13 protein-coding genes and 1 pseudogene (2 of these 14 cut by a window edge) are annotated in these 57,671 nt (G+C 72.3%); 7 read left to right on the top strand and 7 right to left on the bottom strand.

Translation table 11 applies throughout. The features are described from left to right. From FHU35_RS19565 to FHU35_RS19545, 5 genes and pseudogenes are all read left to right on the top strand, one after another. Positions 1 to 17,907: the 3' portion of a type I polyketide synthase gene (locus FHU35_RS19565; RefSeq protein ID WP_246110424.1), read on the top strand. 9,162 nt of this gene lie to the left of the window's left edge; 17,907 of the gene's 27,069 nt are visible here — the last part of the coding sequence; its start codon lies beyond the left edge, outside the window; its stop codon occupies positions 17,905 to 17,907. Positions 17,908 to 17,918: 11 nt separating this feature from the next. Then, positions 17,919 to 38,234: a type I polyketide synthase gene (locus FHU35_RS29965; protein WP_145741839.1), complete on the top strand. Its 20,316-nt coding sequence runs from the start codon at positions 17,919 to 17,921 to the stop codon at positions 38,232 to 38,234. Positions 38,235 to 38,321: 87 nt separating this feature from the next. Next, a pseudogene (locus FHU35_RS30205) lies at positions 38,322 to 43,457 on the top strand (SDR family NAD(P)-dependent oxidoreductase); the annotation flags it as partial. 61 nt (positions 43,458 to 43,518) lie between these two features. Beyond that, positions 43,519 to 44,706: a cytochrome P450 gene (locus FHU35_RS19550; protein ID WP_145741835.1), complete on the top strand. Its 1,188-nt coding sequence runs from the start codon at positions 43,519 to 43,521 to the stop codon at positions 44,704 to 44,706. 4 nt (positions 44,707 to 44,710) lie between these two features. Then, positions 44,711 to 45,913 (top strand): cytochrome P450, encoded by a 1,203-nt coding sequence (locus FHU35_RS19545; protein WP_145741833.1) that lies wholly within the window; start codon positions 44,711 to 44,713, stop codon positions 45,911 to 45,913. Between the two features lie 107 nt (positions 45,914 to 46,020). Here FHU35_RS19545 and FHU35_RS19540 read toward each other — a convergent pair whose 3' ends face one another. Continuing rightward, positions 46,021 to 47,343, bottom strand: coding sequence for an HNH endonuclease signature motif containing protein (locus tag FHU35_RS19540; protein WP_145741831.1), 1,323 nt, complete (start codon positions 47,341 to 47,343; stop codon positions 46,021 to 46,023). A 172-nt stretch (positions 47,344 to 47,515) separates the two neighbouring features. After that, positions 47,516 to 48,265, bottom strand: coding sequence for an SDR family NAD(P)-dependent oxidoreductase (locus FHU35_RS19535; protein WP_145741830.1), 750 nt, complete (start codon positions 48,263 to 48,265; stop codon positions 47,516 to 47,518). Between the two features lie 126 nt (positions 48,266 to 48,391). Here FHU35_RS19535 and FHU35_RS19530 point away from each other — a divergent pair, with 126 nt between their 5' ends. Then, positions 48,392 to 49,294 carry a LysR family transcriptional regulator gene (locus FHU35_RS19530; RefSeq protein WP_145741828.1) on the top strand — a complete coding sequence of 301 codons (903 nt, stop codon included), beginning with the start codon at positions 48,392 to 48,394 and terminating at the stop codon, positions 49,292 to 49,294. Between the two features lie 43 nt (positions 49,295 to 49,337). Here FHU35_RS19530 and FHU35_RS19525 read toward each other — a convergent pair whose 3' ends face one another. The 5 genes from FHU35_RS19525 to mhpA all read right to left on the bottom strand — a co-directional run bounded on the left by FHU35_RS19525 (position 49,338) and on the right by mhpA (position 55,919). Next, positions 49,338 to 50,201 carry a methyltransferase domain-containing protein gene (locus FHU35_RS19525; protein ID WP_145741825.1) on the bottom strand — a complete coding sequence of 288 codons (864 nt, stop codon included), beginning with the start codon at positions 50,199 to 50,201 and terminating at the stop codon, positions 49,338 to 49,340. Positions 50,202 to 50,249: 48 nt separating this feature from the next. Further along, positions 50,250 to 52,025, bottom strand: a complete 1,776-nt coding sequence (locus FHU35_RS19520) for an FAD-dependent monooxygenase (protein WP_145741823.1) — start codon at positions 52,023 to 52,025, stop codon at positions 50,250 to 50,252. Between the two features lie 76 nt (positions 52,026 to 52,101). Continuing rightward, positions 52,102 to 53,136, bottom strand: a complete 1,035-nt coding sequence (locus FHU35_RS19515) for a methyltransferase (RefSeq protein ID WP_222429433.1) — start codon at positions 53,134 to 53,136, stop codon at positions 52,102 to 52,104. A gap of 109 nt (positions 53,137 to 53,245) precedes the next feature. Further along, positions 53,246 to 54,217, bottom strand: coding sequence for a class I SAM-dependent methyltransferase (locus FHU35_RS19510; RefSeq protein WP_145741821.1), 972 nt, complete (start codon positions 54,215 to 54,217; stop codon positions 53,246 to 53,248). Positions 54,218 to 54,254: 37 nt separating this feature from the next. Next, positions 54,255 to 55,919, bottom strand: coding sequence for a bifunctional 3-(3-hydroxy-phenyl)propionate/3-hydroxycinnamic acid hydroxylase MhpA (mhpA, locus tag FHU35_RS19505; RefSeq protein ID WP_145741818.1), 1,665 nt, complete (start codon positions 55,917 to 55,919; stop codon positions 54,255 to 54,257). 303 nt (positions 55,920 to 56,222) lie between these two features. Here mhpA and FHU35_RS19500 point away from each other — a divergent pair, with 303 nt between their 5' ends. Continuing rightward, on the top strand, positions 56,223 to 57,671 hold the 5' portion of the coding sequence (locus FHU35_RS19500; protein WP_186459512.1) for a type I polyketide synthase. 6,087 nt of this gene lie beyond the right edge of the window; 1,449 of the gene's 7,536 nt are visible here — the first part of the coding sequence; its start codon is at positions 56,223 to 56,225; its stop codon lies beyond the right edge, outside the window.

Raw genomic sequence — 57,671 nt, 5'->3', positions numbered from 1 at the left:
GCCGACCTGCCGGAAGTGCGCGCGCTCGCCGAGACCTCCGCAACCCCTGCCGAGGATTCCGACTTCGCCCGACGGCTGCGCGACCTGTCCGCGGCGGACCAGGAGCGCCGCGTCCTGGAGCTGGTGCGCGCCGAGGCGGCCGCGACCCTCGGGCACCGCTCCGCCGAGGAAGTGGGGGAGAAGCGAGCGTTCCGCGACATCGGGTTCGACTCGCTGACCGCCGTGGAGCTGCGCAAGAAGCTCTCGGCCGCCACCGGCCTCACCCTCCCGGCCACCCTGGTCTTCGACCACCCGACCCCGAAGGTGCTGGCCGAGCACCTGGTGGGCGAGTTGCTCGGCGCGTCCGAGGGCGCCGTCGCGCGGCGCCCTCAGGCCGGCGGAGCCTCCGACGAGCCGATCGCGATCATCGGGATGAGCTGCCGCTTCCCCGGTGGCGTCACGACCCCGGAGGAGTTCTGGGAGCTCATCCGGACCGGCACCGACGCCATCACCGAGTTCCCGAGCGACCGGGGATTCGACGTCTCCGCGCTGCACGACCCGGACCGCGACCGGCCCGGCACCACCTACACGACCGCAGGCGGCTACCTCGACGACGCTGCCGAGTTCGACCCGGCGTTCTTCGGGATCTCGCCCCGCGAGGCCCTGGGCATGGACCCGCAGCAGCGCTTGCTGCTCGAATCGACGTGGGAGGCCATCGAGCGGGCCGGCATCGACCCGGCCGCGCTGCGCGGCACCAGCACCGGCGCGTTCATCGGCTCCAGCTACATCGAGTACGGCGGAGGGGACGCCGGTTCCGAGGGCTACCAGGTCACCGGCAGCAGTCCGAGCGTGCTGTCCGGACGCGTGTCGTACCTGTTCGGGCTGGAAGGCCCTGCGGTCACCGTCGACACCGCCTGCTCCTCGTCGCTGGTCGCGCTGCACCTGGCCTGCCAATCGCTGCGCAGCGGCGAGAGCCAGTACGCGCTGGCCGGCGGCGTCACCGTCATGCCCAACCCCAAGCCGCTGATCGCCTTCAGCCAGCAGCGCGCGCTGGCGGCGGACGGCCGCTGCAAGGCCTTCGCCGACTCGGCCGACGGGATGATCCTCTCCGAGGGCATCGGCGTGCTGATGGTCGAACGGCTCTCCGACGCCGAGCGCCACGGGCACCCGGTGCTCGCGGTGGTGCGGGGTTCGGCGATCAACCAGGACGGCGCCTCCAACGGCCTGTCCGCGCCGAACGGGCCGTCGCAGCGGCGGGTCATCACGCAGGCGCTGGCCAACGCAGGCCTCGAACCGTCCGATGTGGACGCTCTCGACGCGCACGGCACCGGGACCGCGCTGGGCGACCCGATCGAAGCGCAGGCGCTGCTGGCGACCTACGGACAGCACCGCGACGCCGACCGCCCGCTGCTGGTCGGCTCGGTGAAGTCCAACATCGGGCACACCCAGTCCGCGGCCGGTGTGGCCGGCGTGATCAAGATGGTGATGGCGCTGCGGCACGGCGCCCTGCCCGAAACGCTGCACTGCGACACGCCGTCCACGCACGTGGACTGGAGCGCAGGTCACCTGTCGCTGTTGCAGGAGGAGCAGAGCTGGCCGGAGACCGGACGGGCCCGCCGTGGCGCGGTGTCGTCGTTCGGCATCAGCGGTACCAACGCGCACATCATCCTGGAAGGCGCCGCGAGCGAGCAGCCCCTCGCCGCCCGCGCTGAGCACGAGGGGCCCGTCCCGTGGCCGGTCACGGCCCGCTCGGCGCAGGCGCTCGACGCCCAGGTCGAGCGGGTCCGCGAGGTCGACGCCGAGCCGGTCGACGTCGGCTTCTCGCTGACGACGCGCTCGCAGCTGGAACACCGGGCGGTGCTGCTCGACGGCGTCGAGGCCGTGCGCGGCGTCGCCGACGTGGACGGCAAGGTCGCCTTCGTCTTCCCCGGCCAGGGCGCGCAGTGGGTCGGCATGGGAGCGCAGCTGCTCGACGAGTCGCCGGCCTTCGCCGACCGCTTCGCCGAGTGCGCGGTCGCGCTCGCGCCGTTCACCGACTTCTCGCTCGTCGAGGTGGTCCGCGGTGGGCTGCCGCTGGATCGCGTGGACGTCGTGCAGCCGGTCACCTGGGCGGTCATGGTGTCGCTGGCCGAGGTGTGGCGCGCCCACGGAGTCGAACCCGACGTCGTGCTCGGCCACTCCCAGGGCGAGATCGCCGCCGCCTGCGTGTCCGGAGCGCTGTCGCTGCAGGACGCCGCCAGGGTCGTGGCGTTGCGCAGCAAGGCGATCGCGGGCGCGCTCGCCGGGCGCGGCAGCATCGCCTCCGTCGCCCTGGCCGCCGACGAGGTCGAGCCGCGGCTCGCCGACTGGGACGGGGGGCTCTCGCTGGCCGCCACCAACGGCCCGCGCTCGGTGGCCGTGTCGGGCGACCTGGACGCGCTCGACGAGTTCTGCGCGGCGCTGATCGAGGAGGGCGTGCGGGTCCGCCGCATCGAGGTCGACTACGCCTCGCACTCCCGGCACGTCGAAGACCTGCACGACGAGCTGCTGCGCGAGCTGGCCCCGATCCGGCCGCAGCGGCCCGAGGTCCCGTTCCTGTCCACCGTCACCGGTGAGCGCATCGACGGTCCGGACACCGACGCCGAGTACTGGTACCAGAACCTCCGCCGGACCGTGCGCTTCACCGAGGCCGTCGATGCGCTGCTGACCTCGGGCCACCAGGCGTTCATCGAGGTCAGCGCACACCCGGTGCTCACGCCGGGCGTGCAGGACGCGATCGACGACGCCGATGCCCGCGCACTGGCCTGCGGGACTCTCCGCCGCGACGACGGCGGCACCGGCCGCGTGCTCCACTCGCTCGCCGAGGCCTACGTCCGCGGCATCGGAGTGGACTGGTCCGCCCGGTTCACCGACGCCCGGCGCGTGGACCTGCCGACCTACCCGTTCCAGCGGGAGCGGTTCTGGATCGAGCCCGCGATCCCGGGTCAGGCCGAGGCCGACCCGGCCGACGCGGAGTTCTGGACCGCCGTGGAGCAGTCCGACCTCGCGGCGCTCACCACCAGCCTGCACGTCGACGAGGACTCCCTGGCGGCCGTGCTGCCCGCGCTGAACTCCTGGCGCGAACGCCGCCGCGAGGAGTCCACAACGGACTCCTGGCGCTATCGCGTCGTGTGGAAGCCGTTGCGCGGCCAGCAGGACGCCCACCTCACCGGCACCTGGCTGCTGGTCACCGCCGAGAGCAACCCCGGTGAGGACGTGGCGGCGGCCCTGGCCGGTCACGGCGCCGACGTGCGGCGGGTGGTCCTCGACGAGACCTGCTCGGACCGCGCCGTTCTCGCGCAGCGGCTCGGTGACGTCCTCGACGAATCAGGCAGCCCGTCCGATTTCACCGGCGTGGTGTCGCTGCTGCCCGCAGCCGAAACAGCCACCGAGGACAGCGCGGAGCTGCCGATGGGCCTCGTGCTCACCGTCGCGCTCGTCCAGGCGCTCGGCGACGCGGGAATCGACGCTCCGCTGTGGAACGTCACGCGCAACGCCGTGTCCACCGGCCGGTCAGACGCCGTCGAGCACCCGACGCAGGCGATGGCGATGGGACTCGGCTGGTCCGCCGCGCTGGAGCACCCGCAGCGCTGGGGCGGTTCGATCGACGTGCCCGAGGAGCTCGACCAGCGCAGCGCTCGCCGGTTCGCGGGCGTCCTGGCCCAGCCCGGCGACGAGGACCAGTTCGCCGTGCGCGTCAACGGCGTGCTCACCCGACGCGTCGTGCACGCCCCGGCGCGATCCGACCGCTCCGAGCCGTGGACGCCGCGCGGCACGACGATCATCACCGGCGGCACCGGCACGCTCGGGCCGCACGTCGCCCGCTGGCTCGCCCACCTGGGCGCCGAGCACCTGGTGCTCACCAGCCGCAGCGGCCAGGACGCGCCCGGCGCCGCCGAACTCGCTCGCGAGCTGGCCGAACTCGGCACCCCGACGACGGTCGTCGCCTGCGACGTCGCCGACCGCGACTCGGTCGCCGCACTGCTCGACCGGCTCAGCGCCGAAGGCCATCAGGTGCGCGCGGTCCTGCACGCGGCCGCCACCATCGGGCTGCACCCGATCGACGACGCCACCGCCGACGTCCTCGCCGAGGTGCTGAGCGCCAAGGTCCACGGCGCGCGGAACCTCGACGCCCTGCTGCCCGACGACCTCGACGCGTTCGTCCTGTTCTCCTCGGTCTCGGGCATGTGGGGCAGCGGCGACCACGCCGCCTACGTGGCCGGCAACGCCTACCTCAACTCGCTGGCGGCCCACCGCCGCGCCCGCGGTCTGCGGGCGACCGCGATCTCCTGGGGCATCTGGTCCGACGACCTCGGTCTCGGCCGCGTCGATCCGGAGCAGATCCGCCGCAGCGGACTGGAGTTCATGAAGGCGCGGCTGGCGCTGGGTTCGTTGCAGCGGGCGATCGAGGACGACGAGACCGAACTCGCCATCGCGCACGTCGCCTGGGACCGCTACCACCCGGTGTTCACCGCGGCGCGGCCGACGACCCTGTTCGACGAGATCTCCGAGGTCCGCAGGCGCAACGCCGCAGCGGAGCAGGCCGCGACGAGCGACGGCGGGGCGGTCGCGCGGTTGCGCGCGCTTCCGGCCGGCGAGCGCGGGCAGGCCGTGCTGCAGCTGGTGCGTTCCGAGGCCGCCACGGTGCTCGGGCATTCCAGCCCGGACGCGCTGCCGGAGGACCGGGCCTTCCGCGAGGTCGGCTTCGACTCGATCACCGCGGTGGATCTGCGCAACCGCCTCGTGGCGGCGACCGGCCTGCGGCTGGCGACCACGATGGTCTTCGACCACCCGAGCGTGCTGGCGCTCACCGACCACCTGCTCGCCGAGATCGGCGGCGGCGACACCCGGCACGACGCGCCGGTGGTCGCCGCGGTCGCCGAGGACGAGCCGATCGCTATCGTCGGCATGGCCTGCCGCTATCCCGGCGGTGTGAGCTCACCGGAGGACCTGTGGCGGCTCGTCGCCGACGGCGTCGACGCCATCTCCGGGTTCCCCGCGGACCGCGGCTGGGACGGCTTCCTGCACGACCCGGACCCGGACCGGCCCGGCAGCACCTACTCGGTCCAGGGCGGATTCCTGCACGACGCAGCGGATTTCGATCCCGGCTTCTTCGGCATCAGCCCGCGCGAGGCGCTGTCGATGGACCCGCAGCAGCGCTTGCTGCTGGAGACCGCGTGGGAGGCGATCGAGCGCGCGGGCATCGACCCGCACCGGTTGCGCCGCAGCCTCACCGGCGCGTTCATCGGCGCCAGCTACCAGGACTACTCGGCAGGTGCCGGTGGGGCGGCCCCCGACGAGGGGCACATGATCACCGGCGCGCTCTCCAGCGTCCTGTCCGGGCGGATCAGCTACCTGTTCGGCCTGGAAGGGCCTGCGGTCACCCTGGACACTGCGTGCTCGTCGTCCCTGATGGCGCTGCACCTCGCCTGCCAGTCGCTGCGCGGCGGGGAGAGCTCGCTCGCCCTCGCGGGCGGGGTGAGCATCATGTCGACCCCGGGCGCGTTCGTCGGCTTCAGCCGTCAGCGGGCGCTGGCCGCGGACGGCCGCTGCAAGGCCTACTCCGACGCCGCCGACGGCATGACGCTGGCCGAGGGCGTCGGTCTGGTCCTCCTGGAGCGGCTCTCCGACGCGGAGCGCAACGGTCACAAGGTCCTCGCGGTGGTGCGGGGCAGTTCGGTCAACCAGGACGGCGAGTCGAACGGCCTCACCGCCCCGAACGGTCTCGCGCAGCAGCGGGTCATCCGCCAGGCGCTGGCGAACGCGCGCCTGCAACCGTCCGATGTGGACGTGGTGGAGGGGCACGGGACCGGTACGGCGCTGGGCGACCCGATCGAGGCGGACGCGCTGCTGGCCACCTACGGCCAGGGGCGTGAGCGCCCGCTCCTGCTCGGCTCGATCAAGTCGAACATCGGTCACACGCAGATGGCCTCCGGCGTCGCCAGCGTGATCAAGATGGTGCAGGCGTTGCAGCGGGACGTGCTGCCGCGGACGCTGCACGTCGAGCAGCCGTCCACGAAGGTGGACTGGGTTCCCGGCGCCATCGACCTGCTCGCCGAGGAAACCTCCTGGCCGGAGGCAGGTCGCCCGCGCCGAGCTGCGGTGTCCTCCTTCGGGCTCAGCGGCACCAACGCCCACGCCATCCTCGAACAGGCGCCGGCGGTCGAGCAGCCGGACGCCGAGCAGCGCGAGCCGGTCGGCGGAACCGTCCCGGTGCTCGTCTCGGCGCGAGCGGCGGGGGCGCTGCGCCAGCAGGCGGCCCGGTTGCTGGAACTGCTCGACGACCAACCGGACGCGCACCTGACCGACCTCGCCGGCACGCTCGCGACCGCGCGGTCGACGTTCGAGCACCGCGCCGCGGTGATCGCCGAGGACCGCGACGGCCTGGTGCGCGGCCTGACCGCGCTGCGCGACGACCAGCCCGAGGCCGCGCTGGTGCGAGGCGTGTCGACGCGCGGCCGCACCGCTTTCCTGTTCTCGGGACAGGGATCGCAGCGGCTGGGCATGGGCCGCGACCTCCACGAGCGGTTCCCGGTGTTCGCCGACGCCTTCGACGAGGTGTGCGCCCACCTGGACTCCCGGCAGGACCGGCCGTTGCGCGAGGTCATGTGGGGCGAGGACGCTGAGCTGCTCAATCGCACGGAGTTCACGCAGCCGGCGTTGTTCGCGGTCGAGGTGGCGCTGTTCCGGCTGGTGGAGTCGCTGGGCGTCACCCCGGATCAGCTGGTGGGGCATTCGGTCGGTGAGATCGCGGCGTCTCATGTGGCGGGTGTGCTGTCGCTGGAGGACGCCTGCGCGCTGGTGTCGGCGCGGGCGTCGTTGATGCAGGCGTTGCCTGAAGGTGGCGCGATGGTGGCGGTGCAGGCCGGTGAGGCCGAGGTGTTGCCGCTGCTGTCCGAGGGTGTGTCGATCGCTGCGGTGAACGGCCCCGATTCGGTGGTGCTGTCGGGTGTCGAGGGCGAGGTGCTGGAGCTCGCGCAGCGCTGGAAGTCGCAGCGTCTCACGGTTTCTCACGCGTTCCACTCGCCCTTGATGGACCCGATGCTGGAGGACTTCCGGGCCGTCGTGGAGGGGTTGACCTTCCGCGAACCGGAGATCCCGCTCGTGGTCGCCGGTGACGTGACCTCGCCCGAGCACTGGGTGCGGCACATCCGCGACGCCGTGCGCTTCGCCGACAACGTCGCACAGCTCGAGCAGCGGGACGTGCGCGCGGCGCTGGAGATCGGCCCCGGCGGGACGTTGAGCGCCCTCGCGCAGGAAATCCTGGGTGCCGACGCCGTTCTCGCCCCGGCTCTGCGCTCCGACCGCGACGAGGTGCCCGCCCTGCTCGCCTCGTTGGCCCTGCTCCACGTGCGCGGAACGGGTGTTGACTGGCCGGCGTTCTTCGACGGCAGCGGAGCCCGGGCCGTCGACCTGCCCACGTACCCGTTCCAGCACGAGCGGTTCTGGCCGGAGGCCGCCGCCCCCGCCGACGAACCCGCCGAGACGGCGGTATCGCTCGACGAGCAGTTCTGGGACGCGGTGGAGCGCGAGGACTTCACCGCGCTCGCCGAATGGCGTCGCAGGCACCAGATGTCCGAAGTGGATTCCTGGCGCTACGGCGTGACGTGGCGACCGGTCACCACCACCGCGATGCCGACCGGTCGTTGGCTCGTGCTCCAGAACCCCGGGCAGCGCGCGCACGACCTCCTGGACGGCCTCGGTGTCGACACCGTCCGCTTGGAGATAGCCGGAACCGATCGCGATGAGCTCGCCCGAGCCCTGCACGACCTCGACGACTCCTTCAGCGGCGTGCTGTCGCTGCTCGCGCTGGAAGCGGACCTGCACGAGGGCCTGACCCGCACCACCGCTGCCGCCCAGGCGCTGGGCGACAGCGGGGTCGAGGCACCGCTCTGGGTCGCCACCCGCGGCGCGGTCGCCGCAGGCACCCGCGATGCGGGCCCGGCACCCGATCAGGCGGCGGTGTGGGGACTCGGGCGCGTCATCGCGCTGGAGCACCCGCAGCGCTGGGGCGGTCTCATCGACCTCCCGCAGCAGCTCGACCGCAACGCCGTGCGCCGACTGGCCGGTGTGCTCGCCGGGACCGGTGAGGACCAGGTCGCGGTGCGGCCCTCCGGCGTCTACGCCCGCAGGCTCGTGCGCAGCGAGGCCGACGACCAGGCCGGCCGCGAGTTCCGGCCGGGAACGGTGCTGGTCACCGGCGGGACGGGGGCGCTCGGCGCCCACGTGGCGCGCTGGCTCGCCGAGGCGGGCGCGGAACACCTGCTGCTCGTGGGCACGCGCGGCGCGAACGCGCCGGGCGCCGCGGAGCTCGCGCAGGAGCTGGGGGACCGGGTCACGATCGCCGCCTGCGACGCCGCCGACCGCGACGCCCTCGCGGCCCTGCTCGCCGAACACCACGTCACCTCGGTGTTCCACGCGGCCGGTGTCGTCGAGGACGCGCTGGTCGACTCGCTCACGTCCGAGAGCTTCGCGAACGTCCTGCGCACCAAGGCGATCGCCGCCCGCAACCTGCACGAGCTCACCGGCGACCTCGACGCGTTCGTGCTGTTCTCCTCCACCGCCGGGGTCATCGGCGCGGCAGGGCAGGGGAACTACGCTGCCGCCAACGCCTTCCTCGACGCCTTCGCCGAGATGCGCCGTGCGCAGGGCCTCGCGGCCACCTCGATCGCGTGGGGACCGTGGGCCGGTTCGGGCATGGCGGTCGACGAGGGCGTCGAAGAACGGCTGCGGCGAGGCGGCTTCGCCCCGATGCCGCCGAAGCAGGCGATCGCCGCGCTGCAGCGCGCGATCGAACGCGGCGACACCTCCCTCACCGTCGCCGACATCGACTGGTCGCGGTTCCTCCCCGGCCTCACGCACCTCCGCCCCGCGCCGCTGGTGAGCGACCTGCCCGAGGTGCGGCGGGTGTCGATCGGCGCGGAGTCGGCGGCCGAGCAGCAGCCGGAGCCGCTGCGCGAACTCGCCGGGCTGCCCGAGGCCGACCGTCGCCGGGCGGTCCTCGACCTGCTGATGGCGCACGTCGCAGGGGTGCTGGGCCACGCGCGGGCCACCGAGATCGACCCGGACCGCGCGTTCCGGGACCTCGGCTTCGACTCGCTGACGACGCTGGAGCTGCGCAACCGGCTCGCCGCGGCGACCGGTCTGACGCTGCCCGCCTCGCTGCTGTTCGACCACCCGACACCGGTGGACCTGGCGGAGTTCCTGCTCGGCGAAGCCGTCGGCGCCGCGGGGACCGAACCGGCGGTGATCACGCGGACCGGTACCGGTCCGGCAGCGGACGAGCCGATCGCGATCGTCGGGATCGGCTGCCGCTTCCCCGGGGGCATCGGTTCGCCGGAAGAGCTCTGGCGGCTGCTCCTCGACGGCGAGGACACGGCGGGCCCGTTCCCGGACGACCGCGGATGGGACCTGACGGCCCTGGACGCCGGTGCGTCGGCCACCCGCGAGGCGAGCTTCCTGCGCGGTGCCGCGGAATTCGACGCCGCGTTCTTCGGGATCTCGCCCCGCGAAGCGATGGCGATGGACCCGCAGCAGCGACTCGTGCTCGAAACCGCGTGGGAGTCACTGGAACGCGCGGGAATCGACCCGGTGTCGTTGCGCGGCAGCGAAACCGGTGTCTTCGTCGGCACCAACGGCCAGGACTACGAGCACGTGCTGCGCCGCTCGCAGGACCTCGACGTGCTGGGCTACCTCGCCACCGGCAACACGGCGAGCGTCATGTCCGGCCGCCTCGCCTACGCGCTCGGACTGGAAGGTCCTGCGGTCACCGTCGACACCGCGTGCTCGTCGTCGATCGTCGCGATGCACTGGGCCGCGGGCGCGCTGCGCGGCGGCGAGTGCTCGCTGGCGCTCGCCGGCGGTGTCTCGGTGATGTCCAGCCCCGATTCGTTCGTCGAGTTCACCGCGCAGGACGGGCTCGCGCCCGATGGCCGGTGCAAGGCCTTCGCGGACGCCGCCGACGGGACATCGTGGTCCGAGGGCGTCGGCGTGCTCGTGCTGGAGCGGTTGTCCGACGCGACCCGCAACGGCCACGAGGTGTGGGGTCTGCTGCGCGGTTCGGCGGTGAACTCCGACGGCGCGTCCAACGGACTCACCGCGCCGAATGGCCCGTCGCAGCAGCGGGTGATCCGCAACGCGCTGGCCGACGCGGGCCTGTCCTCGGCGGACGTGGACGCGATCGAGGCGCACGGCACCGGCACCACCCTGGGCGACCCGATCGAGGCCCAGGCGCTGCTGGCCGCGTTCCGCGATCGGGACCGCCCGCTGTGGCTGGGTTCGGTGAAGTCGAACCTCGGTCACGCGCAGGCCGCCGCCGGTGTCGCCGGTGTGATCAAGATGGTCATGGCGATGCGGCAGGGGATCCTGCCCAGGACGGTGCACGTCGACGAGCCGACCTCGCACATCGACTGGGATTCCGGCGCGCTGTCGCTGCTCACCGAGGCGGTCGAGTGGCCGGAGACCGGCCGTCCGCGAGTGTCGGGCGTGTCGGCGTTCGGTTTGTCCGGCACCAACGCCCACGTCGTGCTGGAGGGCGTCCCGGAGCGGGACGCGGCCACCGCGCAGCGGGGTGTGACGCCCGCGCCGTGGCTGGTCAGCGGGAAGACCGCGGCGGCGCTGCAAGCCCAGATCGAGCGGGTGCGGGGTGCCGAGGGCGAGGCGATCGACGTCGCCTACTCGCTGGCGACCAGCCGCTCGGCGTTCGCGCACCGGGCGGCGCTGATGCCGGCCGATTCCGGTCCGGTCGAGCTGGCCCGGTGCGTCGTGCGGCGCGGAGGAGCGAGCGCCTTCCTGTTCTCGGGGCAGGGCGCGCAGCGCGTCGGGATGGGCCGGGGCCTCTACGACCGGTTCCCGGTGTTCGCCGACGCGCTGGATGAGGTCCTCGACCAGCTCGATCCGCAGCTGCGCGAGGTCATGTGGGGCGAGGACGCCGACGCGCTGAACCAGACCGGCTTCGCGCAGCCCGCGCTGTTCGCGGTCGAAGTGGCGCTGTTCCGGCTGGTGGAGTGGCTGGGCGTCACACCCGACCACCTCGTGGGGCATTCGGTCGGTGAGATCGCTGCCGCGCACGTGGCGGGCGTGCTGTCGCTGGCCGATGCCTGCGCGCTGGTGTCGGCGCGCGCGTCGTTGATGCAGGCGCTGCCTGAAGGTGGCGCGATGGTGGCGGTGCAGGCCGCCGAGGCCGACGTGCTGCCGCTGCTGACCGAGGGTGTGTCGATCGCGGCCGTGAACGGCCCCGATTCGGTGGTGCTGTCGGGTGTCGAGGGCGAGGTGCTGGAGCTCGCGCAGCGCTGGAAGTCGCAGCGTCTCACGGTCTCCCACGCGTTCCACTCGCCCTTGATGGACCCGATGCTGGAGAACTTCCGGGCCGTCGTGGAGCGGTTGGTCTTCCACCAGCCCAGCATCCGGCTCACCACCGGCGGTGACGTGACCTCGCCGGAGCACTGGGTGCGGCACGTCCGCGACACCGTGCGCTTCGCCGACGACGTGGACGCGGCGCGCGAGGCCGGGGCGACGAGGTTCGTCGAGATCGGTCCCGACGGGCCGCTCTCCGCGCTCGTCGAGGGCAGCGTCCCGCTGCTGCGCCGGGACCGCGACGAGCAGCAGGCCTTCGCCTCCGCGCTGGGCCGGATGTTCACCGAGGGCCACGACGTGAACTGGGAGTCCTTCTTCGAGGGCACCGGAGCGCGCCGGATCCACCTGCCCACCTACGCCTTCCAGCGCGAGCGCTACTGGCCGGACACCGTCGCCGGGACCGTCCTCGACCGCCCCGGGCAGGAGAACTGGCTCTACACCACGACCTGGACCCCGGTCACCGGAACCGGTCTCGCGCCGGGAACGTGGCTCGCGCTCGTGCCGGCGGGCGACGCGTGGGCGGCGGCCGCCGCCCACGCGCTCGGCGACGACGTGGTGCGCGCCGAGACCGTCGGCGAGGCGCCGGCTCAGGACTTCGCCGGAGTCGTGTCGCTGCTGGGAACCGGACCGGACGAGCTGCTGGAAGTGCTGGCCGGTGCCGGGATCACCGCCCCGCTGTGGTGCGTGACGCGCGGTGCCGTCGCCGTGGCCGGCGAGCCGCTGCGCGGCACCGCCCAGGCCCACGTCTGGGGTGCGGGACAGGTCGCGGCGCTGGAGCACCCGGACCGCTGGGGCGGCCTGATCGACCTGCCCGAGGTCGTCGACGGCTGGCTCGGGCAGGTCCCGGACGACGAGAACGAGGTCGCGATCCGCGCCGACGGCGTCCACGCCCGCCGACTGGTGCGCGTCGCCTCGGCGGAGGAGGCCTGGAAGCCGCGGGGAACCGTCCTCGTCGTCGGCGGGACCGGCCCGATGGGCGAGCTCGTCGCCCGCTGGCTGACCGACAACGGCGCCGACCACCTCGTGCTCACCGGCGCCGAGGAACCGTCCGAGGAGATGCGGGAGCACCCCGCGACCGTCGCGATCTGCGACACGGCCGACCGCGACGGACTCATCGCGCTGCTCGACGGCGTCGACGACCTCACCGCCGTGGTGCACGCGGGCGAGGAGCACGCCGAGGCACCCGAGCACGCGCTGGCCGGGCTCGCGCACCTCGACGAGCTGCTGGGCGAGCGCGACCTGGACGCGTTCGTGGTGCTGGGCTCCATCGCGGGAACCTGGGGCGTGCGCGGGGGTTCGCCGCAGGCGGCCCACGACGCGCGGCTGGAAGCGTTCGCGCGCCGTCGCCAGAGCCGTGGCCGCCCGACCCGTTTCGTCGCCTGGGGACCGTGGGCCGAGACCACCGACCGGAGCATGAGCTCCCACCTGCGCCTCAGCGGCCTCCCGGCCGTCCCCGCGCAGCGGTCGCTGACCGCGCTGGGACGTGTGGTGGCGGGCCAGGAACCCGCCGTGGCCGTCGCCGACGTCCGCTGGGAGACCTTCGCCGGAGCGCTCGGCGAACGCGCCGTGCTGTTCTCCGGGATCCCCGAAGCCCGCGCGGTGCGGACCGGGGAGCCCGATGCGGAACCGGCGATGCGGCAGGAGCTGCTCGCGATGCCCGAGGGACGGCGTCGCAGCGCGGTGCTGACCCTGGTGCGCGAGCGTGCGGCCGCCGTCCTCGGCCACGGCGACTCCGACGCCGTCGAGCAGGACGCGCCGTTCCGCGACCTCGGCTTCGACTCGCTCACCGCGGTCGACCTGCGCAACCAGCTCACCGGGGCGACCGGGCTGGCCCTGACGGCGACGTTGGTGTTCGACCACCCGACGCCGACCGAGCTCGCCGATCACCTGCTCGCCGAGCTCACCGGCGAGACCGACGCCCCGGTCGCGCTGCCGGTCGGGCCCGCGGCGGACGAGCCCATCGCGATCGTCGGCATGAGCTGCCGCTACCCCGGCGGCGTGCGGTCCCCCGAAGACCTGTGGCGACTGCTGGTCGACGAGGTCGACGCCGTCGGTGAGATGCCCGCCGACCGCGGCTGGGACCTCGGGGCGCTGTTCGACGAAGGCCGCAGCGCCACCCGCTGCGGCGGATTCGTGCACGACGTCGCCGACTTCGACCCGGACTTCTTCTCCATCTCGCCGCGCGAGGCGCTGGTGATGGACCCGCAGCAGCGGCTCGTGCTGGAAGCGGCGTGGGAATCCCTGGAACGCGCGGGGATCGACCCTGGCCGGTTGCGCGGCAGCGCCACGGGCGTGTTCGTCGGCGGCGGCAGCGGCGAGTACCGGGCACCGGCGGAGATCACCGGCATGGAGTGGCAGACCGCGCAGTCCGCGAGCCTGCTCTCCGGCCGGGTGGCCTACGCGTTCGGCCTGCAGGGGCCGACGGTCTCGGTGGACACCGCGTGCTCCTCCTCGCTGGTGTCGCTGCACCTCGCGGCGCAGGCGCTGCGCTCCGGTGAGTGCTCGATGGCCCTGGCGGGCGGTGTCACCGTGATGGCGACACCGGTCGGGTTCGTCGAGTTCAGCGCGCAGGGCGCGCTTTCGCGCGACGGCCGGTGCAAGGCCTTCTCCGATGCCGCCGACGGGACCGGCTGGTCCGAGGGCGTGGGAATGCTGGTGCTGGAACGGGTTTCCGACGCCGAGCGGCACGGGCACCAGGTCCTCGCCGTGGTCCGCGGCTCGGCCATCAACTCCGACGGCGCCTCCAACGGCCTCACCGCTCCCAGCGGTCCCGCGCAGCAGCGGGTCATCCGGCAGGCGCTCGCCACCGCCGGCCTCGAACCGTCCGATGTGGACGCGGTGGAGGCCCACGGGACCGGTACCGAGCTCGGCGATCCGATCGAAGCGCAAGGACTTCTCGCGACCTACGGGCAGGACCGGGAGCGGCCGCTGTGGCTGGGTGCGGTCAAGTCCAACATCGGCCACACCCAGGCCGCTTCCGGAGTCGCCGGGGTGATCAAGATGGTGATGGCGATGCGGCACGGCGAACTGCCCAAGACGCTGCACGTCGACGCGCCGTCGTCGCACGTGGACTGGGAGTCCGGTGCGCTCGAGCTGCTGACCGAGCGGACCGGCTGGCCGGAGGCGGGGACTCCGCGTCGTGCCGGTGTGTCGTCCTTCGGTGCCAGCGGCACCAACGCGCACGTCATCATCGAGCAGCACGCCCCGCGTCGCGAGGAGGACGGCGGAGCCGCCGCGGTTCCGGTGACGGAAGTGCTGGTGCCGGTGTCCGGCCGCACCCCGGCGGCGCTGCGCGAGCAGGCCCGTCGTCTGCTCGGGCACGTGCGTTCCGGTGCGTTCCCGCTCACCGACGTCGCGTGCTCGGCGGCGACGACGCGAGCCGCCTTCGAGCACCGCGCCGGCGTGCTCGCCACCGACCACGAGGAGCTGGTCGACGGTTTGACCGCCCTGGTCGACGACCGCAGCGCGCCGGGGGTTCTGCGCGGTGAAGCCGCGCGCAACCGCAAGCTCGCCTTCCTGTTCTCGGGGCAGGGCGCGCAGCGCGTCGGGATGGGCCGCGGGCTTCACACCCGGTTCCCGGTGTTCGCGGACGCGCTGGATGAGGTCCTCGACCAGCTCGATCCGCACCTGCGCGAGGTCATGTGGGGTGAGGACGCCGAGCTGCTGAACCGCACGGAGTTCGCGCAGCCCGCGCTGTTCGCGGTCGAGGTGGCGCTGTTCCGGCTGGTGGAGTGGCTGGGCGTCGAGCCGGATCACCTCGTGGGGCATTCGATCGGCGAGATCGCGGCTGCGCACGTGGCGGGCGTGTTCTCGCTGGCGGACGCCTGCCGGTTGGTCTCGGCGCGGGCGTCGCTGATGCAGTCCCTACCCGAGGGCGGGGCGATGGTGGCGGTGCAAGCCGCCGAAGCCGACGTGCTGCCGCATCTGACCGACGGCGTGTCCATCGCGGCCGTCAACGGGCCCCAATCGGTGGTCCTGTCGGGCGTCGAGAGCGAGGTGCTGGAACTCGCTTCGCGCTGGAAGCCCAAGCGCCTGAGCGTGTCCCACGCGTTCCACTCACCGCTGATGGACCCGATGCTCGACGACTTCCGGGCCGCGGTCGCGGAGGTGTCCTTCCACGAGCCCCAGATCCCCCTGGCCTCCAGCGGTGATGTGACCTCGCCGGAGCACTGGGTGCGGCACGTGCGCGACACCGTGCGCTTCGCCGACGGCGTCGACGCGGTCCGCGAGTCCGGCGTCACCGGTTTCGTCGAGATCGGTCCGGACGGCCCGCTCTCCGCGCTCGTCGAGGGCAGCGTCCCGGTCCTGCGCCGGGAACGCGACGAGGAAGCGTGGTTCACCTCCTCGCTGGGCCGGTTGTTCGTCGACGGCGTGACCGTGGACTGGTCGGCCTTCTTCGAGGGCACCGGGGCGCGGCGGATCGACCTGCCCACCTACGCGTTCCAGCGCCAGCGGTACTGGCCGGACGCGCTGTCCCAGCCCACCTCCGCCGGTGCGCACGACGCCGACGACCACGCGTTCTGGGACGCCGTCGAGCGCGAGGACTTCCCCTCGCTGGAGAACGTGCTCCAGGTCGACGGCGCCGCGCTGTCCCAGGTGCTGCCCGCGCTGCTCGACTGGCGCAAGCAGCACCAGGACCTCGCCGAGGTGGACCGCTGGCGGCACCGGATCGCCTGGCGCCCGCTCGGCGGAGCGCACCCCGGCGAACCGACCGGGACGTGGCTGGCCGTCGTTCCCCGCGACGCCGACGAGCAGGTCACCGCCGCGGTGAACGCTCTCGGCACCGACACCGTCCTCGTCGAGGTCGACGCCCCCGACCGCGACGCCATCGCGGACCTCCTGCGCTCCTACGACACCGAGTTCGACGGCGTGGTGTCCCTGCTGGCGCTCACCTCGCCGTCCGGCGGCTCGGTGCCCGACGGCGTGCTGCTCACCGCCGCGCTGATCCAAGCGCTCGGCGACGCCCGGATCACCGCCCCGCTGTGGTGCGTCACCCGGCGCGGGGTGTCCACGGGCGCCTCCGACGAGCTCGACGACGTCACCCAGGGCGCCGTGTGGGGCTTGGGCCGGGTCGCCGCGCTCGAGCACCCGGAGCGCTGGGGCGGTCTCGTGGACCTGCCCGGTCAGCTCGACGACGGTGCAGCGACCCTGTTCCGCGCGGTGCTGTCCGGAGTGGACGGTGAGGACCAGGTCGCCGTCCGCGCGGGCGGTGCGTTCGCCCGCAGGCTCGTGCCCGCACCCGCGCCCACGTCCGAGCAGAAGCCGACCGCCGCGTGGAAGCCCTCCGGGACGGTGCTCATCACCGGCGGCACCGGTGCCCTCGGCGGGCACGTCGCCCGCGCGCTGGCCCGGGACGGCGCCGAACACCTCGTGCTCGCCAGCAGGCGCGGACCCGACGCGCCAGGGGCCGACGAGCTGCGCGACGAACTCCGCTCGGCGGGCGTCGGCGTCACGATCGCCGCGTGCGACGTCGCCGACCGCGCCTCGCTGGAGGCGCTGCTGGCCGAGATCCCAGGACCGCTGACCGGCGTTGTGCACACCGCCGGTGTCATCGACGACGGAGTGCTGGACCGGCTGACACCGGAGCGGTTCCAGGAGGTCTTCCGCACCAAGGTCGACTCGGCGCTGCTGCTGGACGAGCTGACCTCGGACCTGACGGCCTTCGTGCTGTTCTCCTCCGCCTCCTCGGCCGTCGGCAGCCCCGGCCAGGCGAACTACGCGGCCGCCAACGCGATGCTCGACGCGCTGGCCGAACGTCGCAGGTCCGGCGGTCTGCCTGCGACCTCGATCGCCTGGGGCGCCTGGGGCGGCGGTGGCATGGCCGGTTCCGCCGAGGCCGAGCAGAGCGCTCAGCGCGCCGGGATCATCCCGATGGACCCGGAGCTCGCCTGCACGGCGCTGCGGCAACTCGCCGTCGAGTCCGGGCCGACCGCGGTCGTCACCGCCGTCGACACCGGGCGCTCCGGCCGTCCCGCCCGCCCGAGCCCGCTGATGCGCGAGCTCATCCCCGACGACGCCCCGGAGGCGAGCGGGCCGCAGGAACCCGCGCTGCCGGAGCAGATCCGCGCGCTGGAGCCCGAACGGCGCTCGGACGTGGTGCTGGAGCTGGTGCGGACGCTCTCCGCCGCGGTGCTCGGCCAGCAGGACGTCGAGGTGGTCCGCCCCGACCGGCCGTTCCGGGACCTCGGGTTCGACTCGCTGGCGGTGGTGGAGCTGCGCAACCAGCTGGGCGCGGCCACCGGCCTGAGCCTCGCTTCGACGCTCGTGTTCGACCACCCCACACCGGCCGACCTCGCCGAGCACGTGCTCGGCGAGCTGCTGCCCGACTCGGCGGCGTCGGCGACCCGGGCCGACGACGAGGAAGCCGAGATCCGCCGGTTGCTCGGGAAGGTCCCGCTGTCGCAACTGCGGGAGATCGGCGTGCTGGAGCCGCTGCTGCAGCTGATCAGCCGGGAGGACGAGACCTCCGGCGCCGACGAGACCTCCCACGACGACGGCATCGACTCGATGTCCGTCGATGACCTGGTGCAAGCCGCACTCGACGGCCAGGACTGAAGGAGCTGACCATGAACGACTCCAGCGACAAGGTCGTCGAGGCGCTGCGCGCGGCGGTCAAGGAGACCGACCGCTTGCGGCGGCAGAACAGGCAGCTGGTGGCGGCGGCGACCGAACCCGTCGCCATCGTGGGCATGGCGTGCCGCTACCCGGGCGGTGTCGACTCGCCGGAAGAGCTGTGGGACCTGGTCGCTTCCGGCCGGGACGCGACCTCCGAGCTGCCCACCGACCGGGGCTGGGACGTGGGTGCGCTCGGCAGCGCCGGCGTCGACGAGCGCGGCGCCGGCATCAGCGTGCGCGGCGGATTCCTCTCCGGCATCGGCGATTTCGACCCCGGCTTCTTCGGCATCTCCCCGCGCGAAGCGCTGACCATGGACCCGCAGCAGCGGCTGCTGCTGGAGACGTCCTGGCAGGCGATCGAGAGCGCCGGGATCGATCCGACCTCGCTGCGGGGAAGCCAGACCGGCGTGTTCGTCGGCACCAACGGTCAGGACTACCAGCACCTGCTGATCCGCTCGGTGTCCGACGCGACCGGCGACATCGGCACCGGCATCGCCGCGAGCGCGGAGTCCGGGCGCGTGTCCTACGAACTCGGCCTGGAGGGGCCCACCGCCACGATCGACACGGCGTGCTCGTCGTCGCTGGTGTCGTTGCACTTCGCCGTGCACGCGCTGCGCGCCGGTGAGTGCGGGCTCGCGCTGGCCGGTGGCGTGAACGTGATGTGCACGCCGGGCTCGCTGGTGGAGTTCAGCCGCCAGGGCGGTCTGGCCCCCGACGGCCGGTGCAAGGCCTTCTCCGACGACGCCGACGGCACCGGCTGGTCCGAGGGCGTGGGAATGCTGGTGCTGGAACGGCTTTCCGACGCCGAGCGCAACGGGCACTCGGTGCTGGCGGTGGTGCGCGGCTCGGCGGTGAACTCCGACGGGGCGTCGAACGGCTTCACCGCACCGAACGGCCGCGCTCAGCAGCGCATCATCCGCCAGGCGCTGAACCAGGCAGGGCTCGAACCGTCCGAAGTGGACGTCGTCGAGGCGCACGGCACCGGAACTCCGCTGGGCGACCCGATCGAGGGGCGCAGTCTGCTCGCCACCTATGGGCAGGAGCGCGACACACCGCTGCTGGTGGGCACGATCAAGTCCAACATCGGGCACGCGCAGGCGGCGGCGGGCGTCGCAGGCGTGATCAAGATGGTCATGGCGATGCGGCACGGGGTGGTGCCCGAGACGCTGCACGTCTCCGAACCCTCCTCGCACGTGGACTGGTCGGCGGGATCGGCCGAGCTGGTCACCTCGCCGGTCGAGTGGCCCTCCAGCGACCGCCCCGCACGCGCGGGCGTGTCGTCGTTCGGCGTCAGCGGTACCAACGCGCACGTCATCCTCGAAGGCCGGGACCAGGCCGAGGCACCCGCCGAGGAGCCGCCGGGGCTCGTTCCGTGGCTTCTCAGCGCCCGATCCGAGGCGTCGCTGGACCAGCAGGTCGACCGTGTCCGGGGGGTGCGGGAGAACCCCTTGGACGTCGGGTACTCGCTGGCGACCGGGCGGGCGACCTTCGAGCACCGGGCGGTGCTGCTCGACGGCCGGGAAGTGGCCAGGGGCGAAGCCCGCAAGCACGTGCTGGCGGTGCTGTTCTCCGGTCAGGGCTCGCAACGCCTCGGGATGGGGCGCGAGCTCCACGCGCGGTTCCCGGTGTTCGCCGAGGCGCTGGACGCGGTCCTGCTGCACCTCGATCCGCAGGTGCGCGAGGTGATGTGGGGTGAGGACGCCGAGGCGCTGAACCAGACGGGTTTCGCTCAGCCCGCGTTGTTCGCGGTCGAGGTCGCCCTGTTCCGGCTGGCGGAGTCCTTCAGTCTCCGCCCGGCGAAGCTCGTGGGGCACTCGGTGGGCGAGATCGCTGCGGCGCACGTGGCCGGAGTGCTGTCGCTGGAGGACGCGGCGGCCCTGGTGTCGGCTCGCGCGCGGCTGATGCAGGCGCTGCCGGAGCGCGGCGCGATGGTCGCCCTGGAGGCGAGCGAGGACGAGGTCGTGGGGCACCTGTCCGAGCGGGTGTCGATCGCGGCGGTCAACGGGCCGGCGTCGGTGGTGGTCGCCGGTGCGGAGTCGGAGGTGCTGGAGCTCGCCCAGCATTGGAAGTCGAAGCGGCTGAGCGTGTCCCACGCGTTCCACTCGCCGTTGATGGATCCGATGCTGGAGGAGTTCCGGGCCGCGATCAGCGGACTCACCTTCCACCAGCCCCGGATTCCGGTGATCGCCTCCGGTGACGTGACCTCGCCGGAGTACTGGGTGCGGCACGTGCGGGAGACCGTGCGGTTCGCCGACAACGCCGCCGCCGCGAGCGAATCCGGCGCCACCGCCTTCCTCGAACTCGGTCCGGACGCCGTGCTCTCGGCGCTCGTCGGCGATGCCGTCCCCTCGCTGCGCAAGAACCGCGACGAGGAGGCCGCGTGGTTCACGGCCCTGGCGCAGCTGCACGTCACCGGTGTCGAGGTGGACTGGTCGTCGTCGTTCGCGGGCGGCCGTCGAGTGGACCTGCCGACCTACTCCTTCGAGCACCAGCGGTTCTGGCCCTCGGTGTCGGTGAGCGCGGGCGACCCGGCCGGCCTCGGGCTCTCCGCCGCCGACCACCCGCTGCTCGGCGCCGCGATGACGGTCGCGGGATCCGACGAGATGATCCTGACCGGCACCCTGTCGCTGGCCGCGCACCCGTGGCTGGCCGACCACCTCGTGGACGACCGCGCGCTGCTGCCCGCCTCCGCCGTGCTGGAGCTGGCCTCCTACGCCGCCGATCGCATCGGCTGCGACCGCGTCGAACGGCTCACCCGGCTCGCGCCGCTCGTGCTGCCCGACGACGGTCCGGTGCAGGTGCAGCTGCGGATCGGCGAACCGGACGAGGCCGGCCGCCGCGAGCTGCGGCTGCACGCGCGCGCTGACGAGGAAGCCGAGTGGGTCCCGCACGCCGAAGGTGTCCTCGCCGCGGACGAGTGCCGGGCGGCGTTCGACTTCGGCGAGTGGCCACCGCGAGGTGCGACCGTCGTGGACATCGCCGGTCTCCACGACGAGGCCGCCGAGGTGGTGCGCGGCCCCGTGTTCCGCGGCCTGCGCGCGGTGTGGCGTCGTGCCTCTCCTGACGGCTCCGAGGTCTTCGCCGAGGTCGCGCTGCCGGAGGTCTCGGAGGGAAGTTCCTTCGGCCTGCACCCCGCGCTGCTCGACGCCGCGCTGCACGCGGCCGGATTCCTCGGCGTGGACGGCGTGCCGGCCGACTGGGCCGACGTCTCCTTGCACGCGTCCGGAGCCTCGGTGCTGCACGTGCGCCTGACCGCCGCCGGTGATCGCGTGTCCGTCGCCGCCGCCGATGTCTCCGGCGACCCGGTCCTCTCGGCGCAGGTGACCTTCGCGCCGGTCCCGGAGCCGGCGGCAGCCGCCGACCTGCGCTCGCTGTTCCAGCTCGACTGGGTGCCCCAGCGGGTCGATCCCGTCGACCGCGAGGACTGCGTGCTGCTCGGCGAGGACGTGCTCGGACTCGGGATCCCCGCGGTACCCGTCCTTCCCGACGAGGTGCCGCCAACGGTCGTCGTGCCGCTGGTCGGCGGCGTCGAACCCGAGCACGCGCACCAGCTCACCGCCCACGTGCTCGCGTTGCTGCAGGAGTGGTCGACCGCAGGTTCCGCGCTGCTCTTCGTCGCGCGCGGTGCGGTGTCCGGCGACGATCCGGCCGCCGCCGCGGCCTGGGGCCTGGTGCGCGCCGCGCAATCGGAGAACCCCGGCCGGTTCCTGCTCGTCGACCTCGACGACGCCGACGAGTCGGCGGCCCTCCTGCCGCGGCTGCCCGCCCTGCTGGGCGCGGGCGAGACGCAGGTAGCGGTGCGCGCGGGAGAAGCGCGGGTCGGCCGCCTCGCTCGCGCGACCCTCCGCGAGAGCACCGCACGCGCGTGGGACCCCGAGGGCACCGTGCTCATCACCGGCGGCACCGGAGGGCTCGGTGCGGCGCTGGCGCGGCACCTGGTGTCCGAACGCGGCGTCCGCGCGCTGCTGCTGGTGAGCCGCCGCGGTCCCGACGCCCCCGGAGCCCCCGAACTCCGGGCAGAGCTGGAAGAACACGGCGCCGAGGTGACGGTGGCGGCGTGCGACGTCGCCGACCGCGACGCGCTGGCAGCCCTGCTGGCCCCGGTGCGGCTGACCGCCGTGATCCACACCGCGGGCGTGCTCGACGACGGCGTGATCGGCTCGCTGACGCCCGAGCGACTGGAGAAGGTGCTGCGGCCCAAGGTCGACGCCGCCTGGCACCTGCACGAGCTCACCCGCGACCAGGACCTCGGCGCGTTCGTCCTGTACTCGTCGGTGGCCGGGGTGATGGGTGCGGCCGGGCAGGGCAACTACGCGGCCGCCAACAGCTACCTCGACGCGCTCGCCGCGCACCGCCGCGGCCTCGGCCTCCCCGCGCTGTCGCTGGCGTGGGGAGCTTGGGAGGCCGGTGCGGGCATGACCTCCACCGCGCCCGAAGCGCGCCGGACGCCGACCCTCTCGGTCCCGCGAGGGCTCGCGCTGTTCGACGCGGCGGTCGCCTCCGACGAGGCGCTGCTGGTGCCGCTGGCGACCGGGACGAGGCCCGCCGGGGGAGAGGTCCCGGCGATCCTGCGCGGTCTGATGCGGCCGGGCCGGCGCGTCGCGGCCAGCGGGCGCGGTGCTGCCGACGGTGCCCTCGCCGACCAGCTGGCCGGACTGCGCGAGGAGGACCGGCTGCGGCACGTCACCGACGTCGTGCGCGACGAGGCCGCGGCGGTGCTCGGGCACGCGTCGGGCTCGGACGTCCGCGCGGACCGGGAGTTCCGCGCGCTGGGCTTCGACTCGCTGACCGCCATCGAACTGCGCAACCGGCTCGCCGCCGCGACCGGCCTGAACCTGCCCGCGACGCTCGCGTTCGACCACCCGACCCCGCGAGAGCTCGCCGAGCACCTGATCGCCGAAATCTCCGGCGAGCGAGGCGATCTCGACTTCGTCCCGCAGCACGCCGACATCGACGACGACCCGATCGTCATCGTCGGGATGAGCTGCCGGTTCCCGGGCGCGGTGCGCTCTCCCGAGGACTTCTGGCGGCTGCTCGCCGACGGCACCGACGCCATCTCCGGTTTCCCGGCCGACCGCGGGTGGGAGCAGGACCCGCTGGCCGACGGAGACACCGCCGAGGGCGGTTTCCTCGACGGCGCAGCCGATTTCGACCCGGGGTTCTTCGGGATCTCACCGCGCGAGGCGGTGGCGATGGACCCGCAGCAGCGCCAGCTGCTGGAGGTCGCGTGGGAAGCCGTCGAACGCACCGGCATCGACGCCCGGGAACTGCGCGGCAGCAGGACCGGCGTGTTCATCGGCACCAACGGCCAGGACTACACCCAGCTCGTGCTCCGCTCCTGCGAGGAGATCATGGGGCACTCCAGCACGGGCCTGGCCGCCGCGGTCATCTCCGGTCGCCTCTCCTACGCCTTCGGGCTCGAAGGGCCCGCCCTCACCGTCGACACCGCCTGCTCCTCGTCGCTGGTCGCGCTGCACGTGGCGGCGCAATCGCTGCGCTCGGGCGAATCCTCGCTCGCGCTGGTTGGCGGTGTCACGGTGATGTCGACCCCGATGAACTTCGCCGGGTTCAACGCCCAGGGCGGCCTCGCGCCGGACGCTCGGTGCCGCGCGTTCTCCGACGACACCGGGGGCACCGGCTGGTCCGAGGGCGTCGGCGTGCTGGTGGTGGAGCGGCTCTCGGACGCCGAGCGCAACGGGCACCGCGTGCTCGCCGCGGTGCGCGGCTCGGCGGTGAACCAGGACGGCGCCTCCAACGGACTGACCGCGCCGAACGGTCCGGCGCAGCAGCGCGTGATCCGGCAGGCCTTGGCCAACGCGGGACTCGAACCGTCCGATGTGGACTCGGTCGAGGCGCACGGCACGGGGACCACGCTCGGCGACCCGATCGAAGCGCAGGCGCTGATCGCCACCTACGGCCACGACCGGCAGCACCCGCTGCTGCTCGGCGCGGTCAAGTCCAACCTCGGCCACACGCAGGCGGCCGCGGGCGTGGCCGGGGTGATCAAGATGGTGCTGGCGATGCAGCACGGGGTGGTGCCACGGACGCTGCACGTCACCGAGCCGTCCTCGCACGTCGACTGGTCCGCCGGAGCCGTCGAGCTGGCCACCGAGCCCAGGCCGTGGGTGGAGCTGGACCGCCCGCGCCGCAGCGGCGTGTCGTCGTTCGGGCTCAGCGGCACCAACGCGCACGTGATCCTGGAAGCAGGACCCGTGCAGGACGAGGTCTCGGACCGGGAGCCCACCGGGCCGGTCCCGCTGCTGGTCAGCGCCAAGTCGGAGGCCGCGCTGGACGCCCAGCTCGATCGCGTCCGCGCGCTCGACGGCGACCCGCTGGACATCGGGTACTCGCTGTCGGCCCACCGCAGCACCTTCGAGCACCGCGCGGTGCTGCTGGACGGCCTGGAGATCGCCAGGGGAGTGGCCGGCGACCCCGCGCCGGCGCTGCTGTTCTCCGGTCAGGGCTCGCAGCGCCTCGGCATGGGCCGCGAGCTCCACGAGCGATTCCCGGTGTTCGCCGCCGCCCTCGACGACGTGCTCGCGCACCTCGACCCCTCGGTGCGCGAGGTGATGTGGGGCGACGACGCCGACCGGCTCGACGAGACCGGGTGCTCGCAGCCCGCGCTGTTCGCCGTCGAGGTCGCGCTGCACCGGCTGGTCGAATCGTTCGGCGTGCGGACCCGTTTCGTCGCCGGCCACTCGATCGGCGAGATCACCGCAGCGCACGTGGCCGGTGTGCTGTCGCTGCAGGACGCCTGCACGCTGGTGTCGGCCCGCGCGGACCTGATGCAAGCGCTCCCCACCGGCGGCGCGATGGTCGCGATCAACGCCACCGAGCAGGAGGTCGAGCCCGAGCTCAGCCCGGAGATCGCGATCGCCGCGGTGAACGCGTCCGACTCGGTCGTCGTCTCCGGAACCGAGGACGCGGTCGCGGATCTCGCCGCGCGGTTCGCCGAGCAGGGCCGCAAGACCACCCGGCTCAAGGTCAGCCACGCGTTCCACTCGCCGCTGATGGACCCGATGCTGGCGGACTTCCGGGCCGCGATCAGCGGGATCACCTTCCACGAACCGCGCATCCACCTCGCCACCAGCGGTGACGTGACCTCGCCGGAGCACTGGGTGCGGCACGTGCGCGAGACGGTCCGGTTCGCCGACGCCGTCGCGTCGCTGCGCGAGTCCGGTGCCACGACGTTCTTGGAGATCGGGCCCGGCGGTGTCCTGGCCGCACTGGTCGACGGCGCCGTCGCGTCCCTGCGCAAGGACCGCGGCGAGGAGACCGCGCTGCTCACCGCCCTGGCACGGCTGCACGTCAGCGGTGTCGAGGTCGACTGGTCTCCGATCTACGACGGCGGCCGGTCGATCGACCTGCCGACCTACCCCTTCCAGCACGAGCGGTTCTGGCCGGAGATCGCCGAGAGCGCGACGGCGGCGGCCGACCGCGCTGACGACGCGTTCTGGTCGGCGATCGAGCGCGAGGACCTCGACTCGGTCGCGGCGACGCTGAACCTCGACGACGAGACGGTCGCCGCCGTCGTGCCCGCGCTGTCGGCCTGGCGCAGCCGGCGCCAGACGCGATCCGCGGTCGATTCCTGGCGGCACCGCGAGACCTGGCACCCGCTCACCGGTCTGGCCTCCGGGCGGTCGGGACGGCGGCTGGTCGTGGTGCCCCGGCGGCTCGTCGACGACCCGTGGGTGTCGGCGGTGCTCACCGCCCTCGGACCGGACGCCACCCGCCTGGAGGTGGCTCCCGGTGCCGACCGCGCCCACCTCGCCGAGGTGATTGACGAGGTCGAGGGGCAGCACACCGAGGTCGTGTCGCTGCTGGCGCTGGACGACCCCGGTGACCTGACTCCGGTGCTCGGCACCGCCGCGCTGGTGCAGGCGCTCGGCGACATCGGCACCACCGCTCCGCTGTGGGCGCTGACGCGCGGAGCCGTCTCCGCCGGCCGTGCGGACACCGTCACCAGCACGTGGCAGGCCGGTGTCTGGGGCCTCGGCCGGGCGGTCGCGCTCGAACACCCGCACCGCTGGGGCGGACTCGTCGACCTGCCCGAGCAGGAGTGGGACGAGCGCGCCGCGGCGCGGCTCGCGGCGATCATCAGCGGCGATTCGGGGGAGGACCAGGTCGCCCTCCGCCCGGGCGGGGCGTTCGGCCGCCGGATCGTGCCCTCCCCCCGGACGACCGAGGTCGCCGAGTGGGAACCCTCCGGCACCGTGGTCATCACCGGTGGCACCGGCGCGCTGGGCTCCCACGTGGCCCGGGATCTCGCGCGACGCGGGGCGCAGCGGCTGGTACTGCTGAGCCGTCGCGGACCGGACGCGCCGGGCGCCGCCGAACTGGACGAGCAGCTGCGCGAATTCGGCGCCGAGGTGTCCACCCTCGCGTGCGACGTCGCCGACCGGGCCGCGGTGGCCGAGGTGCTGTCCGGGCTGTCCGAGGTCACCGCAGTGGTGCACGCGGCAGGCGTGCTCGACGCGGGTGAGGTCCGAGCGCTCACGCCCGAGCGGTTCGCCGAGGTGTTCCGCGCCAAGGTCGACTCCGCGACGGTGCTCGACGAGCTGACCCGAGACCTGGACCTGACCGCGTTCGTGCTGTTCTCGTCCACGACCGGGGCCGTCGGCGACGCCGGTCAGGCCGGCAGCGCCGCGGCGAACGCGGCGCTCGACGCCCTCGCGCAGCAGCGGCACGCGGCGGGCCTGGCCGCGACCTCGATCGCCTGGGGAGCCTGGGCCGGCGAGGGCATGACGGCCCAGGCCGGGGCGACCGAGCAGATCCGGCGGCTCGGTGCGTCCACTCTGGACCCCGAGCGCGCGCTGGCCGCGCTGCGCAGGTCGGTCGCCGAACCCGCTCCCGCGGTGGTGATCGCCGACCTCAACCGCTCGCAGCTGCTCGGCTCGTTGCTGAGGCTGCGCAACAGCCCGGTGCTGTCCGAACTCCCCGCGGCGCGAGGCGTTCTGGCGGAGCTCGCGGCCGGCCGCAGCGATGGCGAGACCGGGGCGCAACTGCGGCAGGACCTGCGCGACGCCCACCCCGGCGACCGCGTCGAGGTGGTGCTCGAGGTGGTGCTCGGGCACGCCGCCGCGGCGCTCGGCCACGCCGAGGCGTCGGCGATCAGCGCCGACAAGGCCTTCCGCGACCTGGGCTTCGACTCGCTGACCGCGGTGGAGCTGCGCAACCGGCTCATCGAGGCCACCGGCCTCGCGCTGGCGACGGGCCTGGTCTTCGACCACCCGACGCCCCGGGGGCTCGCCGAGTTCCTGACCGACGAGCTGCTGGGCACCGACGACGTCGCCGACGCGCCCGCTCGCATCCGCGAGGACGGGCCGCTCGGGAGCACCGATGACATCGCGATCGTGGGCATGGCCTGCCACTACTCCGGCGGTGTCGACTCGCCCGAGGACCTGTGGCGGATGCTGGTCGAGGGACGCGACGCGATCGGCGACTTCCCGACCGACCGAGGCTGGGACCTGGCGGGCATGACCAGCTCCACCGGCAAGGGCGGTTTCCTCAGCGGTGTCGCCGACTTCGACCCCGAGTTCTTCGGCATCTCGCCGCGCGAGGCGCTGGCGATGGACCCGCAGCAGCGGCTGCTGCTGGAAACGTCCTGGGAGGCCTTCGAGCGCGCCGGCGTCGACCCGACCTCGTTGCGCGGCAGCCGCACCGGCGTGTTCGTCGGCACGAACGGGCAGGACTACCAGCAGGTCGTGATGGCCGCCAACGAAGACCTCGAAGGCCACGCCAGCACCGGCTTGGCCGCGAGCGTGCTGTCCGGCCGGCTGTCCTACGTGCTGGGCCTGGAAGGCCCGGCGGTCACCCTCGACACCGCCTGCTCCTCGGCGCTGGTGTCGATGCACCAGGCCGCGCAGGCGCTGCGGGGCGGCGACTGCTCGCTGGCGCTGGCCGGCGGGGTGAGCGTGCTGGCGACCCCGACCAGCTTCGGCGGCTTCTCCCTGCAGGGCGGCATCGCGGCCGACGGGCGGTGCAAGGCGTTCTCCGACGACGCCGACGGCACCGGCTGGTCCGAGGGCGTGGGAATGATCGTCCTGCAACGGCTTTCCGACGCCGAGCGGGACGGGAACCAGGTGCTGGCCGTGCTGCGCGGGTCCGCGGTCAACCAGGACGGCGCGTCCAACGGCCTGACGGCGCCGAACGGTCCCTCGCAGCAGCGCGTCATCCGCGATGCGCTCGCGAGCGCCCGACTTCGTCCGTCCGAAGTGGACGCCGTCGAGGCGCATGGGACGGGCACCGCGCTGGGTGACCCGATCGAGGCGGAAGCCCTGGTGGCGGCCTACGACCACGACCGCGAACGCCCGCTGCTGATCGGTTCGGTGAAGTCCAACCTCGGTCACTCGCAGGCCGCGGCCGGCGCCTCGGGCGTGATCAAGGTGGTCATGGCGATGCGCCACGGACTGCTGCCCCCGACGCTGCACGTCTCCGAACCTTCTTCGCGCATCGACTGGTCCGGCGGGATCGAGCTGCTGACCCGGGCCACCGAGTGGCCCGCAGGTGACCGGCGTCGGCGCGCGGGCGTGTCGTCGTTCGGCATGAGCGGCACCAACGCGCACCTGATCCTGGAATCGGTCGACGCCGTCGAGCACCCCGCCGTCGAGCACCCCGCCGGAGACCACGCGGGAGCCGTTCCGCAGCTGGTCAGCGCGAAAACCGAGGAGGCGCTGGACGCGCAGGTCGAGCGGGTTCGCGCGGTCGAGGCGAACCCGCTGGACGTCGGGTACTCGCTGGCGACCGGGCGGGCGACCTTCGCGCACCGGGCGGTGCTGCTCGACGGCGCGGAGATCGCCAGGGGAGTGGCGGCGGACGGGCCGCTGGCGGTGCTGTTCTCCGGTCAGGGCTCGCAGCGTCTCGGGATGGGGCGTGAGCTCTACGGGCGGTTCCCGGTGTTCGCCGATGCGCTGGACGCGGTGCTGCTGCACCTCGATCCGCGGTTGCGCGAGGTGATGTGGGGTGAGGACGCGGAGGCGCTGAACCAGACCGGAGCCGCGCAGCCCGCGTTGTTCGCGGTCGAGGTCGCGCTGTTCCGGCTGGCGGAGTCCTTCGGTCTGAGCCCCCGTTTCCTGGCCGGTCACTCGGTCGGCGAGATCGCGGCCGCTCACGTGGCCGGTGTGCTCTCGCTGGAGGACGCGGCCACTCTCGTGACCGCCAGGGCGAGCCTGATGCAGGCGCTGCCCTCCGGCGGGGCGATGGTCGCCCTGGAGGCGAGTGAGACGGAGGTCATGGGGCACCTGACCGAAGGGGTGTCGATCGCGGCGGTCAACGGCCCGAGGTCGGTGGTGATTGCCGGTGCCGAGGACGAAGTGCTGGGTCTGGCGGATCGGTGGAAGTCGAAGCGGTTGAGCGTGTCCCACGCGTTCCACTCGCCGTTGATGGATCCGATGCTGGAGGAGTTCCGGGCCGCGATCAGCGGACTCACCTTCCACCAGCCGCGCATCCCGGTGATCGCCACCGGTGACGTCGCGACCTCGGAGTACTGGGTGCGGCACGTGCGCGACGCCGTGCGGTTCGCCGACAACGTGGCGTCGCTGCGCGAGTCCGGTGCCGCCCGGTTCCTCGAAATCGGTCCGGACGGGGTGCTCTCGGCGATGGTCGGAGACGCGCACCCGATGCTGCGCAAGGACAGGACCGAGCAGGTCGCCACGGCCACCGCGCTCGCCCGCCTGCACGTCGAGGGCGTGCGCGTGGACTGGGGCGCGTGGTTCGACGGGACCGGGGCGCGGCGGGTGGACGTGCCCACCTACCCGTTCCAGCACAAGCGGTTGTGGCCCAGGACCTCCGCGGTCGGCCGGGCCGACGCGCGATCGTTCGGGCTCGACCGGGCCGGGCACCCGCTGCTGTCGGCCGCCGTCGCCGTGGCCGGGACCGAGGAGCTGGTGCTCTCCGGCAGGCTCTCGGTCTCCACGCACCCCTGGCTCGCCGACCACGTGGTCGGCGGTGCGGTGCTGCTGCCCGGCACCTGCTTCCTCGACTTCGCCCTCCGCGCCGGTGACATGGCCGGATGCGACCGGGTGGACGGGCTCAGCATCGTCGTCCCGCTGGTGCTCGGCGAGCGCGACGCCGTCGACGTGCAGGTGCGGGTCCAGGAACCCGACGACGCCGACCGCCGCGCCGTGACCATCCACTCGCGCCCGGCCGACACCGAGGAGTGGACCAAGCACGCGAGCGGCACGCTCGTGGCAGGCGCGCACACCGCCGAGTTCGACACCGCCGAGTGGCCACCCGTCGACGCCGAAGAGCTCTCCCTGGAGAACTTCTACGCCGGTCTGCAGGAATCCGGGCTCGGCTACGGGCCGGTGTTCCAGGGACTGCGCGCCGCCTGGCGCCGGGACTCGGAGGTGTTCGTCGAGGTCGCGTTGCCCGACTCCGTCGAGGACGCCGGTTCCTTCGGCGTGCACCCCGCGCTGCTGGACGCGTCGCTGCACGCGATCGCCTTCGTCGACGGCGCCGGTCAGGGGCTGCCGTTCGCGTGGGACGGGGTGTCGCTGCACGCGATCGGGGCTTCGCGGCTGCGGGTGCGCCTGTCGCGGGCGGGCAAGTCGGGCGTGTCGGTGGCGGCGGTCGACGTCGAGGGCAAGCCGGTGATGTCGGTGTCCTCCCTGGTCGTCCGCACGCCCTCGGCCGAGCAGCCCGCACCCAAGCCGGCGGAGGACGGGCTGTACCGCCTCGAATGGGTGCCGGTGGAGGTCGACGACGACGTGGACGGTCCCGAGGTGGACCTGGTCGAGATCTCCGGTGACATGAAACCGGAATCGGCGCACGTCGAGACCGAGCGCGTGCTCGACATGCTCCAGCAGGCGCGCAAGCCGATCGTGTTCGTCACCCGCGGCGCGGTCTCCGTCTCCGGTGAGCCGATTGCCGACCTGGGAGCGGCCTCGGTGTGGGGCTTGGTGCGCTCCGCGCAGGCCGAGCAGCCGGGCCGGTTCCAGCTCATCGACCTGGACCCGGACGCGACCGTGACGCCCGGCATGTTCGTCACCCGCGAACCGCAGCTGGTCGTGCGCGACGGCAACGCCTACGCGGGACGGCTCGCCCGGATGGCCTCCAGCGGCGGGCTCGTGCCGCCGGCGGGCGTCCCGTGGCGACTGGACATCTCCCAGCGGGGCAGCCTCGACGACCTGGAACTCGCGCCGTACCCGGAAGCGCTGGAACCGCTTGCGGGACGCCAGGTTCGGGTGTCGATTCGCAGTGCGGGCATGAACTTCCGCGACGTCCTCAACGCCCTGGGCATGTACCCGGGCGAGGCCGGTGCGCTGGGCAACGAAGCCGCCGGTGTCGTGGTCGACACCGGCCCGGACGTGACGGACCTGCGGGTCGGCGACCGCGTGTTCGGCATGCTGCCCGGCGGTTTCGGGCCGCTGGGCGCGGTCGACGAGCGGCACCTCGCGCGGCTGCCGGAGAACTGGTCCTTCGAGGTCGCCGCCTCGGTACCGCTGGTGTTCCTCACCGCCTACCACGCGCTGGTGGACCTCGCCGACGTGCGGCCCGGCGAGAAGGTGCTGGTCCACGCCGGTGCCGGTGGTGTCGGCATGGCCGCGATCCAGATCGCCCGGCACCTCGGCGCCGAGGTGTTCGCCACCGCCAGTGAGGGCAAGTGGGACGTCCTGCGCGGGCTCGGCGTCGCCGACGACCACATCGCCTCCTCGCGGACCGTGGAGTTCGAGCAGCACTTCGCCCAGGGCGTCGACGTCGTGCTCAACGCCCTGTCCGGTGAGTTCATCGACGCCTCGCTGCGACTGCTCGGCGAGGGCGGTCGCTTCCTCGAGATGGGCAAGACCGACCTGCGCGATCCGGAGGCTCTGCCGGGGATCCGCTACCGGGCGTTCGACCTGGGCTGGGTCGATCCCGATCGCATCCAGGAGATGCTGATCGAGCTGCTGCGGCTGTTCGACGACGGCGTCCTGGAGCCGCTGCCGATCGCGGGCTGGGACGTGCGCCGGGCGCGCGAGGCGTTCCGGTTCATGAGCCGCGCCAAGCACATCGGCAAGATCGTCCTGTCGATGCCCGAGCCCTGGGATCCCGAGGGCACCGTCCTGATCACCGGTGGCACGGGTGGTCTGGGCGCCGAGCTCGCACGACACCTGGTCGTCGGGCGGGGTGTGCGGCACCTGCTGCTGCTGAGCAGGCGAGGACCGGACGCCCCGGGCGCGGCGGAGCTGCGAGAGGAGCTCGCCGAGCACGGCGCCGACGCGGTGATCAAGGCCTGCGACCTCAGCGATCGCGACTCGCTCGCCCGAGTGCTGTCCGAAGTGGACCGCCCGCTGACCGCGGTGGTGCACGCCTCCGGTGTGCTCGACGACGGTGCGATCGGCTCGCTGACGCCCGAGCGGTTGGAGAAGGTGCTGCGGCCCAAGGTCGACGCGGCCTGGCACCTGCACGAGCTCACCCGCGACCAGGACCTCGCCGCGTTCATCCTGTACTCGTCGGTGTCCGGCCTGCTCGGCACCCCTGGCCAGGGGAACTACGCTGCGGGCAACAGCTTCCTGGACGCGCTCGCGGCGCACCGGCGACACCTCGGTCTGCCCGCGGTGTCCCTGGCCTGGAGCGCGTGGGCGTCGTCGCTGGGCATGACCGGCACGATGGACGCGCGGCAGCTCCAGCGGCTGGAGAAGTCGGCCCTGCCGCCGCTGCCGGTCGAGATGGGCCTCGCGCTGTTCGACGTCGCCACGACCGTGGACGAACCGCTCGTCGTGCCCGCGCAGATCAAGGTCGGCGCGCTCGACGGGATGCTGCCGCCGATGCTGCAGGGACTCGTGCGCGGCGGCAGGCGCGCCGCGGCCCCGGGGACCGAAGGTGCCACGGCGGCGTCGCAGCTGCAGGGCGTGCCGCCCGCGCAGCGCGCTCGTGCCGTCGTGGACCTCGTGCGCGGCGAGGCCGCGGCGGTGCTGGGGCACTCCTCGGCGGAGGAGATCGACGAGGAGCGGGAGTTCCGCCAGCTCGGCTTCGACTCGCTGACCTCCGTGGAACTGGGAAACAGGGTCGGCGCCGCAACGGGTTTGACGTTGCCCGCCACGCTGGTCTTCGACTACCCGACGCCGCGCGAGATGGGCGAGTTCCTGCTCGGCGAGCTGTTCGGCTCGGAAGCAGAGCTCGACGAGGACGTCGTCGCGGGCGCCGACGTCCGCGACGACCCGATCGCGATCGTCGGCATCAGCTGCCGCTTCCCCGGCGATGTCGACTCGCCGGAGGCGGTGTGGCAGCTGCTGGCCGACGGCCGCGATGCGATGGGACCGTTCCCGCAGGACCGCGGGTGGGACCTCGACGCGCTCAACGGCGACGGGCCCGGGCACAGCGCCACCGATCGCGGCGGTTTCATCTCCGGCATCGCCGACTTCGACCCGGCGTTCTTCGGCATCTCGCCGCGCGAAGCCGTGTCGATGGACCCGCACCAGCGGCTGACGCTGGAACTGTCCTGGGAGGCGCTGGAACGAGCGGGCATCGACCCGGTGTCGTTGCGCGGCAGCCGGACCGGCGTGTTCGTCGGTGCCAGCGGCCAGGACTACGCCCACCTCGTGCTCGGCTCGGATCTGAGCATGGGCGGCTACTCGGGGACCGGTACCTCGCCGAGCATCATCTCCGGCCGCCTGTCCTACGTTCTCGGGCTCGAAGGCCCGGCCATGACGATCGACACCGCCTGCTCGTCGGCCCTGGTCGCGCTGCACGTGGCGATGCAGGCGCTGCGCAACGGCGAGTGCTCGCTCGCACTGGCCGGAGGCGTCCAGCTGATGTCGACGCCGGGCGCGTTCATGGAGTTCACCCAGCAGAACGGGCTCGCGAGCGACGGCCGGTGCAAGCCCTTCTCCGACAGCGCCGACGGCACCGCCTGGTCGGAGGGCATCGGCGTGCTGGTGGTGGAGCGGCTCTCCGACGCGGAGCGCAACGGGCACGACGTGCTCGCCGTGCTGCGCGGTTCCGCGGTGAACCAGGACGGCGCCTCCAACGGCCTGACGGCGCCGAACGGCCCGTCGCAGCAGCGCGTCATCAAGCAGGCGCTCGCCAGCGCCGGACTCGTGGCCGCCGACGTCGACGCCGTGGAGGCGCACGGCACCGGCACGACGCTGGGCGACCCGATCGAGGCGCAGGCGCTGCTGGCCACCTACGGCCAGGACCGGGAACGCCCGCTGCTGCTGGGGTCGATCAAGTCGAACATGGGCCACACCCAGGCGGCGGCGGGCGTCGCCGGGGTGATCAAGATGGTCATGGCGCTGCGCCACGGCGTGCTGCCGAAGACGCTGAACGTCACCGAACCCTCCACGCACGTCGACTGGTCGGCGGGAGCCGTGCGGTTGCTGACCGACCCGACCGAATGGCCCTCGCTCGGTCGGCCCTCTCGCGCCGGTGTGTCGTCGTTCGGCATCAGCGGCACCAACGCGCACGTGATCCTCGAATCCGCCCCCGCCGTGGTGGAAGGGGCCGTGGAAGGGGCCGTGCGTTCCGACGACGAGCGGGTCTGCGCACCGTGGGTGGTGTCGGCCAAGACCTCCGAGGCGCTGGACGCCCAGATCGAGCGCCTCTCCTCCGTCGAGCACGACCCGCTCGACGTCGGGTGCTCGCTGCTGCGGCGCTCGGCGTTCGAGCACCGCGCGGTGCTGCTGGACGGAACGCAGATCGCCCGGGGCGAGGCGCGACGGCGATCGCCGGCCGTGCTGTTCTCCGGCCAGGGCAGCCAGCGCCTCGGCATGGGACGCGAGCTCCACGCGCGCTTCCCGGTGTTCGCCGACGCGCTGGACGACGTGCTCGACCGGCTCGCACCCGAGCTCCGGGACGTCATCTGGGGCGACGACGCCGAGGCACTGGAGCGGACCGGCAACGCCCAGCCGGCGCTGTTCGCGATCGAGGTCGCGCTCTACCGGCTCGCTGAATCCTTCGGCGTCGTCCCGGACTTCGTCGGCGGTCACTCCGTCGGCGAGATCGCGGCCGCGCACGTCGCAGGCGTGCTGTCGCTGGACGACGCCTGCACCCTGGTGTCGGCGCGCGCCTCGTTGATGCAGGCGCTGCCCGAGGGCGGGGCGATGGTCGCGATCCAGGCCGACGAAGCCGAGGTGACCGCGCACCTGACCGACGAGGTGTCGATCGCCGCGGTCAACGCACCCGGTTCCGTGGTGCTCTCCGGGGCCGAGACCGCGGTGCTGACGATCGCTGAGAACTTCGCCGAACAGGGCCGCAGGACGCGGCGACTGTCGGTCAGCCACGCGTTCCACTCGCCGCTGATGGAGCCGATGCTGGAGGAATTCCGCGCCGTCGTCGCGGATCTGTCGTTCTCCGAACCGGTGATCCCGGTGGTGTCCAACCTCAGCGGCCGCATCGCCGGTGGCGACGAGTTGCGCTCGCCGGAGTACTGGGTGCGCCACGTCCGTGAAGCGGTGCGCTTCGGCGACGGGGTCGCCGCGCTGGAGAGCGCCGGGGCGGACGCGTTCCTGGAGATCGGCCCGGATGGTGCGCTCTCGGCGATGGTGGACGGTTGCGTACCGATGCTGCGCAGGGACCGAGACGAGCAGGAATGCCTGGTGACCGCGCTGGCACGGCTGTTCGTCACCGGTGTCCGCGTCGAGTGGCAGCGACTGTTCGCCCGGACCGGTGCGCGACGCGTGAACCTGCCCACCTACCCGTTCCAGCACGAGCACTACTGGCCGAAGCCCGCCGAGAGGGCCGGTCACGCCGGAGGAATCGGCCTCGCGTCGTCCGAGCACCCGCTGCTGGGCGTGGCGATGGAGGTCGCGGGCTCCGAGTCCGCCGAGGGATCACGCGCCGTCGCGTTCACCAACCGGCTGAGCGAGGCAGTGCCGGAGTCGGCGTTCCTCGAACTCGCCTTCGCCGCAGCCGACCACGTCGGCTGCGGGCTGGTCTACGAGCTCACCGTCGTCGAACCCCTGCTGCCCGGGGTGGTGCAGGTCTGGGTCGACGGTGCCGGCGACGACGGTCGTCGACGCATCGCGGTGCACTCGCGGCAGTCGGAGGACCAGCCGTGGCGCAAGCACGCCGCCGGTGTGCTCGCCCCCGAAGCCCCGGCAGCCGAGCGCTTCACCGAGCAGTGGCCGCCGCAGGGGGCGGAACCCGTCGAGGTGCCGGACCCGGAGCTGGTGCCGAGGGCGTGGCGGATCGGCGATGACGTCTACGCCGAGATCGTCCTGCCGGAGGACTCCGACGCAGCCGGGTACGGCGTGCACCCGGCGTTGCTGACCGCCGCCGTCGGCGCGGCCGCGCAGGACGACCGGATCGCGCTCGAATGGCGCGGCGCAGCGCTGCACGCGGTCGGCGCCGCCGAGCTGCGGGTCCGCGCCTCGCTCCGGGACGACTCGATCGGCCTGGTCGCGATCGATCCCGGCGGAGCGCCGGTGCTGAGCGTCGAATCCGCGGAGCTGGGCGCTCCCGTGGCCGCTGCGGCGGCCGCCCCGCGCGATTCGCTGCTGCGGCTGGACTGGGTCCCCGCGCAGGCGAAGGCGTCGGTGGGGGAGGCGCGCTGGGCCGTGCTCGGGCACGACGAGATCGGCGCGCGAGTGGCCATCGAGAAGTCCGGGAACCAGGTGGTGTCCGCGGCTTCCCTGGCCGAAGTCGCTGCGGAGGATCAGGTTCCCGACGTCGTCCTGGTGCCGCTGACCGGCGAGGGTCGCGGCGCCGAGGCCGCGCACGACGCGGCGGCGCGCGCCCTGCGGTTCGTGCAGGAGTGGCTGGCCGAGGATCGGCTCGCGGGCAGCCGCCTGGTGTTCGCCACCAGCGGTGCCGTCAGCGGCGACGATCTCGGTGCGGCGACCGCGTGGGGGCTGGTGCGCTCGGCGCAGTCGGAGAACCCCGGCACGTTCCTGCTGGTGGACCTCGACGAGCCGGACGCGCTGCCGCTCGTGCCGGAGCTGCTCGACGACGGGGAGACTCAGGTGCTGCTGCGCGACGGCGAGGCGCTGGTCGCCCGCCTCGCCCGCACCACCGGCGAAGCCGGATCTCGCGACTGGGATCCCGAGGGCACGGTCCTGATCACCGGTGGCACCGGTGGACTCGGCGCCGAGCTCGCCCGCCACCTGGTCGTCGAACGCGGTGCGCGACACCTGCTGCTGGTCTCTCGTCGCGGGATGGAGGCCGTGGGCGCGCAGGAAATCCGGGACGAACTGGCCGGACACGGCGCGAACGTCGGTGTCGCCGCGTGCGACATCGCCGATCCCGGCTCGGTCTCCCGACTGCTGTCCGAAGTGGAGCGACCGCTGACCGCCGTGGTGCACGCCGCGGGCGTGCTCGACGACGGCATCGTCGAGGCGTTGACGCCCGAACGCCTGGACGACGTGCTGCGCCCCAAGGTCGACGGCGCGTGGAACCTGCACGAAGCCACGCGCGAGCTCGACCTCGCGGCGTTCGTGCTCTACTCCTCGGTCGCCGGGGTGATCGGCTCGGCGGGCCAGGCCAACTACGCGGCGGCGAACGCCTTCCTGGACGGGCTGGCCGCCCACCGGCGCGCTCGCGGAATGGTGGCGACCTCGCTGGCCTGGGGTCCTTGGACCGGTTCGGTCGGCATGACCAGCGGTCTGGAAGACGGTGCCGCGGAACGCATCGGGCGCTCCGAGATGCCGCCGCTGTCGGTCGAGCAGGGCCTCGCGCTGTTCGAGGACGCGACAGGTCGCGACGACGCGCTGCTGATCGCGGCGCGGATCAACTCCGGACGTCGCGACGGCCCGGTGGCGGCGGTGCTGCGGGGACTGGTCCGCGGCGGCAAGCGGGTCGCCGCCGGTCGGCGCTCCGACGCGGACCTGACGACCAGCCTCGCCGGGATGGGCGCCGAGGAGCGGAGGCAGCACCTGGTGGGACTGGTGCGCGGCCACGCCGCCGGAGTCCTGGGCCACGGCTCCCCGGAGGCGATCGACCCGGGCAAGGAGTTCCGGCAGGTCGGCTTCGACTCGCTCACCGCGGTGGAACTGCGCAACAGCCTGTCCGCGGCGTGCGGGGTGAAACTGCCCTCCACGCTGGTGTTCGACCACCCGACACCGGCCGAGCTCGCCGGATTCCTCGACGGCGAGCTGTTCGGCGGTGAGCAGGACGCGGCTGCCGCGCTGCTCGGCGAGCTCGACCGCCTGGAATCCCTGCTGGCCTCGTCCGATCCGGAGGACCGGGCGCGCTCCGGCGCTCCGGCGAGGCTGCGCAACCTCTTGGCCCAGTACGACGGTTCGGCCACGGCCACCGAGGAGGTGACCGTGACCGAACGGATCCACGCGGCCAGCACCGACGAGGTCCTGGCGTTCATCGACAACGAGCTCGGCCGCGACACCGAGCGCTAGGGGCGTTCGGAGATGCGGCGCAACCGCTGCCGCGCCGCTCTCGGACCCGCTCCTGATCCCTGGTCTCTAGAAGGAAAGGCGCCTGCCATGCCCGACGAAGAGAAGCTCGTCGAGTACCTGAAGTGGGTCACCGCTGACCTGCACAAGGCACGTCAGCGGCTGGAGGAGGTCGAGGCGGGCAAGCACGAACCGGTCGCGATCATCGGCCTCGCCTGCCGCTTCCCCGGCGGCGTGAGCACGCCGGAGGACCTGTGGGACGTGCTGTCGTCCGGCACCGACACGATCTCGGGCTTCCCGACCGATCGCGGCTGGGACCTCGGCGCGCTCGCCGGCAGCGACGCCGGGCACAGCGCCACCCTGCAGGGCGGATTCCTCCGCGACGTGACGGAGTTCGACCCGGGGTTCTTCGGCATCTCGCCGCGCGAAGCCGTGGCCCTGGACCCCCAGCAGCGGCTGCTGCTGGAGACGTCCTGGGAGGCCGTCGAGCGCGCCGGAGTCGATCCCACGTCGTTGCGCGGCAGCCGGACCGGTGTGTTCGTCGGCACCAACGGCCAGGACTACGGGCACGTGCTCATGGCCTCGCAGGAGGACGTCGGCGGACACGCGGGGATGGGCACGGCGGCCAGCGTGCTCTCCGGCCGGGTGGCCTACACCTTCGGCCTCGAAGGTCCCGCGGTCACGATCGACACCGCGTGCTCCTCGGCGCTGGTGGCGTTGCACCAGGCATCGCAGGCGCTGCGGGGAGGTGAGTGCTCGCTGGCCCTGGCCGGTGGTGTCACGGTGATGACCACCGCGTCGAACTTCGCCGGGTTCACCCGGCAGGGCGGGCTCGCCCCGGACGGCCGTTGCAAGGCCTTCTCCGACGACGCCGACGGCACCGGCTGGTCGGAGGGCGTCGGCGTGCTGCTCGTCGAGAAGCTGTCCGACGCCCAGCGACACGGGCACCCGGTGCTCGCGGTGCTGGAGGGCAGCGCGGTGAACCAGGACGGTGCGTCGAACGGCCTGACGGCCCCGAACGGCCCGGCGCAGCGGGAGGTCATCCGCGCGGCCCTGGCCGGCGCCGGGCTGAGCGCGTCCGATGTGGACGCCGTGGAGGCGCACGGCACGGGTACGACGCTGGGCGACCCGATCGAGGCGCAGGCGCTGCTGGCGGCCTACGGGCAGGACCGCGAGAAGCCGCTGCTGCTCGGTGCGGTCAAGACCAACATCGGCCACACGCAGGCCGCGGCGGGCGCCGCCGGGGTGATCAAGATGGTGCTCGCGCTGCAGCACGGCCTGCTGCCGCAGACCCTGCACGTCACCGAGCCCTCGGCGCACGTCGACTGGTCGTCGGGCAGCGTGCGGCTGCTCACCGAACCGGTGGCGTGGCCGCGCGGGGAGAAACCGCGTCGCGCCGGGGTGTCGTCGTTCGGCGTCAGCGGCACGAACTCGCACGTGATCCTCCGGGAAGCGCCCGAACCCGAGGGCGGCGGAGAAGCTCCTTCCGCTCGCGACGTGGTTCCCCTGGTGGTGTCGGCGAAGTCGGCTTCCGCGCTGGACGCCCAGGTCGATCGGATCAAGCTCGTCGACGGCGACCCGGTCGACATCGGCTACTCGCTGCTGACGACCCGGCCGACCTTCGACCACCGCGCCGTCGTTCTGTCCACTCAGGACGGAGCGGTCGAGGTCGCGCGCGGGGTCGCGGGACGTGGTTCGCTCGCCGTGCTGTTCTCCGGCCAGGGTTCGCAGCGGCTCGGCATGGGACGCCTTCTCCACGAGCGGTTCTCGGTGTTCGCCGACGCCCTGGACGCGGTTCTCGCTCACCTCGACCCGGCCGTGCGCGAGGTCATGTGGGGTGACGACGAGGACGCGCTGCAGCAGACCGGGAGCGCCCAACCGGCGCTGTTCGCGATCGAGGTCGCCCTCTACCGGCTGGCGGAGTCCTTCGGAATCACCCCCGACCACCTCGCCGGCCACTCGATCGGCGAGATCGCGGCCGCCCACGTGGCCGGCGTGCTGTCGCTGGAGGACGCCTGCACGCTGGTCTCGGCGCGCGCGTCGCTGATGCAGGCGCTGCCCGAGGGCGGGGCGATGGTGACGGTGCAGGCCACCGAGGACGAGGTGCTGCCGCACCTGTCGGACCGCGTGTCGATCGCCGCGATCAACGGGAAGGACTCGCTGGTCCTGGCCGGTGCCGAGGACGAGGTGCTGGCCCTCGCCGAGCGCTGGAAGCACAAGCGCCTGCGCGTGTCGCACGCGTTCCACTCGCCGCTGATGAATACCATGTTGGAGGACTTCCGCACCGCCATCAGCGGGATCTCCTTCTCCGCGCCGCACATCCCGATCGTGGCCACCGGCGACGTCACCTCGGCGGAGCACTGGGTGAACCACGTGCGCGACGCGGTGCGCTTCCACGACAACGTCACCAGGTTGCGGGAGAACGGCGCCGACACGTTCCTGGAACTCGGTCCGGACGGCGCGCTCTCGGCGCTGGTCGACGGCTGCGTTCCGGCTCTGCGCAAGGACCGGCCCGAAGACAGCGCCTTCCTGACCGCGCTCGCTCGGCTGCACGTCGCCGGCGTCGCCGTGGACTGGTCGGCCTTCTTCGCGGACACCGGTGCCCGGCGGGTCGAGCTGCCGACCTACCCGTTCGACCGCCAGCGGTACTGGCCGGAGTCCACAGCCGACCCCAGAGCGGCGTTCGGTGCGATGTTCCAGGGCCCGAAACCGTCGCTGTACCGCCTCGGCTGGGCGCCCGTGGAGATCACGACCGCCGCCACCGGCGCGCGCTGGGCCGTCGTCGGCGACGATCCGCTCGACCTCGCGCACCTGCTCTTCAGCGCGGGCCAGGCCGTGACGGGATACGGCGAGACCCTGGCCGACGCGACCGGTGAGAGCGGCGTTGCCCCGGACGTCTTCCTGGTGACGCTGTCGGGCGGCGACGACGCCGGCTCGGCGCACGCCGTGTGCGCCCGCGTGCTGCGCCTCATCCAGGAATGCCTGGCGAACCCGCAACTCGACAACTCGCGCCTGGTGTTCGTCGGCCGTGGTGCGGCCACCGGCGACGACCTCGCCGCCGCGTCGTCGTGGGGCCTGGTGCGCTCGGCGCAGTCGGAGAACCCGGGGCGCTTCCTGCTCGTCGACTCCGACGGCGAGCCGATGTCGGCCGCGGTCCTGCCGAAGTTGGTCTCCGCCGACGAGCCGCAGGTGCTGGTGCGCAACGGTTCGGTCCGAGCCGCACGACTGGCCGACCTGCCCCAGGTGGACCGGGCCCCGCATTCCTGGGCTCCCGACCGAACGGTGCTCATCACCGGTGGAACGGGCGGCCTGGGCGCCGAGCTCGCGCGTCACCTGGTCGCCCGGTGCGGCGTCCGCCACCTGCTGCTCGTCAGCAGGCGCGGGCCCGACGCGCCCGGAGTGCCCGAGCTGGAAGCCGAACTCACCGCGCACGGTGCGACCGTCACGATCACCGCCACCGACATCGGCGACCCGGACTCCGTGTCGGCGCTGCTGGCCGCGATTCCCGACGCTCACCCGCTCGACGCCGTCGTGCACACCGCCGGCGTGCTCGACGACGGTGTGGTGAACACCTTGACGCCCGACCGGCTCGCCGCCGTCCTGCGTCCGAAGGTGGACGGGGCGTGGAACCTGCACCGCGCCACCCGCGATCTCGACCTCTCCGTCTTCGCGCTGTACTCGTCGGTCGCGAACCTGCTCGGCGGCGCCGGGCAGGGCAACTACGCAGCGGCGAACGCCTACCTGGACGCTCTCGCGGCGCATCGCCGCCACGAGGGCCTCCCGGGAATCTCGCTGGCGTGGGGGCCGTGGACGGCGACGAGCGGCATGACGGGTGGACTGAGCGACGCGGCGATGGAGCGGATCACGCGCTCCGGGATCCCGCCGCTGGCACCGGAGCAGGGCCTGGCGCTGTTCGACGCGGCCCTGGTCGCCGACGAGTCGCTGGCGGTGGCCGCCCACGTCGAAACTAGCGCGCCCGGGGGCGTCGGAGCGCTGCTGCGCGGCCTCGTCCCCGAGGCGTCGATCGCGGGAACGACGGGCAGGACCGCCGCGGTCACGGTGCTGGAGCGGTTGCGCGACGCCGACCCGGGGGAGCGCGAAGGCATGGTGCGCGACCTCGTGGTCGGGTTGTCCGCCACGCTGCTCGGCCACCCCGATCCGAGCGCGGTCGCCCCGGAGCGCGACTTCCTGGAACTGGGCTTCGACTCGCTGATCGCGGTGGAGCTGCGCAACCAGCTCTCCGACCAGCTCAACGTGAGACCCTCCAGTTCCATCGTCTTCGACAGCAAGACACCGGAGCAGCTCGCGAAGACGCTGCTCGGTGAACTGGGTTCGTTGGACGGGACGAGCACCGCGCCGGTGCAGGGCGTCGGTCAGGCCGTGGCCCCGGAGGACACCCTCCACGGCCTGTTCATGCAGGCGGTCAGCTCCGGGCAGACGCTGCAGGGCCTGCAGGTGCTCAAGCACGTCGCGCTGCTGCGCCCGATGTTCGAGACGCCGGCCGAGCTGGAGGAGCTGGCCGCCCCGGTCCCGCTGGCGAGCGGCCCCGACGGGCCGAAGCTCATCTGCATCAGCGCCCCCGGTGCCACCGCGGGCATCCACATGTACGCGCGGCTGGCGGCGCAGCTGCGGGGCAAGCTCGACGTGTCGGCGCTGCCGCTGGTGGGGTTCGAGCCGGGCGAAGCCTTGCCGGCCACCAGCGAGGCGGCGGCGCGCTGGGTGGCCGAGGCCGTGCTGCACGCCAGCGACGGGGAACCGTTCGTGCTCGTCGGGCACTCCTCGGGCGGAACGCTCGCCTACTTCGCCGCGGCGGTGCTGGAGGAGACGTGGGGGATCCGCCCCGAGGGCGTGATCATGCTCGACACCCTGAGTCTCCGCTACGACAGCCACGAGGGCATGGACTTCGACGCCGTCACCAACAACTACTTCAACACCATGGAATCGCCCGCGGTGAGCCTCAACAGCGCCCGCTTGTCGGCGATGGCGCACTGGTTCGTCCGCATCGTCGACATCGGACTGGAGTCGTCCGCGCCGAAGCTGCTGATCCGCTGCGCGAAGGAAGTGGACGGGACGAACCTCGAGATCACCGGCCAGGACGTGAAGGTGCCGCACGACGAGCTGCGCCTGGTGCAGACCGACCACATGTCGATGGTCAAGGAGGACTCGGCCATGACCGCGGAGGTCATCGAGGACTGGCTCAGCACCGCCGGGGTGAGCCCGCGGTGACTCCGGGCGCCCCGTCCTCTGCAAGAGACCCGGAAAACGCACAGAGACTGGGAGAGTGGTCGTGACCGCTTCGAGCGAGGAACTACCCCTGGTGGGCGTCGATCGGCCGTCCATCTTGAGCTTCAGCGAGGTGCGCCTCGACCTGCAGGCGAAGGCGCCGGTGTGCCGCATCCGCACACCAGCGGGCGACGAGGCGTGGCTGGTGACCCAGCACGCCGAGGTCAAGGCTCTGCTGCAGGACAACCGGCTCGCCCGCTACCACCCGGATCCGGCCAACGCGCCGCGGTTCTTGCGCAACCCGATGCTCGACATGCTCGTCACCGACACCGATGTCGAGGTCGAGCGCAAGGTGCACGAGGAGAAGCGCGTCCTGTACACGAAGAGCTTCGCCGCGCGGCGCGTGCTGGACCGCAAGTCCCGGGTGGAGGCCATCGCGCACGCCAAGATCGACGACATCATCGCCGCCGGGCAGCCCGCGGACCTGCACGAGACCTTCTCGACGGTCTTCTCGCAGAACGCGCTGTGCGACATGATCGGTATCCCGGAGGACGCCCGGGAGGAGCTGCTGACGCAGATGGACCGGGTCGGCTCGGTCGACCGGGAACACGCCGAAGGCGGCATGGATTCGGTGTTCGGCTTCGCCGCGCAGGTCGCCGAGCGCCGGCGCGACGATCCGGGTGATGACGTGATCACGCGGTTCGTGGAGAGCGGACTGACCGATGACGAGATCGGCATGCACGTGGTCGTCCTGCTGTTCACCGGCCTGGCCGGGCTGGTGAGCCACATCGACTTCGGGGTGCTGCTGTTCCTGCTCAACCCCGATCAGCGCGAGCTGGCGATGAACGATCCGGAGATCATGGCGCGGGCCGTGGACGAGGTGATGCGGGCGACCATCGGCAGCCCTGTCCTCCCGCGCTACGCGAGCGTGGACCTCGAGGTGGGCGGCGTGACGATCCCCTCGGGCGATCTGGTGATGCTGGACTTCTCGCTGGCCAACTTCGACTGGCGCGTGTTCGCCGAACCCGAGAAGTTCGACGTCACCCGAACCCCCAACCCGCACTTCACCTTCGGCCACGGCATGCGGCACTGCACCGGTGCGCCGCTGGTGCGGGTCATCATGTCGGTGGGCTTCACGGCCCTGTTCTCCCGGCTGCCGGAACTGGGCCTGGCCGTGCCGCAGTCGGAGCTGGAAACGCGCGCGGGCGGCAAGCTGGCGGGCGGCCTCGAACGCTTCCCGATCAGATGGTGATCCCATGAGCGACGAAGTGGTGTCGGCCTGCCCGTTCCCGATGCCGAGGGACCCCGAGAACCGGCTGGACCTGCCACCCGGGTACCGGTGGCTCCGGCAGGAGGAGCCCGTGTGCCGGGTGCGCACGTCGGCGGGCGATGACGCCTGGGTGATCAGCCGGTACGAGGACGTGCGCGCCGCGCTCAGCGATCAGCGCCTGAGCTCGCGCGTCGCGCACTCCGGGTACCCGAAGCTGTTCTTCCCGGAACCCGCACCGCCGGGAGCGTTCGTCCAGTCCGATCCGCCGGAGCACAGCCGCTACCGGCGGATGGTGGTCGGCCAGTTCACCCGCAAGCGCGCTGAGGCGATGCGGCCGTACCTGCAAGAGCTGGTCGACACGAGGATCGACGCCATGCTCGCGGCCGGCCCGCCCGTGGACCTGGTGTCCTCCTACGCCAAGGAGGTGCCGCTGTCGGTCATCTGCAAGCTGCTCGGCGTGCCCTACCGCGACCGGGTCGCGTTCGGGCGGTGGGTGAACAAGCTGAACGAGCCGACCGCCAACCCCTCGGTGAACAAGGGAGCGGCGAGTTCGCTGTTCCAGTACCTGCGCCGACTCGTGACCGCCAAGTCGAAGAAACCCACCGACGACCTGCTCGGATGGCTCGCAGGTGACCACCTCGCCCGAGGCGAGATCACTCGCGAGGAGATCACCGCCATGGCGATGATGCTGCTCTCCGCCGGGTACGACACCTCGGCCAGCGCCATCTCGTTGAGCGTGATGACGCTGCTGGAGAACCCGGCCGAGCTCGCTCGCCTCCAACAGGATCCGAGCCTGATCAACAGCGCTGTGGAAGAGCTGCTGCGGCACCAGAACATCATGCAGTGGGGAGTCGGACGGGTCGCCCTGGAGGACGTGGAGATCGCGGGCCGGCTGATCCCGTCGGGCTCCGCGGTGATCCTGCTGCTGCCCTCGGCCGACCGCGACGACGCCGCGCACCCCGACGCCGATCGTCTCGACATCACCCGGGAAACGGGCATCTCGCTGTCGTTCGGCCACGGTTTGCACAGCTGCGTCGGCAAGTTCCTCACCCGGGTCGAGATGCAGGTCGCGATCGGCACCCTGGTGCGCCGAATCCCCACCCTCCAGCTCGCCGTGCCGCCGAGCGAGCTCAGCTACCGCGACGCGGCCATCACCTACTGCGTCCGGGAGCTCCCGGTGAAGTGGTGAACCGGCGCGCGGGGAGTGCTTGTCTCTCTGGAGTTGTCAAAGAGCAGGTGCCGCAAGGGCGTGCCGGGGTGACCGGCCACAACGTTGTGGCCGGGTCCCGGGTTTGGCTAGTTGTGGGTGGGTTCTGGTTCCCGTGGTTTCGGGACCAGATCCCGGATCATTCGTTGGTGAACCGCGGTTGTCGCGGTGCCGCCGGGTAGTGGTGTGCGTTGCGGGTCCACACGGGCGGGTGGGATGAACACCGGCCGTCCGTGGTCGACGGTGATGTTCCAGTGGTCGTGGTGGATGGTGCGGTGGTGAAAAGCGCACAGCATCACCATGTTGGCGAGATCCGTCGTACCCCCGTCGAGCCAGTGGCGGATGTGGTGTGCTTGTGAGGTCCCCGGCGGGTGCTCACACCCGGGAAACGCGCACACTCCGTCCCTGCGGAACAGTGCCGCACGTTGCGCCGGGGGCGCGGTGCGTTCCTCCCGCCCGTAATCGACCGCAACTCCGTCACCACCCAACACGACGGGCAGGATTCCGGCATCGCAGGCCAGGCGGCGCAAGTTGTCGGCGGTGATCGGCACCCCGTCAGCGAAAACCCCCGGCACCACACCCTCGGCGTCCGGATTGAGGCTGCGTACCAGGTCGTCGTAATCGACCGTGACCTGAACCTGCACCCGCTGCCCGCCGACACGAGGCATCCGGTCTGATCCCAACGCCAGATCCACCAGCGTGGCCAGACCGTCAGCGTGGCGCTGCGCAGGAGTCCGGGGATCGGGCTGGCCATTGGTGGCGGGGCAGGGTTTCGACACCGGCCGGAGAGCGGCGATGAACTTCTGCCCGGTCTCTTTGTCCAGCCGGGCCTTGATCATCACCATGCCGTCGTCGGTGGTGACGTAGTGCAACTCCCGAGACTCATACTGAGCCTGTTCGTCCCGGACTGCGGTGTCGCGGTCGTAGGTCGCGTTCACCCCGTCGGCCAACCGCCGCAGATCACCCGGCCGACACCACCGTGCCCGCTCGGTCAACACCCGCTCCACCTTCGCCACATCACCGGCAGCCGACGCAGGCAGCTTCCGCAGACAAGTGGCGATGACCCGCGCGTGGTCCAGACTGATCACACCGTCCGACAAGGCTTTCCGACTCGGCCCATCGGAGGCCCGGGCGACTTCCACCCGGGCTCGTGCCTGTCCGGGGTCGAGTTTCAACCGGTCCTGCAACCACGTTGCGGTATCCCGCGCCCCCTGCACACGCCCCAACGCACGCCGATCCGCCTCCGCCACCAAACTCGCCTGAAACGACTGAACAAGACGCACAAGCGCTTCGGCGTCCACGATAGATTCGGTCAACTCGGCATCACTGGTATGCGGCGCGGACGCCAGGACCGCGGCAAGCGCGGCCCTGGCCGTCGCCACCGCGGCCCCCACAGGCGTCCTCGAACTCATGTACTAAATGATGCACCCGAACACTCGAAAACACGAGCGAAAACCGATCACTACATCGAGTGATCCACACCAGGAGACCGCCGAGACCGCCGCTAATGAGCCAACTCTCGCGAAGTGAGGCGGCTCATGTCCTCAGATGCCGGGCCGCGCAACGGGCGCGCCTGGATGATCTCTACACCTGGGCCATCCCGCCGTCGACGCAGAGTTCCGCTCCTGTCATGAAACTGCTGTCGTCCGAAGCCAAGAACAGCGCTGCGCCGGCGAGCTCCTCGGGGCGTCCGAGGCGTCCCAGCGGGACTCCCGAGGCCATCTGGGCGCGCAGCGCTGCCGGGTCCTGTCCGAAGTACTCGGCCTGCCCGTCGATGATGGCCGTGTCGAACGGTCCCGGGCTCAGCACGTTGACCCGCAGGCCCCGGTCGCCGAACTCGGCGGCCCACACGCGCGCGTAGGAGCGCACGGCCGCCTTCGTCGCGGTGTAGGTGGTCGATCCGGGCAGTCCCTTGAACCCCTGGATCGAGCCCACCAGGATGATCGAGCCGCCGACCGGCATGAGCGGCAGCATCGTCTGGACGGTGAACATCGTGCCGCGGGCGTTGATGTCGAACGTGCGGTCGAAGTGGTCCTCGGTGACCTCGCCGAAGTCCGCCCGCTCGATCATGCCCGCATTGGCGACGAGCACGTCCAGGCGACCCCTCTCGCTCCGGATGGTCTCGGCGAGATGGGCGAGATCGCTCGACGACGTGGAGTCGGCGACGACCGCTGTGGCCCGTCCTTCGATCGAGGCCGCCGCTTCTTCGAGAACATCCTTCCGGCGGCCCGTGATGTGGACGTGCGCACCTTCGGCCGCGAGCCTCTCGGCGATCGCCAGGCCGAGGCCCGCGCCTCCGCCCGTGACCAGCGCTACCTTGTCTGCGAGACGCATGCGTTCTCCCTTTTCCTGCATGAACCGCCGCTTGCAGTCCAGAAGGTACGCACGCGCTGACATAGGCGCAAAGAGATGGTTGCTATGCTCCACATAGCAACTCTCTATGTATCGAGGCGGCTCACGATGAACGTGCGGCAGTACGAGTACGCGCTGGCCGTGGCCGAGGAAGGCAGCATCACGGCGGCTGCCGAGCGGCTGGGATTGACGCAGCCGTCCCTCTCCCAGCAGATCGGCACCTTGGAGAAGCAGGTCGGGGTGCACCTGTTCACGCGGACCCGGCAGGGGATGGTGCCGACGGTGGCCGGGCGGGCTTTCCTGGTCGAGGCGGAGGTCGCCGCGACTGCCTCGCGGCGCGCGTTCACGGCCGCTCGCGCCGCCGACGGCGACCTGACGGGCGAGCTGGTCATCGCCGTCCACATGGGGCTCGGGGCTCGTCAGCTCCCGCGTGCTCTCGGTGAACTGCGCCGCCGCCACCCCCACCTGCAGGTCACCATCCACGAGGAACCCGACCCCACGGACATGGAGCGGCTCGCGCGTCAGGGCACGCTCGACATCCTCCTGGTGCACGAGATCCCGCCGGGGTGCCTCTTCGACGTCCACGCGCTGGGCACGGAGTCCTACGTCGCCGTGCTCCCGCGAGGCCACTCACTTCTTCGCCGCAACGAGCCGCTCGTCCTCGACGATCTCGCCGACGAGGGCTGGGTGCGCTTCCGCCGCACCAGCAAGCTCGACGAGTACCTGGCGCGCCTGCTCGCCGACCGCGGCCTCGCTCCTCGAACGGTCGGCAGGGCCTCGCAGATCTCGACCGCGGTGCGGCTCGCCTCGGAAGGCCTCGGTGTCACCATCGCGCCGTCTTCGGCGATCCCCGAGGACTTCGAGGAGCTGGTCCGCCCGCTGCGCCCTGCCCTCTCGGAGCCGGTCATCGCGGGCGTGCGCCGCGCGCCGGGCCGGGCGGAGACCGCGTTGCTCGACCAGCTCGACCGCCAGGACTGGTCCGGCACCGCGGTCAGCGCGGTGACGGGTTGAGCGCTGTCCCGCTGACGGTCGAGAAGTGCGGAGTGGCGTTCCCTCAGGTGCGCTGGGCGGTGAGCAGGAGGTACCCGAGCTCATCGACGTCGATGAGCCCCGGCGCGGGAATCCTCGCCGCGAGGGCGTCTTCCAGTCCCACGCCGGGATTCGCCGCGGCCCAGTCGGTCCAAGGGCGCGACATCTCGATGAAGGTGCGGCGGGTCGTGTGCGCGCTGATGTCCCGGATCTCCTCGAAGAGCATGCCCGCCTCGCGCAGCATCGACGGGTAGTCCTCCACCGGAACCGTGGTGAGCAGCGAGCTTTCGCGCAGGAGGTCGACGAACGGGCGGTCGGCCTCGGGGATGGGGGCTCGTTCGAAGAAGTCGGTCAGCACCAGTCGGCCGCCGGGTCGCAGGACTCGGGAGATCTCCCCGAGGACCTGCTGCCGATCGGGCATGTGCATCATGGATTCCAGCGCGAAGACGGCGTCGAAGGAGCCGTCGGGGAAGGGCAGGCTCAGCGCGTCCGCCAGCTGGAAGTCCAGCAGCCCGGCGGTGTCCTCGGACCGCGCCAGAGCCTTCGCGGGCTCGACCTGGGCCTCGCTGACCGTGATGCCGGTGACCCGCGCTCCCGTGCGCCGAGCGGTGCGCAGCGCCGGCCCGCCGATGCCGCAGCCCACGTCGAGCACGTGGTGCCTCTCGTCGACGCGCAGGCGGTCGATCACCATGTCGGTGAGCCGGAGGGCTGCGACGCCCAGCGGAACGTCCTCGTCCGGGGTCTCCCAGTAGCCGAAGTGCAGGTGTTCGCCGAACCCGAAGTTGGGGACCTCGGCCTCGTCGGGCCACAGGTCGCGGGATTCCGCGGCGAAGCGGTCGTAGAGCTTGCCGACCGCTTCGGCGTTCGAGGTGCTCGACTGTTCAGGCATCGCGGGCTCCTTGGGGCCTCGTGTTGAGCGGTCGCACCCGGCTCCCCGTCACCGGGTGCCTCCGAGGAGCGGGGTGAGCACCTGGGTCAGTTCCGCGACGGGGTCCTCGACCGCGTCGGGGCTGCGCCAGGCGACGAACCGGTCCGGGCGGACCAGGACGGCGCCGCGCGCGGTGATGCCGCGGTGGGAGACCCAGGTGGACCGCGGGTCGTGGTAGTCGCCGTCGACGTGGCCGATGCTCAGCACGTCCAGCGGCACGTCGTAGAGCTCGACGAGCTCGCCCACCGCCTTCGTCCACGCGTCGTCCTCGCCCGCGATCAGCAGGAACCGGCCCGGCCGCACCAGGTCCATGAGCGCCACGCGGTGGCCGTCGTGGTCCTCGAGCAACGCGTGCGGCAGGGGATGACCGGGTCGCGCGTCGGGTTGGTAGTGGCGGATCGGGTCGGGGTTGTGAGGTTCGGGGGTGCCGTCGGGGATCACGGCGGCGGACTCGTAGGTGTAGCCGCACTCCAGGTTGAGGGCGTTGAACTCCATCGACTGGGAGTCGATGACGCGCCGCACCGCCGCCCGGAACTCGGCGTCCTCCGGTTTCCTGCTCCACAGCCTGCGCAGCGCCACCCAGTTCTCCGCGGGGACGCTGTCGGGGCCCATGCCGACGGTCTCGATCGCCTGCAGGTGGTTGACGATGTTGTTCACCGCCTGCCCGACCGTGCGGCCGGTGACCTTCCTGCGCTCGACCTCGTAGGTGTCCAGCAGGGGTTCACCGGCATCGCCGTGCAGCACCGCCGCCAGCTTCCAGACGAGGTTGTGGGCGTCCTGCACCGCGGAGTTCAGGCCGTACCCGCCGGTGGGCGGGAACCGGTGCGCGGCATCGCCGAGCAGGAAGATGCGGTTCTCGCGGAACCGCTCCGCGACGGAGCCGCCCATCGTCCAGCGGGACACGGCGTGCACCTGCACGTCCGATGCGTCGAGGCCGAGGATGGTGCGCACCTCGGCCAGGATCGACTCGTCGTCGAGTTCGTCGACGTCACCGGTGACCGGGCTGGTGTGCACCACCCATTCCTCCGAATCCGGTCCCCAGTGGTGCGGGCCCGCGGGAAGGAGGGTCGCGCCCACACCGGTTTCCGGCAGCCAGAGCCACCGCAGCAGCACCTCGGGGTCGGTCAGGGTTGTCGACAGGTCGGCCGAGAGGTGCACCGAGACCATGCGCGCGATGTCGTCGACGCCTTCGGTGCCGATGCCCAGCGCCGGCCGGATCAACCGGCCGCCGTCGCAGGCGAGCAGGTACTGGCTGCGCACCTGGTAGGTGCGTCCGGTCGCGTTGTCGCGCACGTCGGCGGTCACGCCGGTGGCGTCCTGCCGGAAGTCGGTCATCTCGTGGCCGAACCGCACGCGACCCGGGGCCAGTTCCTCGGCGCGGTCACGCATGAGCGGTTCGAGCTGCATCTGCGGGAGGTTCGCGGGTCGGCAGGCGCTGGCGGCGCGCCACGCCGGGTTCTCACCGCCCGCTCCCCAGATCTCGAGCTTGGCCAGGCAGCGACCGCGATCCTCGTGGTCGCTGCCCTCGACGTACCAGCCCGCGCGGGCCATGTTCTCCGCCGGCGTGCCGCGTTCGTAGACGGCCCCGGCTATCCCGGCGTCGCGCAGGATCTCCATGGTCCGCTGGTGGAGCACGTGGGCCTTGGGCAGGGTCGAGGTCGCCGGTGCCGAGTTGACCAGCAGCGCGTCCACTCCGTGCAGGGACAGCAGGATGGAGGCGGTCAGTCCCGCGCCGCCACCGCCCACGATGAGGACCGGCACATCGGTGGTCTCCGAATCGCTCATGTTTCCTTCCTGGGTCCGGAGCCCAGACGACGAGTCAGGTTCCGCTGCTGTGCAGACCGAGTTGGGGCCGACACCGTCAGGCCGGCTTGCGGCCGATCACCGCTCCGTCGGCCCCGGCCGCGTCGAACCGGACCACGTCGATGTCGACGAATCCCGCGCCGGAGAGCCAATCCCGGTACTCGGCCTCGGAGTAGTTCTGCCCGCCCGGGTGGCTGACGAGCATGTTCAGACCCATCACCGCGGCGTTCGCCGGTCCGGTGCGGTCGGGGTTGAGCAGCAGCTCGCAGATGAGCACGGCCCCACCGGGTTCCAGGGCGGTGAAGCACTTGTCCAGCAGCGCCCTGTTGGATTCCTCGCCACCGCAGTGCATGACCTGGCTGAGCAGCATCGCGTCGTAGCCGCCGGGCAGCACCTCGTCGGTGTTGAAGTCGCCGGGCAGGGCGCTGATGACGCCGTCGAGCCCGGCTTCGCCGATCTTCTTCTCGATCACGGGGCACACGTGGGGGAGTTCGTACACGCCCGCGGTGAGTCCGGGAACCGTCTGGCACAGCTCGATCGGGATACCGCCCGAGCCGCCGCCGACGTCGAGCAGCGCCCGGTGCGCGCCGAAGTCGTAGACCTCGCCGAGCGCCTTGCCGGTGTAGCCGGCCAGCGAGTGCATCGCCTCCCAGAAGAAGTTCATCATGAAGTCGTTGGGGGCGAAGACGGTGTCCTGCTTCTCCGGGTCGACGAACATCGACCTGTTGGTGCGCAGGGAGTTCACCAGCTGTTCCCAGCCGGGGTAGAGGCCGCGGTCGTAGAACTGCACGAACCCGCCGAAGAAGTAGGGGCGCCCCTTGACGAGGAATTCCTCGGCCACAGCGGAGTTCCGGTACTTCTCGCCGTCCTTGTCCAGCAGCCCGAGCGCCACCAGCGCCGGCAGCAGGATGTCCGCCGGGCGCTGCTGCAGGCCGATGGTGGTGGCGAACTCCTGCGCGGTGACTTCGCGCCCGTCGGAGAGCCGGCTGAACACGTCCAGCTCCACCGCCGCCGCGAAGGTCTTGAAGCGCATGAAGCCGGTGGTCAGGTCGAGCAGCGGCTGCTGGCTGACCTTGTTCGCGATGTCAGTCACGACTTCTCCTGCCGTCGGGGGAGGCGAACGACCGTCACGATAGGCACTTCCGCGTTAGTGAAACGCCCAGTGCACGACGTGGAACGCGGTGAATCGCCGGGACGAGCTCTCAGGCCTTCTTGCGGGCGATGTGGTGGCGGTAGCTGTGGTAGTCCTGCAGGACGCGCTTGGGGCGGATCCGGGTGGCTTCCAGCAGTCGGTCGACGAGATCCTTGTGCCCGACGAAATCCGCTCCGGCGAGGTGACTTCCGCCGCGGCCCATCATGATCCGGGTCTTGAGTCCGAGCTTCTTCGACGAGAAGTTCCTGCGGTAGAAGCTGCCCGGTTCCAGGCGCTTCCGGATGGCCGAGCGCACCTGCTCGGTGATGTCGACTTCCTCGACCCACTCGAAGTCGCCGTCGTCCTGCTTGAGCTGGGTGAGGCGTGCGTGGGACTCCTCGATGAACAGGTCGACGTGCGAGAGGTGGCCGCCGGGCTTGAGCACCCTGGCGGCCTCGCGGAGGAAACCGCCGAGATCCGGGTAGTTGTGGGAGCTCTCGACGTTGAGGACGACGTCGAACTCGCCGTCGCCGAAGGGCAGGGATTCGGCGTCGCCCTGCACGAAGCGCAGCTGATCGCCGCGGGAGAGCCTGGCGTTGGCCCGGTCGGTCGCCGCCCGGGACAGGTCCAGTCCGACGACCTGCGAGGCGTTGATCACCCGGGACGCGAAGTTCAGCCCTTCGCCCAAGCCGCACCCGACCTCGAGGACCTTCTTGCCCGCGTAGCCGTCGAGCGGGATCGGGACCTGGCGCAGCGCCTGGAAGTACAGCTGCTCGGACAGGCCGTCGGTGTCGTACTGGTCGAAACCGGGGATCAGGGAGCGGATCTCGTCGAGCAATGCGTCGTCGTGCATGCCCCAGTTCCAGAAGTCGCCGTGGGTCGACCACGACGCGACCCCGTTGTAGATCTCCGAGACCGCACCCTTGATCTGCTCGGGTTCGGGGCCGCGACGCTCGGCCTGGGGCGGCGCGTTCAGCTTGCGGAAACCCGAGTTGAAGTCCTCCGCCGTCGCGGGGTTCGAATCCTGCGTGCTCGTCGACATCGTCGTGGCCGCCCTTTCTGCGCCAGGTTCTGCGGGGTCACTGCTGGGAACTGCGCTGGTGGGCCGAGACCGGCCGTCGCTGGATCGACGTGGAACCGGTGATCTGCGCCCGCAGCTCCCGCACGAGCCGGGCGACGTCGGCGCGGTCCCTCGCGCCGCCGAAGACGTAGAAGTCCGGCCGCACCAGCACCGCCACCTGCTTCTGATCCGCGAGGTAGGGGAGGTAGACGTTGCCGACGTCGACGACCTCGTCCGGCCCGGCGTGCTTGGGTCCGGAACCGAAGGGCAGGACGCGGACCAGGTTCGCCCCGATGCTCTCCAGGAACGAGCGCCCGTCCTCGTCCAGCGCGTCGTGCGGATCCAGCGAGGTGATGAGCGCGAAGCCGTTGCCGACCACGTCGTCGAACAGGCCCCGCTGCTCGCCGCGCGCGACCTGGCCCTGGGGCATCAGCTCACCGGCCGGTGTGACGATCGTGCGGCCGAGGGCGCGGCGCAGGAAGCCGTCCTCCAGCGGGAACGAGGGCGGCGCGGCCTCCGGTTGGTCCTGCTCGGACCGGGCGGCGATGAGGTATTCGTCCCTGCGGGCCGACTTCACCGGATCGAGCTCGGAGACCAGCTTGCCCATCTCGATCGAGGCGTCGGTGGTGCGCCGGACCTGCTTGGCGCGCTCGGCCGGGTAGGTGTCGAGCAGCCGCTCGGTGGCCAGGCCGCGCAGCACCAGGTCGAGCCGCCAGGACAGGCTGGCGGCGTCGCGCACGCCGGAGCACATGCCCTGGCCGGCGAACGGGGGCATCAGGTGCGCCGAGTCGCCGGCGAGCAGGAGCCGGCCCAGGCGCCACCGCTGCGTCGCGCTCGCGTCGAAGGTGTAGACGATATTGCGGGTCAGCGAGGCGTTCTCCGGCGTGGCGCCGTGCGGTTCCAGCAGCTCCCACATCGCCTCGACGGTGCTGAGCTCCTCGGGGGTCTCGCCGGGCAGCAGCATGAACTCCCAGCGGCGGTGGCCGCGTCCGCTGGCGACGATGGTCGTCGGGCGCGCCGGATCGCAGATCTGCACGTCCGTCGGGTGGAACTCGCGCGGTTCGTGGAACACCACGTCGCACAGCAGCCAGTCCTGGGAGAAGCCGAGATCGGTGACCTCGACGCCCATGTGCTCGCGGACGGTGCTGTTCGCGCCGTCGCAACCGACCAGCCAGGACCCGGTGAGGGACGCGTCGGTGAGCTCAGGGCCGGTGGCGCGCACCTCGACGTGCTCACCCCGATCCACCAGGCCGTGGACCTCGTGGCCGTAGAGCATCCTGAGGTTGGGCAGCGTCTCGGCGTGCGCCCTCAGCGCCGCCTCGTACGAGGGCTGGTGCATCACCGCGGCTTTCGGCCACCCCTGGTGCCCGGGCCGGTAGGGTGCGTCGAAGCTCAGCAGGGTCTTGCCGTCGGCGTTGCGGAACTCGTAGACGCCCATCTCCTCGCCGAGGTCGTGCAGCTGATCGCCGATGCCTGCGGCGGCGAAGTTCCGGGCGGTCTCGCCGTCGATCGTCACGACGCGGGGGAAGGGGTACTGCTCGGCGTATCGCTCCAGCACGGCCACCTCCCACCCGCGGTGGGCCAGCTGCAGGGCGAGGGTGAGCCCCACCGGACCGCAGCCGACGATCACCACGTCCGCGTCGGCGCCGCGGTCGGATCTGGGAGGCACAGCAGGGATCGGCATCTCACTTCCGCTCGGTGTGGTCGGAGGCGGTGGCGTGGACAGTGTTGCGCCGTCAACCGTAGGCGCAGAAGTCTCGTGTTTCTCCCAGTTCTCAAGCGCTCGATGAGCGTGCGGGTGGAGAACCTGCGCGGCTCGTCCCGAAGCCGCTGCGAACAGCTAGGGAAAATCTCACTACGTCTGGGATTAGCGTCGCGACTGGTTGCAAGCAACGTCGTCCGGTGCCGAGATCTCCCGGTTCGCGTGGTCAGTTCGACGGCCCGAACGGCGCGGACCCGATCAGCCACTGGACGAGGGAGCGTCGTCGTGCTGCGTACCGAACTCATCCGGCCGTTGTCGGTGCTGCTGCGGGAACACGCCGAGCGGATCCCGGACAAGATCGCGTTCAGCGACCACCGGCGAGACCTCACGTACGCGGAGTACGAGCGCAACACCGGCCGCCTGGCGGGGCACCTGGCGGAGTGGCTGGATCCCGGTGACCGCGCGCTGATCTACCTCGGCAACTCCGTGGAGACCCTGGAGAGCTACCTCGCGATCATCCGGGCCAGCGGGGTGGCCGTCCCGTTCAACCCGCACTCCGCCGACGCGGAACTGGCCTACGTCGTCGACGACAGCGGGACCAGGGCGATCATCACCGACCCCGGGCGTCTGGACCAGGTCGTGGCGCTGCTGCCGGGACGCCCGCACCTGCGGGTCCTGGTCACCGGGAGCGGACCTCTGCCGGTCGACGCACCGGCGGCGGTGAGCCGCTACGCGGACCTGGTCGGGTCCGAGCCGCCGCGCCCGGCCCGCGATGACCAGTCGCTCGACGACATCGCCTGGATGCTCTACACCTCGGGCACCACCGGGAAGCCGAAGGGCGTCCTGTCCACCCAGCGCAGCTGCCTGTGGTCGGTGGCGGCCTGCTACGCGCCGATCGTCGGCCTCCGCGAGCAGGACCGCGTGCTCTGGCCGCTGCCGCTGCACCACAGCCTGGCGCACGTGCTGTGCGTGATCGGGGTGACCGCGGTCGGGGCGACCTGCCGCGTGCTCGACGGGTTCTCGGGCGAGGAAGTGCTCCGGGCGTTCCAGGACGAGGACTACACCTTCCTCACCGGCGTGCCCGCGATGTACCACCACGTGCTGGAGGCCGCGCAGCGCAGCGACGTCCGGATCAGCGGCCTCGAGCGCTGCCTGACCGCCGGCTCGGTGTGCCCGGCCTCGCTGCGCACCGCGTTCGAGGAGACCTTCGGGGTCCCGCTGATCGACGGCTACGGCAGCACCGAGACCTGCGGTCTGATGGCGGTGAACTGGCAGACCGGTACCCGCGTGGACGGCTCCTGCGGTCTTCCGGTGCCGGGGCAGGCGATCCGGTTGGTCGACCCGGCGACCGAGCTCGACGTCGCTCTGGGCGACGAGGGCGAGGTGAGGGTCAAGGGCCCGAACCTGATGGTGGGCTACCACGGCCAGCCCGAGGCGACCGCGGCCGCGCTGCCCGGCGGCTGGTACCGCACCGGGGATCTGGCCCGGCAGGACGAGTTCGGTTACCTGACCATCACCGGCCGGGTGAAGGAGCTGATCAACCGGGGCGGGGAGAACATCCACCCCGGTGAGGTCGAGGACGTGCTGCGCGGTGTTGCCGGGGTCGCCGACGTGGCGGTCGTGGGCGAGCCGCACGACGTGCTCGGCGAGGTGCCGGTCGCGTTCGTCGTGCCGCGCTCACCCGACTTCGACGCCGAGCGGATCTACGCCGCGTGCCGCGAGCAGCTGTCGAGC

It is taken from the genome of Saccharopolyspora dendranthemae (genome assembly GCF_007829955.1).
In the GTDB taxonomy this organism is placed as follows: Bacteria; Actinomycetota; Actinomycetes; order Mycobacteriales; family Pseudonocardiaceae; genus Saccharopolyspora; species Saccharopolyspora dendranthemae.
This window is presented reverse-complemented; position numbering and strand designations above follow the sequence as displayed.

Coding starts and splice junctions, on each gene's coding strand:
- FHU35_RS19510 (WP_145741821.1), bottom strand. CDS start 54,217: ATGTCGACGAGCACGCAGGATTCGAACCCCGCGACGGCGGAGGACTTC.
- mhpA (WP_145741818.1), bottom strand. CDS start 55,919: ATGCCGATCCCTGCTGTGCCTCCCAGATCCGACCGCGGCGCCGACGCG.
- FHU35_RS19545 (WP_145741833.1), top strand. CDS start 44,711: ATGAGCGACGAAGTGGTGTCGGCCTGCCCGTTCCCGATGCCGAGGGAC.
- FHU35_RS19520 (WP_145741823.1), bottom strand. CDS start 52,025: ATGAGCGATTCGGAGACCACCGATGTGCCGGTCCTCATCGTGGGCGGT.
- FHU35_RS19525 (WP_145741825.1), bottom strand. CDS start 50,201: ATGCCTGAACAGTCGAGCACCTCGAACGCCGAAGCGGTCGGCAAGCTC.
- FHU35_RS29965 (WP_145741839.1), top strand. CDS start 17,919: ATGAACGACTCCAGCGACAAGGTCGTCGAGGCGCTGCGCGCGGCGGTC.
- FHU35_RS19530 (WP_145741828.1), top strand. CDS start 48,392: ATGAACGTGCGGCAGTACGAGTACGCGCTGGCCGTGGCCGAGGAAGGC.
- FHU35_RS19540 (WP_145741831.1), bottom strand. CDS start 47,343: ATGAGTTCGAGGACGCCTGTGGGGGCCGCGGTGGCGACGGCCAGGGCC.
- FHU35_RS19535 (WP_145741830.1), bottom strand. CDS start 48,265: ATGCGTCTCGCAGACAAGGTAGCGCTGGTCACGGGCGGAGGCGCGGGC.